The 55,624-nt window shown below is 68.9% G+C and carries 51 protein-coding genes (2 of these 51 only partly in view); 19 read left to right on the top strand and 32 right to left on the bottom strand.

Annotation, left to right across the window (positions count from 1 at the left end):
- On the top strand, positions 1 to 1,243 hold the 3' end of the coding sequence (locus CYFUS_RS06060; RefSeq protein ID WP_232537397.1) for a serine/threonine-protein kinase PknK. 2,780 nt of this gene lie to the left of the window's left edge; 1,243 of the gene's 4,023 nt are visible here — the last part of the coding sequence; its start codon lies beyond the left edge, outside the window; it ends in the stop codon at positions 1,241 to 1,243.
- Between the two features lie 75 nt (positions 1,244 to 1,318).
- Complete coding sequence (locus CYFUS_RS06055) at positions 1,319 to 2,944, top strand: hypothetical protein (RefSeq protein WP_095984367.1); 1,626 nt, start codon at positions 1,319 to 1,321, stop codon at positions 2,942 to 2,944.
- Here the strand turns inward: CYFUS_RS06055 and CYFUS_RS06050 are convergent.
- Both CYFUS_RS06050 and CYFUS_RS06045 read right to left on the bottom strand, forming a co-directional pair.
- Positions 2,925 to 4,730, bottom strand: coding sequence for an OPT/YSL family transporter (locus CYFUS_RS06050; RefSeq protein WP_095984366.1), 1,806 nt, complete (start codon positions 4,728 to 4,730; stop codon positions 2,925 to 2,927). The two genes, CYFUS_RS06055 and CYFUS_RS06050, sit on opposite strands and share 20 nt — an antisense overlap.
- Positions 4,727 to 7,042: an ATP-binding protein gene (locus CYFUS_RS06045; RefSeq protein WP_095984365.1), complete on the bottom strand. Its 2,316-nt coding sequence runs from the start codon at positions 7,040 to 7,042 to the stop codon at positions 4,727 to 4,729. The genes CYFUS_RS06050 and CYFUS_RS06045 overlap by 4 nt, the downstream gene beginning before the upstream one ends.
- A 207-nt stretch (positions 7,043 to 7,249) precedes the next feature.
- Between CYFUS_RS06045 and CYFUS_RS06040 the strand changes: the two genes are divergently transcribed.
- Both CYFUS_RS06040 and CYFUS_RS06035 read left to right on the top strand, forming a co-directional pair.
- Complete coding sequence (locus CYFUS_RS06040) at positions 7,250 to 8,623, top strand: serine/threonine-protein kinase (RefSeq protein ID WP_095984364.1); 1,374 nt, start codon at positions 7,250 to 7,252, stop codon at positions 8,621 to 8,623.
- Between the two features lie 334 nt (positions 8,624 to 8,957).
- Positions 8,958 to 9,899 (top strand): hypothetical protein, encoded by a 942-nt coding sequence (locus CYFUS_RS06035; protein ID WP_095984363.1) that lies wholly within the window; start codon positions 8,958 to 8,960, stop codon positions 9,897 to 9,899.
- A 7-nt stretch (positions 9,900 to 9,906) separates the two neighbouring features.
- Here CYFUS_RS06035 and CYFUS_RS06030 read toward each other — a convergent pair whose 3' ends face one another.
- Positions 9,907 to 10,659: a YqjF family protein gene (locus CYFUS_RS06030; RefSeq protein ID WP_232537396.1), complete on the bottom strand. Its 753-nt coding sequence runs from the start codon at positions 10,657 to 10,659 to the stop codon at positions 9,907 to 9,909.
- An 11-nt stretch (positions 10,660 to 10,670) separates the two neighbouring features.
- The gene (locus CYFUS_RS06025) at positions 10,671 to 11,099 is read right to left on the bottom strand and encodes a hypothetical protein (protein ID WP_095984361.1); all 429 of its coding nucleotides are present in this window, start codon (positions 11,097 to 11,099) and stop codon (positions 10,671 to 10,673) included.
- 207 nt (positions 11,100 to 11,306) lie between these two features.
- Here CYFUS_RS06025 and CYFUS_RS06020 point away from each other — a divergent pair, with 207 nt between their 5' ends.
- Positions 11,307 to 12,833 (top strand): peptide MFS transporter, encoded by a 1,527-nt coding sequence (locus CYFUS_RS06020; protein WP_095984360.1) that lies wholly within the window; start codon positions 11,307 to 11,309, stop codon positions 12,831 to 12,833.
- 754 nt (positions 12,834 to 13,587) lie between these two features.
- On the opposite strand, the gene CYFUS_RS06005 is transcribed toward CYFUS_RS06020, so the two are convergent.
- Positions 13,588 to 15,126 carry a hypothetical protein gene (locus CYFUS_RS06005; RefSeq protein WP_095984357.1) on the bottom strand — a complete coding sequence of 513 codons (1,539 nt, stop codon included), beginning with the start codon at positions 15,124 to 15,126 and terminating at the stop codon, positions 13,588 to 13,590.
- Positions 15,127 to 15,451: 325 nt separating this feature from the next.
- On the opposite strand from CYFUS_RS06005, the gene CYFUS_RS06000 reads away from it, so the two are divergent.
- From CYFUS_RS06000 to CYFUS_RS05990, 3 genes are all read left to right on the top strand, one after another.
- Positions 15,452 to 15,955 (top strand): HNH endonuclease, encoded by a 504-nt coding sequence (locus CYFUS_RS06000; RefSeq protein WP_157758269.1) that lies wholly within the window; start codon positions 15,452 to 15,454, stop codon positions 15,953 to 15,955.
- Positions 15,952 to 16,383: a DUF4265 domain-containing protein gene (locus CYFUS_RS05995; protein WP_095984355.1), complete on the top strand. Its 432-nt coding sequence runs from the start codon at positions 15,952 to 15,954 to the stop codon at positions 16,381 to 16,383. Before CYFUS_RS06000 ends, CYFUS_RS05995 begins: the two co-directional genes overlap by 4 nt.
- Positions 16,384 to 17,155: 772 nt before the next feature.
- Entirely contained in the window at positions 17,156 to 17,566 is a 411-nt protein-coding gene (locus CYFUS_RS05990; RefSeq protein WP_157758268.1) for an ester cyclase, read from the top strand.
- 75 nt (positions 17,567 to 17,641) lie between these two features.
- Here the strand turns inward: CYFUS_RS05990 and CYFUS_RS05985 are convergent, their stop codons facing one another.
- The 11 genes from CYFUS_RS05985 to CYFUS_RS05935 all read right to left on the bottom strand — a co-directional run bounded on the left by CYFUS_RS05985 (position 17,642) and on the right by CYFUS_RS05935 (position 28,652).
- Entirely contained in the window at positions 17,642 to 18,982 is a 1,341-nt protein-coding gene (locus CYFUS_RS05985) for an amidohydrolase family protein (RefSeq protein ID WP_157758267.1), read from the bottom strand.
- 106 nt (positions 18,983 to 19,088) lie between these two features.
- Positions 19,089 to 19,991 (bottom strand): MerR family transcriptional regulator, encoded by a 903-nt coding sequence (locus CYFUS_RS05980; protein WP_095991828.1) that lies wholly within the window; start codon positions 19,989 to 19,991, stop codon positions 19,089 to 19,091.
- Positions 19,984 to 20,658, bottom strand: a complete 675-nt coding sequence (locus CYFUS_RS05975) for a lysophospholipid acyltransferase family protein (protein ID WP_095984352.1) — start codon at positions 20,656 to 20,658, stop codon at positions 19,984 to 19,986. The genes CYFUS_RS05980 and CYFUS_RS05975 overlap by 8 nt, the downstream gene beginning before the upstream one ends.
- The gene (locus CYFUS_RS05970) at positions 20,655 to 21,002 is read right to left on the bottom strand and encodes a lycopene cyclase domain-containing protein (RefSeq protein ID WP_095984351.1); all 348 of its coding nucleotides are present in this window, start codon (positions 21,000 to 21,002) and stop codon (positions 20,655 to 20,657) included. The genes CYFUS_RS05975 and CYFUS_RS05970 overlap by 4 nt, the downstream gene beginning before the upstream one ends.
- Complete coding sequence (locus CYFUS_RS05965; protein ID WP_095984350.1) at positions 20,999 to 21,412, bottom strand: lycopene cyclase domain-containing protein; 414 nt, start codon at positions 21,410 to 21,412, stop codon at positions 20,999 to 21,001. Before CYFUS_RS05965 ends, CYFUS_RS05970 begins: the two co-directional genes overlap by 4 nt.
- Positions 21,409 to 22,545, bottom strand: coding sequence for a glycosyltransferase (locus CYFUS_RS05960; RefSeq protein ID WP_095984349.1), 1,137 nt, complete (start codon positions 22,543 to 22,545; stop codon positions 21,409 to 21,411). The genes CYFUS_RS05965 and CYFUS_RS05960 overlap by 4 nt, the downstream gene beginning before the upstream one ends.
- On the bottom strand, positions 22,542 to 23,513 hold the full coding sequence (locus tag CYFUS_RS05955) for a carotenoid 1,2-hydratase (RefSeq protein ID WP_095984348.1): 972 nt from the start codon (positions 23,511 to 23,513) through the stop codon (positions 22,542 to 22,544). Before CYFUS_RS05955 ends, CYFUS_RS05960 begins: the two co-directional genes overlap by 4 nt.
- The gene (locus CYFUS_RS05950; protein ID WP_095984347.1) at positions 23,510 to 24,967 is read right to left on the bottom strand and encodes a phytoene desaturase family protein; all 1,458 of its coding nucleotides are present in this window, start codon (positions 24,965 to 24,967) and stop codon (positions 23,510 to 23,512) included. Before CYFUS_RS05950 ends, CYFUS_RS05955 begins: the two co-directional genes overlap by 4 nt.
- 25 nt (positions 24,968 to 24,992) lie before the next feature.
- Entirely contained in the window at positions 24,993 to 26,027 is a 1,035-nt protein-coding gene (locus CYFUS_RS05945; RefSeq protein ID WP_095984346.1) for a phytoene/squalene synthase family protein, read from the bottom strand.
- Positions 26,024 to 27,568, bottom strand: a complete 1,545-nt coding sequence (locus tag CYFUS_RS05940) for a phytoene desaturase family protein (protein WP_095984345.1) — start codon at positions 27,566 to 27,568, stop codon at positions 26,024 to 26,026. Before CYFUS_RS05940 ends, CYFUS_RS05945 begins: the two co-directional genes overlap by 4 nt.
- A gap of 13 nt (positions 27,569 to 27,581) precedes the next feature.
- On the bottom strand, positions 27,582 to 28,652 hold the full coding sequence (locus CYFUS_RS05935) for a farnesyltranstransferase (RefSeq protein WP_095984344.1): 1,071 nt from the start codon (positions 28,650 to 28,652) through the stop codon (positions 27,582 to 27,584).
- Between the two features lie 197 nt (positions 28,653 to 28,849).
- Here CYFUS_RS05935 and CYFUS_RS05930 point away from each other — a divergent pair, with 197 nt between their 5' ends.
- The 4 genes from CYFUS_RS05930 (at position 28,850) to CYFUS_RS05915 (ending at position 32,178) form a co-directional block, all read left to right on the top strand.
- On the top strand, positions 28,850 to 29,329 hold the full coding sequence (locus tag CYFUS_RS05930; RefSeq protein WP_232537395.1) for a peroxiredoxin family protein: 480 nt from the start codon (positions 28,850 to 28,852) through the stop codon (positions 29,327 to 29,329).
- A 10-nt stretch (positions 29,330 to 29,339) separates the two neighbouring features.
- Positions 29,340 to 30,245: a TIGR01777 family oxidoreductase gene (locus CYFUS_RS05925; RefSeq protein ID WP_095984343.1), complete on the top strand. Its 906-nt coding sequence runs from the start codon at positions 29,340 to 29,342 to the stop codon at positions 30,243 to 30,245.
- A gap of 77 nt (positions 30,246 to 30,322) precedes the next feature.
- On the top strand, positions 30,323 to 31,525 hold the full coding sequence (locus CYFUS_RS05920; RefSeq protein ID WP_095984342.1) for a metallophosphoesterase: 1,203 nt from the start codon (positions 30,323 to 30,325) through the stop codon (positions 31,523 to 31,525).
- A 110-nt stretch (positions 31,526 to 31,635) separates the two neighbouring features.
- Positions 31,636 to 32,178 carry an FHA domain-containing protein gene (locus CYFUS_RS05915; RefSeq protein WP_095984341.1) on the top strand — a complete coding sequence of 181 codons (543 nt, stop codon included), beginning with the start codon at positions 31,636 to 31,638 and terminating at the stop codon, positions 32,176 to 32,178.
- A 25-nt stretch (positions 32,179 to 32,203) separates the two neighbouring features.
- On the opposite strand, the gene CYFUS_RS05910 is transcribed toward CYFUS_RS05915, so the two are convergent.
- The 5 genes from CYFUS_RS05910 to CYFUS_RS05890 all read right to left on the bottom strand — a co-directional run bounded on the left by CYFUS_RS05910 (position 32,204) and on the right by CYFUS_RS05890 (position 38,087).
- Complete coding sequence (locus CYFUS_RS05910) at positions 32,204 to 32,845, bottom strand: tetratricopeptide repeat protein (protein WP_232537394.1); 642 nt, start codon at positions 32,843 to 32,845, stop codon at positions 32,204 to 32,206.
- A complete protein-coding gene (locus CYFUS_RS05905) occupies positions 32,817 to 34,304 on the bottom strand; it encodes a protein kinase domain-containing protein (protein WP_420042682.1) in 1,488 nt (495 codons plus the stop codon). The genes CYFUS_RS05910 and CYFUS_RS05905 overlap by 29 nt, the downstream gene beginning before the upstream one ends.
- A gap of 178 nt (positions 34,305 to 34,482) precedes the next feature.
- Entirely contained in the window at positions 34,483 to 35,622 is a 1,140-nt protein-coding gene (locus CYFUS_RS05900; RefSeq protein WP_095984339.1) for a MopE-related protein, read from the bottom strand.
- Positions 35,623 to 35,624: 2 nt separating this feature from the next.
- The gene (locus CYFUS_RS05895) at positions 35,625 to 36,875 is read right to left on the bottom strand and encodes a PEGA domain-containing protein (RefSeq protein ID WP_095984338.1); all 1,251 of its coding nucleotides are present in this window, start codon (positions 36,873 to 36,875) and stop codon (positions 35,625 to 35,627) included.
- A 48-nt stretch (positions 36,876 to 36,923) separates the two neighbouring features.
- Complete coding sequence (locus tag CYFUS_RS05890; protein WP_095984337.1) at positions 36,924 to 38,087, bottom strand: M20 family metallopeptidase; 1,164 nt, start codon at positions 38,085 to 38,087, stop codon at positions 36,924 to 36,926.
- 206 nt (positions 38,088 to 38,293) lie between these two features.
- Between CYFUS_RS05890 and CYFUS_RS05885 the strand changes: the two genes are divergently transcribed.
- The 3 genes from CYFUS_RS05885 (at position 38,294) to CYFUS_RS05875 (ending at position 41,468) form a co-directional block, all read left to right on the top strand.
- Positions 38,294 to 38,728, top strand: coding sequence for a host attachment protein (locus CYFUS_RS05885; protein WP_095984336.1), 435 nt, complete (start codon positions 38,294 to 38,296; stop codon positions 38,726 to 38,728).
- Between the two features lie 210 nt (positions 38,729 to 38,938).
- Complete coding sequence (locus CYFUS_RS05880; protein WP_095984335.1) at positions 38,939 to 40,840, top strand: methyl-accepting chemotaxis protein; 1,902 nt, start codon at positions 38,939 to 38,941, stop codon at positions 40,838 to 40,840.
- A gap of 25 nt (positions 40,841 to 40,865) precedes the next feature.
- Positions 40,866 to 41,468, top strand: coding sequence for an HAD family hydrolase (locus CYFUS_RS05875; RefSeq protein WP_095984334.1), 603 nt, complete (start codon positions 40,866 to 40,868; stop codon positions 41,466 to 41,468).
- Positions 41,469 to 41,474: 6 nt separating this feature from the next.
- Here CYFUS_RS05875 and CYFUS_RS05870 read toward each other — a convergent pair whose 3' ends face one another.
- On the bottom strand, positions 41,475 to 42,125 hold the full coding sequence (locus CYFUS_RS05870; protein WP_095984333.1) for a glutathione S-transferase family protein: 651 nt from the start codon (positions 42,123 to 42,125) through the stop codon (positions 41,475 to 41,477).
- 39 nt (positions 42,126 to 42,164) lie between these two features.
- Positions 42,165 to 42,767: an adenylate/guanylate cyclase domain-containing protein gene (locus CYFUS_RS05865; RefSeq protein WP_198316470.1), complete on the bottom strand. Its 603-nt coding sequence runs from the start codon at positions 42,765 to 42,767 to the stop codon at positions 42,165 to 42,167.
- Positions 42,768 to 43,043: 276 nt separating this feature from the next.
- On the opposite strand from CYFUS_RS05865, the gene CYFUS_RS05860 reads away from it, so the two are divergent.
- Positions 43,044 to 43,457 carry a hypothetical protein gene (locus CYFUS_RS05860; RefSeq protein ID WP_157758266.1) on the top strand — a complete coding sequence of 138 codons (414 nt, stop codon included), beginning with the start codon at positions 43,044 to 43,046 and terminating at the stop codon, positions 43,455 to 43,457.
- Between the two features lie 259 nt (positions 43,458 to 43,716).
- Positions 43,717 to 44,277, top strand: a complete 561-nt coding sequence (locus CYFUS_RS05855) for a hypothetical protein (protein ID WP_232537393.1) — start codon at positions 43,717 to 43,719, stop codon at positions 44,275 to 44,277.
- A 77-nt stretch (positions 44,278 to 44,354) separates the two neighbouring features.
- On the opposite strand, the gene CYFUS_RS05850 is transcribed toward CYFUS_RS05855, so the two are convergent.
- The 3 genes from CYFUS_RS05850 to CYFUS_RS05840 all read right to left on the bottom strand — a co-directional run bounded on the left by CYFUS_RS05850 (position 44,355) and on the right by CYFUS_RS05840 (position 48,145).
- On the bottom strand, positions 44,355 to 45,260 hold the full coding sequence (locus tag CYFUS_RS05850) for a hypothetical protein (RefSeq protein WP_157758265.1): 906 nt from the start codon (positions 45,258 to 45,260) through the stop codon (positions 44,355 to 44,357).
- A 3-nt stretch (positions 45,261 to 45,263) separates the two neighbouring features.
- Positions 45,264 to 47,543, bottom strand: a complete 2,280-nt coding sequence (locus CYFUS_RS05845; RefSeq protein WP_095984329.1) for an AAA family ATPase — start codon at positions 47,541 to 47,543, stop codon at positions 45,264 to 45,266.
- 191 nt (positions 47,544 to 47,734) lie between these two features.
- The gene (locus tag CYFUS_RS05840) at positions 47,735 to 48,145 is read right to left on the bottom strand and encodes a hypothetical protein (RefSeq protein ID WP_157758264.1); all 411 of its coding nucleotides are present in this window, start codon (positions 48,143 to 48,145) and stop codon (positions 47,735 to 47,737) included.
- A 125-nt stretch (positions 48,146 to 48,270) separates the two neighbouring features.
- Here CYFUS_RS05840 and CYFUS_RS05835 point away from each other — a divergent pair, with 125 nt between their 5' ends.
- Entirely contained in the window at positions 48,271 to 49,194 is a 924-nt protein-coding gene (locus tag CYFUS_RS05835; protein WP_095984327.1) for a DUF2381 family protein, read from the top strand.
- Between the two features lie 11 nt (positions 49,195 to 49,205).
- Entirely contained in the window at positions 49,206 to 49,706 is a 501-nt protein-coding gene (locus tag CYFUS_RS05830; protein WP_095984326.1) for a hypothetical protein, read from the top strand.
- 40 nt (positions 49,707 to 49,746) lie between these two features.
- On the opposite strand, the gene mnhG is transcribed toward CYFUS_RS05830, so the two are convergent.
- The 6 genes in view from mnhG to CYFUS_RS05800 are tightly spaced (each overlapping or abutting the next) and all read right to left on the bottom strand, a layout consistent with a single transcriptional unit that may run on beyond the window.
- Positions 49,747 to 50,103 (bottom strand): monovalent cation/H(+) antiporter subunit G, encoded by a 357-nt coding sequence (mnhG, locus tag CYFUS_RS05825; protein WP_095984325.1) that lies wholly within the window; start codon positions 50,101 to 50,103, stop codon positions 49,747 to 49,749.
- Positions 50,100 to 50,378: a K+/H+ antiporter subunit F gene (locus CYFUS_RS05820; RefSeq protein ID WP_095984324.1), complete on the bottom strand. Its 279-nt coding sequence runs from the start codon at positions 50,376 to 50,378 to the stop codon at positions 50,100 to 50,102. Before CYFUS_RS05820 ends, mnhG begins: the two co-directional genes overlap by 4 nt.
- Entirely contained in the window at positions 50,375 to 50,863 is a 489-nt protein-coding gene (locus CYFUS_RS05815; RefSeq protein ID WP_095984323.1) for a Na+/H+ antiporter subunit E, read from the bottom strand. Before CYFUS_RS05815 ends, CYFUS_RS05820 begins: the two co-directional genes overlap by 4 nt.
- Complete coding sequence (locus CYFUS_RS05810) at positions 50,860 to 52,500, bottom strand: monovalent cation/H+ antiporter subunit D (RefSeq protein WP_095984322.1); 1,641 nt, start codon at positions 52,498 to 52,500, stop codon at positions 50,860 to 50,862. The genes CYFUS_RS05815 and CYFUS_RS05810 overlap by 4 nt, the downstream gene beginning before the upstream one ends.
- Positions 52,497 to 52,835 carry a Na+/H+ antiporter subunit C gene (locus CYFUS_RS05805; protein ID WP_095984321.1) on the bottom strand — a complete coding sequence of 113 codons (339 nt, stop codon included), beginning with the start codon at positions 52,833 to 52,835 and terminating at the stop codon, positions 52,497 to 52,499. Before CYFUS_RS05805 ends, CYFUS_RS05810 begins: the two co-directional genes overlap by 4 nt.
- Positions 52,835 to 55,624 carry the 3' portion of a monovalent cation/H+ antiporter subunit A gene (locus CYFUS_RS05800; protein WP_095984320.1) on the bottom strand. It continues 102 nt past the right edge of the window, so the window shows 2,790 of its 2,892 coding nt (coding positions 103-2,892); its start codon lies off the right edge, out of view; its stop codon occupies positions 52,835 to 52,837. Before CYFUS_RS05800 ends, CYFUS_RS05805 begins: the two co-directional genes overlap by 1 nt.

Below are 55,624 nucleotides of genomic sequence, written 5' to 3'. Positions count from 1 at the left end.
GCTCTACATCGACCTGGCCGAGTCCGCGCGCGGCCGGCACGCCTACATCGAGGCCGAGTCCACCTATACGCGCGCCCTGGAGCTGCTCGACAGCGGGGATCGGCGCCGGCGGCTCACCGTGCTGCGGGGCCGGGGGCTCATGCGCTACCGCGTGGGGCGCTACGAGGACTCGCTGGCGGACTTCGCCGGGGCGCGTGAGCTGGCGCGGGAGATCGGCGACTCCGCCGCCGAGGTGGACCTGATGCTGGAAGAGGCCATGGCCTACGACTGGATCAACGACTACGCGCGCTCGGAGGAGCGCGTGTACGCGGCCCAGCAGATGGCCGACGCCGGCAACCACCAATCGCCGCTCTTGCAGGTGCGGCTGCTGCTGGGCGCGGGGCGTGCGCAGTTCCGCAATGGTCGCTGGGAGGAATGCTGCGAGCCGCTGCAGGAAGCGGCCGAGCGAGCCCGGAAGCTCGGGGACGCGGGCTACGAGTCTCGGATCGTGGCGCAGTTGCTGCTCGGCGTCATCCTGCCCAACATCGGCCGCATCGACGAGGCCGAGCAGCTCTTCGAGGAGGTCATCGCCGCGTGCACCGAGCGTGGCGATCGGCTGCACCTGGGCAGCGCCATCTGCAACCGCCGCAACCTGTGGGTGGCGCGCGACGACTTCCAGGGCGCGATGCAGGACCAGGAGCGCTTCATGCAACTGGGGCGCGAGCTGGGCATGGTGGGCTGGGAGTACTTCGCCGAGCACAACATGGGCGAGCTGCTCTACCAGGCGGGCAACACGCAGGAAGCGGCCCCCCACATCGCCCGCGCCATCGAGCTGGAGCGGCACCACCCGGAGATGGCCCCGCGGCCCTGGGCCCTGCTGCTGCAGGCGCGCTCGCTCGCGTATACCGGCCAGGACGCCCAGGCGCGCGAGCTGCTCATGGACATCCGCCGGACGCTGAAGCAGAGCGGCGCGGAGTTCACCCCCTCGGAGGAAGTCATCTTCTCCCTGGTGGAGCTGGCCACGCGCGACGCGGGCGCCGAGGAGTGGGACGCGCTGCTCGCGCGCTCCAATGAATTCTCGGTGGAGCAGGAGCCGCTGGAGGTGCTGGAGCTGCGGGGCCTGGACTGGCTGCGGCGGGGCGAGCGGGCGCAGGCGCGGCTCATCCTGGAGGAGGCCCTGCGCCGCGCCGAGACGATGCCCAACGTGATGCGAGATCGCCTGCGGCGCAGCCTGGAGCGGGCCCAGCTCACTCCCGCGGCGTGAGCGGGTGGACCGCGGGAGGCAAGAGGCTCGCCGCCCCACTCCGGACATGGAGCTGACATAGAGTCGCGATCGTTCATGAACGGTCCTTCCTCCCCCGCCTCACCCTCTCTTCCGAACGGACGTGTCACCGGGCTCGTGGGCGTGCTCTGCGCGCTCGCGGTGCTGATGAGCACCTTCGCGCTCGTGCCCGACTACTGGCGGGAGCGGGGCTTTCCGCTCGATGACGCGTGGATCCACGCCGTGTACGCGCGCAGCGTGGCCCGGGGCGAGGGCCTCAGCTACAACCCCGGCGTGCCCGCCACCGGAGAGACCTCGCCCCTGTGGGCGATCGTCACGTCGGTGGCCTACCTCGGGGAGCCGGGAGTGGAGCGCTCGGTGCTCGTCACCAGGCTGCTCGGCTTCCTGCTGCACGCGCTCACGGCGGCGGGCTGCTACCTCATGTTCCGGGACGCGGGCCGCCGGTGGGCCGCGAGCGCGGCGCTGCTCGTGCTGGTGAGTCCTCATCTGGTGGCGGCGAGCATCTCCGGCATGGAGGTGCCCCTGGCCACGCTCGTGGCGGTGGGCTGTGTGCTCGTGCTGCTCGGCCAGCGGCCGGGCCTGTACGCGCTGTGTGGCGCGGCCGGCCTGTTGGCCCGTCCCGAGGGAGGGCTCTTCGTCTTCCTCCTGCCGCTCGTCGTGCGCCCCCAGCCCGGCCTCCGGCCACTCGTGCGCCGCTGGGTGGAGGCGGGCGTGGGCGTGGCACTCGCGGGCGGCGCGTGGGCCGCGTGGAACCTCCATGCCTCGGGCAGACCGCTGCCCGGGACGTTCTACGCCAAGGTCACCATCCACCCGGACGAGCCCGTGTTCCTGTCGATGCTGCGCGCCGCGGCGCTGGGACTGTGGAAGCTGCTGCCCGAGCTGGCCCTGCCCTGGCCCGTGCTCACCGTACTCGCCGTGCTCGCACTGCGCGCCGCGGTGTACCGCCGAAGCATGACGACCCCCGAGCGGAGGGCCGCCGGACTGCTCGCCGTGGGCCTGGTGTTCGTCGCCGTCTCCATGGCCCTGTTGCGCTCGGCGATCTCCCAGACCTTCTACCTCCAGCGCTATGTCCTGCCCGCGCTGCCCTTCATCCTGGCGCCCCTGCCCATCCTCCTGGGCGCATGGATGGAGGCCCGGCTGGCCAGGCACGGCCCGCGCCTGCCCGCGCTCGTCGCGGTGGCACTCCCCCTGGTGGTGGCCACGGGCCTCGTGCCACGACTGGAGCGGTTGGAGAACGACGCGCACAACATCGACGACCTGCAGGTGCGCGAGGGCCTCTTCCTCGCACGCGCCTCGCCCGAGGACGTCGTGTGGGTGCTCGACGCGGGGGCCTCGCGCTTCTTCGGACGGGCCTTCGTCGTGGACCTCCTCGCGCTCAACTCGCCCCGGATGCTGGACGACGACGCCCAGGCGTACCTCGCCGAACACCCCCCGCGCTTCCTCGAGTGGACGCGCGGCTGGGCCGCCATCCGCCCCGACACGCCCTCGGGAGTGCGCGAGGCGGCCACCTTCCAGACCACCACCCCGTACACCGTCTCCGCCGCGAAGACGATGGACACCCGGATGTTGCTCGAGTGCGTCCCCGGCTCCGGTGGCAGCTACACGCGCAAGCGCAACACCTGGCGCTATGAGTGCGCGGCACCCGCTCCGGCACCGCGAGGACTCACCCCGGCGGGGCCATGAGGCCGGAGGCGATCAGCACCGCGATGAGCACGCCCAGGAGCGTCTCGCCGAGGATGGCTCCGGAGCCCACCGCCTGCACGGACTGAAGCGCGGAGGGCCGCAGACGGCCCACGGCGGAGACCATCAGGGAGCCCAGGCAGATCGTCACCGCGTAGTAGGCCGGCACGAAGAACCCGATGCCCATGGCCGCCGCCGAAGGCAGCACCCGGGCCCAGCGCTCGCGCGAGCCCACCACCGACAACAGGCCGCCCGCGAGGAAGGCCCCGCCCATGGCCAGCGCGGAGCCGGGCGGCAGGCCCGCGAGGCCCTGGGAGGTGAGCTGCGCCACGGCCTTGAACTGCCTCGCGGTGGGCACGGGCAGCACGCTCGACTCGAGCCCATACACCGACACCAGCACGAGGTAGGCGGGAACGGCCACCGCGGCGCCCCACAGCAGACCCGACAACTGCGCGAGGAACTGGCGCGAGGCACTGGCGCCCAGCAGCCGGCCCGCCTGGAGCGACCACAAGCTCGCGCTGGTGTGCGACGCGGCCCCGGACACCACCGCTCCGGCCGCGATGTTGAGGCCCTCCCGCCCAGGCGCCACCGCGCCGAAGCCCACCTGCGTGAGCTGGCCCACATGGCTGATGGGCGCGATGTCCGACTGTCCCGTCGCCCGGGCACACACCACGCACAGCGGGAAGGTCACCCCCAGCGCCAGCAGCAACTCGAGCGGGCTCAACCCGAAGGCCCAGGTGCCCGCCAGCAGGCACAGGAGGATGACGGGAAGCACCGCCCGCCCCACCCCGCGGCTCACCGTGGACTCCCAGCCCTCGCGGTGCGCACCGAGCGCCCGCATGTCACCCACCATCGCCGGCAGCGCGCGCAACTGGGACAGCAGCGACGTGGCCGACGCCCCCACCATCAACCCCACGCCCGGCCACAACAGCCAGGAGGACAGCTCGCTGTACTCGGCCGACGCCTTCCCGGTGTGGACGAGCCAGGGCGCCACCCCCCCCCAGGTCAGCGCCGAGCCCAGCAACAGGCTCAAGCCCACCTGGGGACCCGCGAGCACGCCAATGCCCAGCAGCATCGGCGTCCACCCCACCCCCAGCAGCAGGCGATCCGCGCCCACCCCACCCACCCGCACGCTCGCCGGCAGCAACGACGCCCCGGGAATCACCCCGCGCGCGTCCCTCAGCCAGGTGAGCGCCGCGGAGAGCACGCCACTCACCCACAAGCCCCGTGCCCGCTCCGCGTAGGCCGAGCCCGTGGAGTGTAGCGTGGAGATGAGCTGCGAGGTGGCCACCCCGGTGGGAAACGGCAGCGCCTCCTCCTCCAACAGCCGCCGTCGCGACAGGTAGGCGAAGAGCACGCCCAGCGCACCCAGCCCCACGCCCCACGCCGCCGCCGCCCAGCCGGGAGGTTGCGTGCCCAGCAGCGCCAGCGCGGGTACCGCGCCGATCAGCCCCGCGCTCGCGGGCATCGCCCCCACCGAGACCGCGGTCGTCTGGGCGAGGTTCGTCTCCAGGGGCGACGGTGGGGCGCCGCGCCAGGAGAGCAACGACAGGCCCCCGAAGGCCAGCAGCGCCGACATCAGGCACCCGGACTCCCAGAGGCCCGTCTTCAGTCCCATGTAGACATTGGTGACGGCGAGCATCGCGCCAATGCCCAGGCCCACCAGCCACGCGCGCGGCGTCCACTCGGCCGGCGCGGAGGGCTCCGGTGCAACGGTCTGGAGCGGGGACTCCGGGGAGGACGGACGCGAGGCTTCCTCTCGCGCGCGATCCGCCTGTCGCTCGCTCACCTCGCACCGCCCTGGAGCAGGGCCACCGGCGGACTCGCCGCGTCATTGGACGCGGAGCCCTGCAACTGGGAGGAGCGGCCCACCAGGGCCCGGAGCTGGCGCATATCCAACGGCTTGCTGAGCTTCGGGTTGGGCACCTCCTGCAGGAAGCTCAACGCGCGTGGGGTGAAGGCCCCGCCCGTCATGAAGACCACGCGCTGGGCCTGGTCCGGCGCGCTGCGGTTGAGCTCGGCGTACAGGTCCATGCCCGTCATCCCCGGCATCATCACGTCACAGAGGATGAGATCGTAGCGGTTGCCTTGATCGAGCAGCTTGAGCGCGGCGCGCGCCCCGTTGACGGTGGCCACCTCGTGCTCGGGCGACAGCGAGCGCTGCAACGCCCGCGTCACGTACGGCTCGTCGTCCACCACGAGGATGCGCGCCCGGCCCACCGTGGGCAGGGGCTCCGGCTCCGAGCGCGCCTCCATGGGCGTGCCCGCGATCCCGAGGAACACGCGGAAGGTGCTGCCCCTGCCGGGCGTGCTGTCCACGCCGATACGGCCCCCCATCGAGTCGATGATGCCGTGGCAGATGGACAACCCCAGTCCCGTCCCCTCGCCCACGGGCTTGGTGGTGAAGAAGGGATCGAAGACGCGCGCGCGCACCTCGGGCGTCATGCCCACGCCCGTGTCGCGCACCTCCACCACCACCTCGCTCGCGCCATGGGAGCGGATGACGACGCGGATTTCATGCTCCTGCGCGTCCCCCTCGGGGATGGCATGCGCCGCGTTGAGCAGCAGGTTGAGGAACACCTGGCACAGGCGCGACTCGCTGCCCTGCACCGCCGGCACCGGCTCGAACTGCGTCACCAGCCGGGCCCGGTGCTTGATGACGTTGTCCGCCATCTTGCACGCCAGCTCCACCGCCTTGCTCGCTTCCACCGGCCCCAGCTTGTCCTCCTGCTGGCCACGGGCGAACGTCTTCAAATCCCGCACGATGGAGGCGATGCGCTCGGCGCCCTCCACCGTCTCGCGCACCACCTGCTGCAGCGGCTCCACCTCGGTGCCCACCGCCGATTGCTTGAAGCGCTCCAGACGCTCGGACACCAGGTGCAGGTTGACGAGCATGTAGGCCAGCGGATTGTTGATTTCGTGCGCCACGCCCGCGCCCAGCGTGCCCACCGACGCGAGCCGATCGGCCACCTGCAGGCGGCTCTGCAACAGCCGGCGCTCGGTGGTGTCGCGGTGCACGAGGATGTGCGCGATGGTCCGCCCCTCCGCGTCGCGCAGCGGCGCCACCACGGACTCGCACGAGCACTGCGTGCCGTCGGGCCGCTGGAAGTCCAGCTCCCCCGTCCACCGCCCCTGCGCCTCCAGCGCCGCGAGCACCTCGCCCGTGCGCTTGTCCTCCTGCCCCGGATGCAGGAGCGCCGAGAGCGTCTGACCGAGCGCCTCGGCCTTGCCCCGGCCGAACATCTTCTCCGCGCTCGCGTTCCAGTCGATGATGCGCCCGCCCCTGTCCGTGATGACCACGCCCTCGCACAGGCTCTCGAAGATGAGCGCCTGACGGCGCAGCTCCTGCTCGGCCAGCTTGCGCTCGGTGATGTCCATCACCGTGCCGGTGATGCGCACGGGCGCGCCCGTCTCGTCGCACAGCACGTCGCCCTTGCACGACAACCACCGGCCGCGCGCGCCCGACACCTCGATGCGGTACTCCACGTCCAGGTGCGCGCGCTGGGCGAGCGCCACGGCGAGCGCCTCGCGCACCCGCTTCAAATCCCCCGGCTGCACCACCTCGCCCAGGTCCGTGGGCCTGCCCGACAGCGAACCGACCGGCAGACCCAGGAGCCTGTCCACCTGCTCGCTCCACGTCACCGCGCCCGTCACCGCGTTCCAATCCCAGATGCCCACGCGCGCCGCGCTCAGCGCCTGGCGCAACTGCTCCTCGCCCTGCTCCACCAGCTCGCGCATGGAGAAGCGCAGCACCGTCACGGTGCCGATCTGCACCCGGTCCCCCTCGTGCAGCTCGGCGGACGCGATGCGCACGCCATTGAGGTAGGTGCCGTTGGTGGAGCCGAGGTCCGCCAGGTGGAAGCCGCCCTCGGGCGTGCGGGTGATGCGCGCGTGCCGGCGCGACACCCCATGGTCATTGATTTGAAAGCCCGCGTCCGCGCCCCGTCCGAGCACGTGCTCGCCCGCCTCGATGCGGAAGACCTTGCCGATGGCCGCCGGGGTGGTGGTGCTGGTGAGGATGAGGCATGCGCTCTCCGCGGCGGCGAGTGGCTTCGCCGGCCCTCCGCACATCGTGAGGTCGTCCACCATCTTCATGAGCATGCGCCTACCAGGGTCAGGGTTCATCCATCGGAGGGGAGTAGTATCCAGCAGACTCGGGTCCGGTCGCAGCACCCCCACCCGGACACGGGACACCCCATCCATCAGCCACAGGACAGCCCGCCTCCTCAGGTTAGCTCAAGTGCCCTCCGCTCGACAGAGGGGGGACCCCCCCCCGTGAGAACACTCCATCCAAAGTGCTAATCTTGAATGATGGCGGACCTGGATAGCACCTTCCACATCCTTCCCCACAAAGAGCATACACCGTCTCGGGATGTACCTGCCCGAGTACAGGTCTCTCCTGGAGTGCTCGCGGGGGAATACGTCCTCAAGGCGGTACTGGCTTCCGGAGGGCACGGGGCCGTGTACGAGGCGGAACACCGCATCCTCGGCCGGCGCGCCGCGGTGAAGGTGTTGCATCCGCACCTGACGGATCAAGGCGAGATGTTGCAACGCTTCGTGCGCGAGGCGCGGGTCGTCAATCAGATCCGCCACCCGCATATCGTCGACGTGTACGACTTCGGCATGCTGCCGGATGGCAGTCCTTATTATGTCATGGAGCTGCTGCCAGGCCGCACGCTCAGCCAGCTGCTGCACGAGCGGGGACGCCTGTCGCCGGAGCGGGCACTCGCCTTCCTCGAGCCGGTGTGCGAGGCGTTGGAAGCGGCCCATCGCGCGGGCGTGGTGCATCGGGATCTCAAGGCGAGCAACGTGGCCGTGGTGTCCGAGGGCGAGCCCCCGGTGGTGAAGCTGCTCGACTTCGGCATCGCCAAGTTCATCCACCCCGAGCCGGGCCAGGAGGGGCTGACGATCGCCGGCCAGCGCCTGGGCACCTCGCAGGCCATGGCGCCCGAGCAGTTCCGCAGCGGCAGCATCGGCCCCACCACGGACGTGTACGCGCTGGGCGTGCTGCTCTACCAGATGCTCACCGGCCACTACCCCTTCCAGTCCGATGACCGGCTGGAGGTGGAGCGCATGCACCTGGAGGCTCCCCCGCCACGGCCGAGCACCGAGGCGCCCGTGCCGCCCGCGGTGGACGCGGTGGTGTTGCGCTGCCTGGAGAAGGAGGCCGAGCACCGCTACCCGGACGTGGACTCCTTCCGCACCGCGCTGCGCGAGGCGGTGTTGCCCGCGTCCACCACCCGGCTCACCGCCATCAGCCGCAGCGTGCGCGCCTTCGCCCTGCATGCCGAGGTGGTGATCGAAGAGGGCGCCGAGGACGACGCCGCCTACACCACCGTCTCCGAGGTGCTCGACGGGCTCGAGCAGGACCTGCGCGCCGCGGGCTTCGTGCTCGCCGTGCAGACCGGCATGGCGCTGCTGGGGGTGCGTCCGCTCGACGAGCCGCCGCGCACGGGCGCGCGCGAGTTGCTGGAGACGGCGCACCAGCTCCACGAGCGGGCCCAGGCCCGCGCCCGAGGCACCCGCGTGAGCGTGCGCGCCTGCGTCCACGTGGGCCAGGTGGATGCCCGGCGCGGCCCCGAGGGCATCGACATCACCGGCGGTCCCCTGGCGGACATCGCCGGCTGGGTGGTGCGCGACACGAACGGGTTGGGCATCACCCCCGCGGCCGCGCGCGCCTGACGTCCCCGCTTTCCCTCCATCACCTCCCACGCGTGCGTTGAACAACGGGGTGTGGCCCTCGTGGGCCCCCCGTGTGTCCGCCCGCGCCTCGTACCCGGTACGAGACACAACCCCGCGAAATGATGACTCCCCGTCATTCGGGTATGCCCCGCGGTCCAGGTGTTTTCGACTAAACTAGAAATAATCGACTACATGAAGTTTCTCTTCTACACGGCTTTATCTTTTGTCACAGTAAAGGCGTGGAGAACGGGTTGTCGGGGTTTTTCCGAGAGTTCCCACACAGGAGGAGTCGCTTCACCGAACATCCACATCCGTTTTGGGGGGGAGGAAGTCCATGCTGATGAAGACCTTCGAGGCTCGGAGCAATCATGAAAGCAGTGGCCCGACGGGATGGCAGTGGTGGGCAGGTATCCTGCTGGTATTCACCATCGGGTGTGGACCCGGAGAGGACACGTTCCCGGAAGCGGAGACTCCCGAGGAAGCGCGACAGGAACTCCTGCTGAGCAACGGGCTGAGCCTCAACGGGCTGAGCCTCAACGGGCTGAGCCTCAACGGCCTGAGCCTCAACGGGCTGAGCCTCAACGGCCTCTCCACGACGACCTTCCACAACTGGTTCCAGGTGAACGCGGCGCTGCGCGCCGAGGTGATGAGGTACCTGGTGGAGTGCGCGGTGCCGGCGGGCTCGACGCGCACGTACACGGCCCCCAGCACCGGGACGACCTATGTGTGGACCGGCGTGTTGGGACTGGCCCCCAGTTGGAGCAGCGGGCTGGCGGCCACGACGGCGGAGCTCCAGGTGGTGTCCGCGTGCCTGGCGGCGCACGCCAACAAGTACGGCCTGCACGTCACCGTCTCCCTGCGGGGCCTGGACGGAGCCAACAATGTGATCGCCACCACCTCGCAGGAGCTCACCAGCCACACGCTGCGCGAGGCGTGCTTCTTCGGCAACCTCTTCGATGGGAGCACCGGCGTGTTCGGCGGCAATGACGGCCTGTCGCTCGCGGCCCAGCAGAGCAGCCCCCGCCTGTGCGGCCTGCCGGGCGCGTCCTCCTCGTCGCAGTGCTCGCCCATGGTGTACGTGGGGAGCTGCTCGCAGTACTGCACCCTCGACAGCAGCCAGAGCTACTACACCTCCTGCGTCTACAACGGCATCACCTACCGGCCCGTCTCCACGAGGATGAAGCCATCGGACATCGCCACCTGCGGCAACGGCGTGTGCGAGCAGACGGAGAAGAGCGGCCTGCCCGCCTACTGCTCCGCCGACTGCGGAAGCTGAGCGCGCGTCAGCGCACCACGCGCCGCAAGCGGAACACGTCCACGTCCACGCCCTCGGAGAAGTGGGCCAGGGGCGCCTCGGACGGGCGGGACAGGCCCGCGGCCGCCAGGAGCGTTTCCTCCAGGCCCTCCACGTCCGCGCCCCTCACCTCGTAGGGCGCGTGGTGCACCTGCCCGCGGTAGAGCTCGCCGCGAGCCTGGGAGTAGAGGAAGTAGCGCTCGACGAGGAAGTGCTGGAGCGTGCCCGGCGTGGACGTGGACGCGCTCCCCTTCGGCCTGCACCGCACCGCGCAGGTGGCGGGCGTGGGCGGGGGCCAGCGGCGCTCGGAGCGGTAGGCGTAGGAAGTCCCCCCGGGCGCCGCCGTCAGCTCCATGCCCGCATAATGGTAGGGCAGCTTGAACCATGCCCTCGCCAGCCGGACCGCGATGGCGTTGGCGGCCTCGAGGCTGAAGAACCAGACGCCCGGGTCGCGCCCCTGGAAGTGCACGTAGGTGCGCACGTTCGTCTCGTGGAAGTCCGACAGGAAGCCCACCGCGGGCAGGCCCCGGGGCCGCACCCCGCGCATGGTGAAGGGCACGAGCCCCACCCAGGCCCGGCCCTCGAAGGTGTCGAGCGTGAGGCCCTCGGGCAGCAGCGGGGCCACCTGTTCCACGGGCAGCGACCAGTGCAGGAAGAGCAGGTGGCGCCAGCTCTGGTACATCACCGGCCGCTCGTCCGGGCGGCGCGTGGGCGCGAGGCGATCGATGTCCGGCGAAGACATGGGCCGCAACCTCAACCCTCCCGCGAGGGGGAAGGGGGCGGCAGGTCCGGGTCGATGCCGTGGGCGAGCCAATCCACCGCCTTGCGCTCCCACTGCGGCTCCTTCAACGCATCCAGGTAGCGCTCGTAGGAGTAGACGCCCGTGGACTTGGCGATGCGGAGGATCTGGATCAACGCCACGGTGCTGTCCAACACCACCACCGAGCGCTGCATGCCATGGTCGCGCAACCACACCATCGCATCGCGGATGATCTCCTGGCTCTCGGGGGGATTGGACTTCTGGGTGCGTGAATCCACCAGCAACCCGAAGGGCCGTCCCTCGAGGCGAAGCACCCGGGCCTTGAGATCCTCGAACCACAGACGCGCTTCCGCGGGAATGATGTACCCGGGGGCGGTCGAGCGGAAACCATAGTCCGTGGCCACGTTCTGGGGGACAGGCATCTCCGTGTCTCGTCTCGTCGAAGGGGACCACGCACCAGGTTCTTCTGGCCCGTGGGCGGGGCGACTCTAGCGTGAACGCTCGCGCCTCCGAAGGTTCGTGAGCCTCCGCGCGCGAACGCGAGTGCATCCAATGGCCCTGGAAAAGTCCAAGCGATAGAGTGAGGGGTCGGCAGGACGTACGCCAGCCGTTCCCCCTTGGAGTTCGCCATGACGATGACCACGGCCCCCTCGCTCTCCGGAGAATCGGCGGCCCCACCGCTCGCGACCCGGGGCTTCTTCGGCCATCCGCGGGGACTGGCCACGCTGTTCTTCACGGAGATGTGGGAGCGCTTCAGCTTCTACGGCATGAAGGCGTTGCTCATCCTCTTCATGACGGAGACGGCGGCGCGGGGAGGACTGGGCTTCGACACGGCGAAGGCGAGCGCCATCTATGGCCTGTATGGCTCGGCGGTGTACCTCACCGCGCTGCCGGGAGGCTGGCTCGCGGACCGGTTCATCGGCCAGCGGCGCGCGGTGCTCGTGGGCGGCATCATCATCGCGCTCGGGCACTTCAGCATGGCGATGACCGGGGTGGCGTTCTTCTACCTGGGGCTCGTGCTCATCGTGACGGGCACGGGGCTGCTCAAGCCCAACATCAGCGCCATGGTGGGTGGGCTCTACCCCGAGGGCGGGGCGCGGCGCGACGCGGGCTTCTCCATCTTCTACATGGGCATCAACATCGGCGTGTCCGTGGCGCCCATCGTGGTGGGCCTGCTGGGCGAGCGCGTGAGCTGGCACGCGGGCTTTGGCGTCGCGGGCGTCGGCATGGTGCTCGGGCTCATCCAGTACGTGGCGGGCGCCAGACACCTGGGCGACGTGGGACTGTCCACGCGCGGGAGCACGGAGCCGTCCGCCGAGGCGCCACGCGCGGGCTCGCGCGGTCTGGTGCTCGGAGTGGGGGCGGTGCTGGTGGTGCTCCTGGGCGTGTTGCAGGGATTGGGCGTCGTGGACATGACGAACGCGGTGGGCCTGGGCGACGCGGCGGGCTTCGTCATCGTGGCGCTCGCGCTCGCCTTCTTCGGGTACATGTTCGCCGCGGGGGGGCTCGAGGCCGCGGACAAGCGCCGCCTGGCGGTCATCGGTGTCTTCTTCCTGAGCTCCACCGTCTTCTGGGCCGGCTTCGAGCAGGCGGGCTCCTCGCTCAACCTCTTCGCCCGGGAGCTCACGGACCGCGACGTGTTCGGCTGGAACGTGCCCGCGAGCCTCCTCCAGTCCATCAATGGGGTATTCATCATCACCCTGGCGCCGGTGTTCGCCTGGCTGTGGGTGTGGCTCAACCGGCGAGGCCACGAGCCCTCCAGTCCCGCCAAGTTCTCCCTGGGACTGGTGATGTTGGGGGCGGGATTCCTGGTGATGGTGGGCGCGTCGCTCGCGGCCGCGGGAGGCCATCGGGTGAGCCCGATGTGGCTGGTGCTCACCTACCTGCTGCACACCTTCGGCGAGCTGAGCCTGAGCCCCGTGGGATTGAGCACGGTGACGAAGCTCGCTCCGCCACGCACGGTGGGCATGATGATGGGCGTGTGGTTCATGTCCATGTCGCTCGGCAACCTCATCGCCGGGCGCGTGGCCGGGCAGTTCGAGGCCATGCCCCTGCCCCAGCTCTTCGGCGCGGTGGCCGCCGTCGCCATCGCCGCGGGCCTCCTGCTCGCCCTCTTCGTCAAACCCTTGCGGCGGATGATGGGCGGGGTGAACTGAGGCGCATGTCCGACTACGGAGCGGCCGGGTGCGCCTTCTCCGGAAGCTGGTAGTCGGCGAACCAGCCTTCGGGCGATTTCACGAACGAGAGGGAATGGACGGACGGCTCACTGCGGGCGGGGTGCAACTCGGCCCAACGTTGAAGAGAAGATCCTCCCGACGGATGAGCAGGGAGGGATCCACTCCAGCGGGAAGCCGCGAAGTCGCGGGGAAATCGAGCGGTTGATGCCGACACAGAAAGGAGGCCAGCTGGAGCAACTCCGCGTCCGTCGTCTGTGCCTCTGTTTCCCCGGACGTCTTCTTCGCCCATGTGGCATACAGACTCTTGGGGATGGCGTTGAAATCCGACGGCTGGACCTGGATGTTGAAGGTATAGTCAATCCAGGCAGGCCTTCCCCGATGAAGGATGGCCTCACGCTGATGCATGGACAGCGCCGTCACGATCCTGGCCTCGACTTCCGGAACGGTTTGGAGGACATGGCAGCGAGCGCTGGTCCCTCGCGTCGTGATGAGGCATTTGACACGCATCAGGGCTGGAGTGGAACTCTCCGGCTGGCTCGCCTCGCGGCCAGCCCGTGCACCCCGCCAGAATGAGCTGCGCCCCCAACAACAATGAGTTGCCCGTCCTCGCCAGGCATGAAGCTCTCGCCATGGCGAGGCATGATACTCCACACAAGCCCGGACATCCACGTCCACTCAATCTTCATACCTGATAAGAGTTTTGGCTTTCCAGGCAAGACAGAGACAGAAGCACTCATGTCCCTCCACGCAGCCAGTCGTCGAATGTGGCATTGCCTACCGCCTCGTAAGCTGCAAAGTCCCGCTTGTTGCGCTTGAACCGCACGAGTATGCGATGGAAGTACCTGGCTGGGAGCCTCTCATCCACGGCGTTCTCCGACACCTTCAGCTCGTCCGCGAGCATGTGCCGCAGCCGCGCCCGGACCCACCGCTGGGCCCTCTCCTCCCACCAGTGGTTGGGGTGAGGCCACGCGCTCACGTCCGCGGCACCGAGCCGGAAGCCCCCATGGGGATCCACGATGCAGCCCGCATCACGCTCAACCTTGTACTCGGCGGAGGCAGCTGCACGCGCCTTCTGGAGGAGGGAATCCGTGTCCGTCACCGCAGTTCCCCACCACTCCATCAACAGCCGTCGATCACTCTGTGCATGCAATTGCACTTGCTTGGGGTTTTTCGCTCTACGCTCCACCAACTGAGCCTTCAGGGGGCCTCCGACTGCGCGCTCCAAGACAAGCTCCAGTTCATCGCGTACTCCGTCCGGACGGCATACGTCCACGAAGCAGTGGGCGAGCACTTCCACATTAGGAGCTGCCGCATGGAGACGAGGATTGAGCGGCAGAGTACCCAAACGCGGGGTCGCTGCAATCTTCGCACGCGCAACCTCCTCCTGCACACGCAACACCGGACGAGCATCCTCGCGCTGCACCTCCATCTCATGGGCTCGCTGCGCATCACATGCCCACTCAGTCTGGCGCTCACGAGCGCACAGTTCATCACGCCGCTGTTGCTCTTCCCTTTCGCGGGCACGCTGCGCGTCGCACCGCTGCTGCTCCTCGCGCTCGCGTTGGCGACGCTCCTCCGCCGCCCGCTCACAGGCGGCCTCGAAATCCTGCGCCGTCTGGCAATCGGGGCATAGCTGCCGTGCTACCGGCAGCACCGCCCGCTTCAGCGGAAGCGGCACGGACGGGTACCAAGTCAACGTGGTCTCCGTCCCCAACAGCACCCAAGCCTCCACCTCCACCATCTGTGCCCCAGCCACAGTGAGGGCGGCAATTTTCTTGGGCGAGCAGGGGTGGGAAGCCCGCACCTCAAAGGAGAGAAGAGGAACGCCCGCCCGGAGGAGCACCACGTCCGGCCGCAGGGTGCGGCGCGGGTCCAACCAGTGCTCGATGCGCACCACGTCGCTCGGCTTTGTGCGCAATACTTCGTGGCTCAGGCCCACCGCACACCGCAGGCAGGGTTGTTCCACAACCAGCGCTCCACCCTTCTCGCAGAGTTCCTGAAGGCGCACGCGGAGATGGAGCTTCGCGGCGAAGTGCAAGCCCCCCTCCCCTTTCGCGCCCCAACACGGGCGCTTCGCAGCGGTGCCCCGCCTATGCCGAAAAAAGGCACGCACGGGGATATTGCCCACTCGCACGAAGGCGGAGACGGGCACCAAGGGCTGCCCGCAGTCTTCGCTGGGGCAGAAGGCATCGCCCTCGGGCTGTCCCTTGAAGGCGATTGCTTCCAGTACCTGGATGTGCCCGCCGGCCTTGCGCAGGGCGATAGTGAGCATGGGGCCTCCTGCGAACTCGCCGCGAGTGTAGCTAAACTTCCTGGGCGGAAACACCCAGGCGCAACCGCGTGGTGCGCGATGCGCAAGAACTGGTCGAAGGTCAGCGCAGGGGAGCCACATCACTGGGGCAGGCAGCGGGGACATGCATCCAACAACTTGTGGACACACAGCCCACCGGGATGGGCGTGACTCACGCGGCGCCACTCCCGCCTTACGGCTGCAGGACGGATTCGTCTGGAGTGCTCGCTCCCCGTCCCATCCAGGAAGTCACGGTGGTAAAGTTTTTTTTGAACTCGATCCGAGCACCTCTTCTTGGAAGGTCACCATGTTCACGCCTCGCAGCCTCGTCCCGAAGGTCCACTTGTTCTTCGCCGCTACGGTCCTGGCGCTGGCCGTGCCCTTCTCTGTCCAGGCCACAAATACCCGCATCCATCCGGAACCGGCCTCGTCCCTCGTAGCCCCACTCACATTCGTGGCGGTCGAAAAGCAGTCGGCGCTCAGGAGTTCTTCAAGCCAGCTCAACATCGTGGCCGGTAAGGCTATGAGGGGCAGTTCCGGGGGAGCCCGCTCAGGCAAAGCCTTCACGCCCGCGGGGAAGAGGGAGATCGATGCGGCGAACGCCGCGAAGAACAACGGCAGCAACAAGTGCGAGAACTGCGGGGAGGACGTCGTGCCCGCGAAGAAAAACGAGCGAGGCGTGTCGCCACCCGTCAATCAGCGCGAGCGTGACCACATCATCCCGAAAAGCAAGGGAGGTGATGGGTCGCCTTCCAATGGGCAGGTCCTCTGCCGAGAGTGCAATCAAGAGAAAGGGGACAAGTCTCCATGAATGAGCGCCTGAAACTCCGTTTCCCATTCGAGAATGCGGAGGGAGAAGAGGAGGCAGAGACCCTGTGGGTCATCAAGCGGGAGGATGGATACGAAATCGATAACATCCCGTTCTACGCGAAGGAAGTCTCACTCGGGGACGTGGTCGCGGCCCAACCAGACGCCGGTGGAGTCCTCTGGTATTCCGAGCTGGTGCGTCCCAGCGGACACAGCACCCTTCAGCTCTGGTTCTCGCGCCAGGAGGATGTCGAGTCCGTGCGCGAGGCCCTCCGCCAGCGGGGATGTGCCTCGGAACTCAGCGACCTGCCCCGCCTGGTGGCGGTGGATGTTCCTCCCCACGTGCCCTACGCGAACATCAAAGCTTTACTCGAGCAGGGTGAGCAGGCGGGGCAGTTCGAATACCAAGAGGCGTGTCTCGGCTTCAACTAGAGGTGTGACAGCAAGAAGGCCAGGGAGTCGAGGTCCGCGTCCCTCATGGCGCACGTATCCGGCGTCGAGCAGGTCGTCGTGGACGTAGGCCAGGTCTGCGACTCGCCATCGAAGCCGTGCTCGGCGTCTGTGTATGAGCTGAACACCAACTCGTGCCCACTGCCCGGCGTGGAGCCGTAGGTGGACCAGGCCGTGGTCGCGCGGTCTCCACCATGGCCGCCTGCGCGCCCTGGAACCCGCCCAGGATGCCAATGCGCGTCGCGTTGATACGGCTGTCCGTCGCCAGCCAGGCCCGAGCCGCCTGGGCATCCAGCACGCGGGTGGTATAGGGATCGACCCGCCCTCCGTACTTCTTGCCCGAGCACGGGTCCTGCCACAGGGAGATTTCCGAGTCGGGGACCGTGGAGGGCCTGCGCCGGGTGAAGCTGTCGACCGCCAGGGCGACGAGGCCTTCCGACGCCAGCTCCAGGCCCCACTTCTCCACCTGGTTCCGCAGGTTGGGAGTGCCATTGGAGTTGGTGGCCCCCACGACCCGGCTCGAAGTGCTATTGCTTTTACGCAAATCGAACAGGCGAGCGCGTCCCGGGCTGGACGCCCCGTGAGGTTGAATACACACGCGTCCAGCGCACATCCACCGCGGCTGAAGAATTCACTCCACACCATCAGGGCAATGGGCCACCCTACCAATCGCAGACGCACGTGGCGGGAGTCGTTGTCTTTATCACGGCACCCGCTATCATCCCGTTCCCCGATTACCCCGGAAGGACCCACCATGGACGCCGCGAAGGCCCGTCAGTTCTACGAGGATTTCCTGAACACGCTCTACATCCAGCGCAATGTGGGGCGACTGGGCGACTTCATCGCCGCGAACATCGTCTCCCACCCCGTCTATCCGGGGCAGACCCCCGGCATCCAGGGCTTCGAGCAGATGACTCGCGCCTTCCTGGACACCTTCTCCGACATCAGCTTCCGCGTCGACGGCTTCTCCCAGGAGGGAGAGACCTTCTCGTGTCAGCTCGTCATGAAGGCCAAGCACATCGGCACCTTCATGGGCATCCCGGCCACCGGCCGCACGGCGGAGGTCGTGGACAACCTGCGCTACCGGCTCGAGAACGGGAAGATCGTCGAGTACTGGAGCAACGTGGACACCCAGTCGCTGCAGCGCCAGTTGAGCGCGGCCTGATCGGACGCTGAAGTCGGAGACGCCCCCCGGCGCCAGCAGGCCCCCTCTCGGAGGGGGCCCCACGTCCGCCCGGGCTCACCGGTTGAAGGACTCGGCCACCTTGTCGCGCAGGCGCTGCAGGTGCTCGCGCGTCAGCCACTGGCCACGCACCATCACCCCGAGCGCCTGCCCCGCCTGCCCGACATCCTCCAGGGGATTGCCCGGCAGGAGCAGCAGATCCGCGTGCTGGCCCACCGCCACCGTGCCGAAGCGCGCCGCCGGGTCCACGTGCTCCTCGATGAAGGCCGCGGGGTTGCGCGTGCTCGTCACCAGGGCCTCGTAGGGCGACAGGCCCGCCCGCACCAGCTCCGCCAGCTCCAGGTGCACCGTCTTGCCGGGAAAGAGCCCCGCGTCCGACGCGTTCGTCCCCAGCACCAGCCGCACGCCGGCCTTCTGCAGCGACAGGGTGAGGTGCTGCACGAAGGGGTAGGCCGCCCGCTGCCGCTCGGAGAACTGCCGCACGTCCACCCGGCGCGTCGGGTTGGAGTAGCGCCAGTCGCTCATCACCTTCGGGGACAGGTAGCGCGCCTCGGGATCCGAGAAGACGCCCTCCAGGTCCTCCATCATCTTCAAGGACGTGTGCACGTGCGACAGGTCCGGCACCACCGTCGTCCCCGCCGCCTTCGTGCCGAGCGCGAAGCCAGGGATGCGTGACTCGTCGCGCGAGCCGGCGAGGAAGTACTCGATGCCGTGGGAGATGAACGCCTGGCGCGCGCGCAGCACCGCGTCCACGCCCACCCTGCGCGGCACATGCCCCATCACCGGCAGCTTCTGCTCACGCGCCGTGGCCACCAACTGCTCGTACACCCCCGGCGGGACGTTGTCGTAGACCTTGATGGCGTCATAGCCCTCGCGCTTCTGGCGCACCACCGCCTGGCGCGCCTGCTCGGGCGAGTTCACCGACACCACGCTGCCCCCCTCGGGGCCTCCATCCATGAGCGGACTGCTCGTGTAGAGCCGGGGGCCGAGCACCTGACGCCTGGCGATCTGCTCGCGCAGCTTCAGGTGGCGCGGGGTGCCGTTCAGCTCGAAGACGGTGGTGACGCCATGGGCCAGGTACGACAGGAGCTGCTCGTCCGAGTGCAGGTGGATGTGGAAGTCCGACAGGCCGGGCATCAGATAGCGGTCCTTCGCCTCGATGCGCCGGGCGCCCGCCGGCACGGTGATGGCCGTGGAGGGGCCCATCGCCGAGATGAGCCCATCGCGGACGATGACCGTCTGATCCGGCAGCACGCGCTCGGAATCCATGGGGACGACATTCACCCCGATGAAGGCCACCGCCTCGTCCGACCTGGCGGGCCCGGACCCGGAGTCGTGCACGCACCCCGGCAGGGGCACCGCGAGGCAGAGGAACAGGAAGCAGACACCCAGGAGCATCCCGGCGCTCGGGGTCTTCAGGACAGGTCTTTTCACGAGTGGCATGGCCGGCGCGGAGTATAGAGGAGCGCGCTCACGCCGGGAGCCGCCCTCGCCCGGCGCTCCCCTATCCGCCCAGGAGCCGTGGCCAGTCGGCGGCGTGCTCGAAGACACGCACGCCCAGGCGCTCGCACAGCGCCCGGTGCTGGAGCGCCGCCCGTCCTCCCACCCAGACGTCCATGCCCGGAGTGAGGCCGCGCGTGACCCGGGTGAGGATCTCCTCGAACTCCCGGGCACCGGGGTCCACCACCGCCGACAGGCCCACGAGGTCCACCTCGAGCGCCCGCGCTATGCGGACCACCTCGTCGGTGGGCGTGCGCTGGCCCAGCAGCGTCACCGTCATCCCGGAGTGCCGCAGCCGCAGCGCCATGCCCAAGAGGCCCAGCTCGTGTTGCTCCTCCGGGAAGCAGGCCAGGAGCGCGTGCCGCGGTCCCTTGTTGGGCGCGGAGTACAGCAGGCTGATGAGCCGCGCGCGGATCTCCTGCGTCACCAGGTGCTCCTGCCCCACCGTGAAGACGCCCTGGTGCCACAGCTCTCCCACCTCCTGCTGCAGGGGCACCAGCACGTCCTCGTAGGCCTTCAAGGGAGAGAGCGCCGCGAGCACCTCGTCCAGCGTCTCCGACACCCGACGTTGATCCAACACCCTGACGGCCTCCAGCACCTCCTCGCGCCAGGAGGCCACGCTGCCGTCGCTCGGCTCCGGAGGCGGGGACTGGGAGGGCTGCGCCGCGTCGATCTCCGCCAGGAGCTGCGGCAGCATCTTCGCCGCCTCGCTGATGGACACGCCCTCCTCGGTGAGCTGCTTGAGCCGCCGCAGCAGCGCCACGTCCCGGTCCGTGTACACCCGGTAGCCCGAGGGGGTGCGCTGGGGCGAGAGCACCCCATAGCGCCGCTCCCAGGCGCGGATGAGCTCCACCTTCACGCCGGAGAACTCGGCGGCGATGTGAATGCGGTAGGTACGCTCAGCCATGGCCGCGCACCGCGTCCCAACGTTCGGCCACGCCCCGGGCACCGGACACCACCTGGGTGAAGCCCTCCAGACTCGTCGCCGCCTCCAGCCGCCGTGCCGCCGCCTCCAGCTCCTCGCGGTAGCGCTCCAGGGGAGCCGCCGCGTGCGACCCGCCCACCTCCACCAGCACGTCCGGCCGCTCGTGCTCGAAGAAGGCGTAGCGGATGCAGAGCGGAACGCAGCGCGCCCCGCTCACCCGCGCGAGCAGCTCCACCCCGCGCTCCAGCTTCAGCGAGCGCACGCCATGGGGCCGCAGCTCACCCTCCGGGAAGATACACACCGCGGCCCGGGGCCGCGCGAGCAGCGAGCTCGCGTAGCGCAGTGTCTCCAGGGACGAGGCCGCCTCACCCCGCCGGATGCTGAAGGCACCGATGCGCGACAGGAAGCGATAGCGCGCCAGGTTCTTCTCCTCCATGACGCAGTATGTGTCCCAACCCGCCGCCCGGCCAAGTTGATGCAGCACGAAGCCATCCCACCAGTTGGAGTGGTTCGCATAGACGAGGCGCCCGGCCACGCTGTCCTCCAGCGCTCCGCGCACCCACAAGCCCCGGAAGGACGAGCGGAACTTCCAGCCCACATAGGTGTCGACCATCCATCCCGGAAACCCGCCCTTGGCCGCGTGTATCACGGCACGCGCGCCTCGCGCCGGGCCAGCAGGGCGGCGAAGAGGGTCAGGCCCAGCGCCACCATGACGCTGGTGAGCAGGAAGAAGAGCAGCTCCTCGAGCGGCACCGCGCCGATGTAGATGCCCAGGTGCTTGCCCTCCCCGAAGCTCCAGATGCCCTCGCGGATGGCCAGGTGATCCGCCACCGACAGGTAGACGCCCATGACGCCCGCCGGCACGAGCGCCGCGCGCAGCACCGTCCAGGAGCGCTCGCGGAAGTAGAACACCAGCACCCCGAGTTGCAGCGCGATGAAGGGGCCCGCCCACGCCATGAGATGGATGAGGTACGCCCAGCGCGACTCCATCATGACACCACCTCCTTGGAGCCCAGCTTGTTGGAGCCCAGCTTGGAGTCCAGCCGGTGCTGGCCCGCGGGCACCGGGGGGCTCGCGGGGGACTTCCGGGCGGCGGGTGCCAGGGACACCCGACGCAGCCGCGCGAGCACCCACACCCCCACCAGCAGCGTCTGCAAGCCGAAGAAGAGGTACTCCTCCAGGGGCAGGTAGCCCACGACGATGCCCCAGATGAGCTCCGGCTTGAAGCGCCACAGCCCCCACTTCACCGCCAGGTTGTCCCAGGGGCACGTGGCCACGTAGACGATGGCCAACAGGGGCACCAGGGGCAGCAGGGCTCGCCCGGTGAGCACGCGCCGGTAGCGCACCGCCAGCAAGACGATGGGCAGCACGACGAACAGGCCCAGGAAACGTGCGTAGGTCATACCCCGCCCTCCTGCTTCAATTCCGTCCATCCGGGTGACATCCGGCCTCCTGGGTGCAACGCATAGACGCGCCCCCGCCAGGTCACCCGCGGGGGGTGCGCGAGGGAGCGGACGAAGGCGGCGAGCAACAGGGCCTCGCCCAACAACCAATCCAGCGCGAAGCTGTACGCTCCGCCCTCGGAACTCCCTGCTCCCGGGTGGGCTCCGGGAGCGCTGAGCCGCGCGAGCCGCCAGGACAACAGGGTGCGCACGGCCACCAGCGCCGCCACGCACCCCCACAGGCCCGACGAGCCCGCCGCCATGCCGAGCACCAGCAGCGGCCACGTGGGCGTGAACAGCAGGGGCACCGTCGGGTAGAGCCCGGGCCGGTGGCTGCGCAACACCTGCATCCAGCGCGTGAAGCGGGCCAGGGCCGCGTCCCAGTCTCCCGCGGCCAGGGGCACCACCGCCGGCACCTCGCACAACGCCACGCCGAGGCCGCGCGCGTGCAGCCGCTTGGACAACTCCAGGTCCTCGCCGATGTGGTCCGCCAGCTCCGGCAGTTCCTCCACCGCCCGGCCACTCAACCCGAGCGCCTTGCCACACACCGCCGCGGCCCCGGCGCTCATCACGTGCAGCGCCCGGAAGCTGTGGTGCGTGCGGCGCAGCAGCGCGGCCACGGCCCGCCCGGCCAGTCCCCGCGCGTCCACCGGCGTGGGCACCGCCGTGCTCAGCGCCGCGCCCGCCGCCACCGGCGCCGCCAGGCCCGCCACCAGCGCGCCCGTCACCACCACGTCCGCGTCCACCACCAGCACCACCCGGCCCTCCCGGGGCAGCACCCTCAGCGCATGCAGCAGGTGCCCCACCTTGCGGTTGGGCGTCGAGGGATCGCTCGGCACCCACCGCACGTGCTCGGGCAGGGGTGGCCGCTCGGGGGCGAGCACCACGTGCTCCAACGGACCCGGGTAGTCGATGGGCGTGGCCAGGTTCTCCACCTCGCGGGGCGTGGGCGCATCCACCGGACGCAGCAACAGCACCGGCACCCGCGTGGAGGCAGCCGCCGGACGCCGCCGCATGAGGCGCGCCAGCGCCACCGCGCTGAAGCCCCCGGCCAGTCCTCCCCAGGCCATTGCCAGGGCCGCCCACGTAGTCATGTCTGGCGCTCCACGCGCGTGCGGAAGTGCGCCATCCAGCGGATGAAGGGCGAGTGGAAGCGCCGGAAGTCCGCCACCTCCCCCATCACGTCCAGTCCACCCTGGCGTGCCTCCAGCCGGGCATAGAAGGGAGAGGACTCCAGCAACCGGGGCTCGGTCGCCCCCCCGGGGCTCGACACCAGCCGCTCCGGCACGCGCAGGCCCCATCCCGTCATGCGCGTGCCCAGCGGCTCCGCGCGCACCGGCCACCGCTCACACGACGTGCCCCGGGCACTCGCCGTCACGCGCAGGGGAGCCACTCCGCCCGGCAGGTGGTACTCCACCACCGTCTCCTCCGGCCCGTGCAGCCGTGCCCAGTACCAGCCCGGCAGCCGCGCGCCCAGCAGTTCCGCGCCATGGTTGGTGTCGTGATAGCCGTGGCCCTCGGCGCGCACGTCCTCGGAGTCCACCGACAACCACGCCCTCGCCCGAGGTGCCAGCGCCCGCCAGTAGTGCGGCACGCCCGGCACCAGTTGCACCTCCTCGGTCGAGAAGGACTCGGGCTGGAGCTCCAGCCGCGCGTGCACCGCTCCGCCAAAAGGCGCGCACTGCTCGTCCACCTCCAGGCACACCCGGCCATCCCGCGTGTACTCCAGGCGCGAGCGGCCGATGAGCAGCTCCCGGCCTCCCTGGCACACCAACGCCTGGGGATACTCGCTGAGCACCCAGCGCACCCCTCGGCCACGGTGGTAGAGCGCGAAGTTCACCGCGCTGTGTTGCAGCGGCAACGCGCCCCGCGGCGCCCCCACCGAGTAGCGCGGCGAGAAGAGCGAGCCGAGCATGAAGATGAAGACGGCGCTGTACTCGCCCGCCGTCACGTCGGCGTAGAACCAGCGATAGGCCCCGGCCGTATCCGGCAGCGCCGGCAGCGCGTCCAGCCACGACTCGCCCCGGAGGGCGCGCGGCGACAGCAAATCCAGGCGCCTCATTCGCCGCTCCTCAGATGCGCGGACGCCATGCGGGCCGCGAACTGGCCCGAGAGCATCACCAGGGGAACCCCTCCGCCCGGATGCGTGCCTCCTCCCGCGAAGAAGAGTCCAGGAGTGCCTCCCCGGATGCGCGGACGGCGGAAGGGACCGAAGCGGCCGTGCGGTAGGAAGCCGTAGATGGAACCTCCGGGCGCGCCCAACGCGGCCAGGTCCACCGGCGTGCGCTGGGCCACCACGCGCATGCGCCCCTTCAGCTCCGGGTAGTGGGTGAGCAGCTTGTCGAACATCTGCGCCTTCACCCGCTCGCCGTGCAGCTCCCACTCCGCCGCGGCGCGCTCGGCGGCACCGGGCTCGCGCGGCAGCGCCGGGGCATTCACCATGACGAACAGGCCCGTCTTGTCCGGCGGCGCCACCGTGTCGTCCGTCGCCGAGGGGTTGCAGAAGTACACGGTGGGATCCGCCGCGAGCTGGCCCGCGAACAGCTCGTCGAACTCGCGCCGGTAGTCCCGGCTGAAGAGCACGGCGTGGTGCGGCAGGGCGGGACGGCCATCCACCTCCAGCAGCAGCACATGGCCCGACAGCGACAGCGGCTCGCTCCCGCGTCCCAGCTTGTCCAGCGGGTCCGCGTTCACCACCACCGAGTCGAAACGCTCCTCGCCGCCGGACGGACCCACCCGGTAGCCGTGGCCCTCGCGCTGGTAGTGCACGCGCGTGTTCAGGTGCACCTTCACGCCCAGGCGAGCCACCGCCGCCCCGAGCGCGTCCACCAGCGCGCCAATTCCACCTCGCACGTGGTGCACGCCGTACGCGCGCTCGATGTGGGGCACCAGGGCATAGGCCGCGCTCGCCGCATAGGGCGAAGCCCCCGCGTACGTGGCGAAGCGACCCACGAATTGCCACATGTACTCCGTCTTGAAATGCGCCCGCGCCAGGTCGTCCAGGGTGGACAGCTTCATGCCCCGGGCCACGGCCACCATGCCCCGACGCAGCACCCGGGACATGAAGCCCGCCATGCCCTCGAAGGGGGCCTCCAGGTAGGGCTCGCCCGCGGCGCGCCAGATGTGCTCGGCCTCCGCGTAGAAGCCGTGCACGCCTTTCCCCTCGCTCGGACGCAGTTGCGCGGCGCTGTGCGCGGTGCGCTCGAGGTCCTTGGAGGCCACGAAGCCGCACCCGTCCGCGAAGTGGTAGGTGCACTGCGCCTCCAGCTCGAGGAAGGGCGGCAGCAGGTCCGCCGCGCCCAGCGAATCGAACAGACCGCGCACGACGTCCGGGAGCGTGAGCAGCGTGGGCCCGGTGTCCAGCCGCAGTCCGCCCACCTGCACGGACTGCGCCTTGCCACCGAGGTGGGGACCCCCCTCGAAGAGGGTGACGTCATGACCCTCCCTGGCCAGCAGTCCGGCGGCCGTCAGTCCTCCGATTCCACCACCCACCACCGCGACACGCATGGACTTCATCTTCCGACTCCCGGACGCTCGCGCGTCATGGCATGGATCCCGTCGTGACGGCGCGCGCGGGCGGCAGCAGCGGCACCGATCCTCCCGGCGCGCGCACGTGCATGAGGGGCACCGTCGCGGGCCGCACGAGCGCGTGGGTGGCCAGCGCGAACTTGCGCGACTTGGAAACGGCCGAGCGGCCCGAGAAGACGTCGAAGTCGCGCTCCTCGATGACGCGCAGGATGTCTCCGTAGATGGAGCCCATGAGCATCACCATGCGCTGCGAGCCGAAGCCCGACAGCGCGGGGATGCCCGCCGCGGCCCGCTCGTAGTAGGCGCGCGCCCGGGAGATCTGCCAGCGCATGAAGTCGCGCCAGCGGTCATCCACCACGCCCCGGCGCAGGTCCTCCAGCGACAGCCCGAAGGCCGCCAGCTCCTCCAGGGGCAGATAGACGCGGTCGCGCTCCAGGTCCTCGCCCACGTCCCGGAGGATGTTGGTGAGCTGCATGCCCCGGCCCAGGTCCGCCGCGGGCCCGAGCGCCCACTCCTCGGAGCACCCGAGCATCGCCGCCATCATCAGCCCCACCACGCCGGCCACCCGGTAGCAGTACAGATCCAACTGCGACCAGGTGTCGTAGCGGCGGATCGTCAGGTCCATCTCCATGCCGGAGATGAGCTCCTGCATGGGGTACTCGGGCACGCGGAAGCGCTGGATGCAGTCCACGAGCGCGGCCAGCTCCGCGGGATGCCACGGCCCCTCGCCCCCGCTGGCGCGCGTGGCGGGCGGAGGCAGGCGGGGGTCCGCCAGTTCGGGCGTGTCCAGGAAGAGCTCGGCCACGGCGCGCCGCGCGCGGGTCAGCCGCTCGGCCAGGTCCGTGGGCACCGCGCCCTTGTCCGCCCCGTCCGCCACGTCCACCATGTCGTCCAGCCGTCGGCAGAAGGCGTAGAGGGCGAAGGCCGCCTTGCGCCTCATGCCGAACAACATGAACGAAGCGAAGAAGAAACTCTTGGCATGGTGCCGGGTCACCTGCTCCGCCATCCGGTAACCCTTCGCAACCAGGTTCTCGTCCCGCGACTTCATGCCGCTTCCTCCATTGAACCGGGCCCGGTCCCCCCAGGCGCGCGCACCACGTTGTCCACTCCCGCCCACGTCAGGATGCGCTCCACCGCCAGACGCGCGGAGATGAGCACCGTGGGCAGTCCCGTTCCAGGCTGCGTGGAGGCTCCCACGAAGAAGAGGTTCTTCACACGCGGATCCTGATTGGACGGACGGAAGGGGCCAATCTGGAAGAAGTTCTGCGCGAGCCCGAAGGCGCTGCCCCGCGCCAGGTTGAACGTGGACGCCCAGTCGTCCGGGGTGAGCACGCGCTCCACCTCGATGTCGCGCTCCAGCTCCGTGTGGCCCAGCTCCGCCAGTCGTTGGAACACCTTGGCGCGCACGCGCGGGCCCTCCGTCTTCCAATCCAGTCCCTCGTGCTGATGGGGCACGGGCACCAGGATGTAGAGCGCGTCCTTGCCCGGTGGCGCGAGGCTCGGATCCGTGTGGGCGGGGGCATTCACGTAGAAGCTCGGATCCTCGGGGACGCGGAAGTGCTCGAAGATGGAGTCGAACGAGCCCTTGTAGTCGTTGCCGAAGTAGACGTTGTGGTGGAGGAATTCGTCGTAGCGTCGGCGCATGCCCAGGTAGAGCATGTAGCCGCTGGAGGTGTAGCGGAGCTTGTCCGCGCGCTTGAGCCGCGTGACGTTCTTGTCGAGCAGCTTCTCGTACGCGTAGGGCAGATCCGCGTTACACACCACGACGTCGGCCCGTACCACCTCGCCGCCCTCCAGCTCCACGCCCGTGGTGCGCTTGCCCTCGGTGAGGATGCGTCGCACGGGCGTGCCGTAGTGCAGGTGCACGCCCTCCTCGCGCGCCAGCTTCTCCAGCGCCAGGGGAATGGCATACAGGCCCCCCTGGGGAAACCAGACGCCCACGCCCAGCTCGGTGAAGGGCAGCAGCGCGAACACGCCCGGCGCGGCATAGGGAGACACGCCCAGGTACATGGACTGGAAGGTCATCCCCGCGCGCAGCCGCTCGTCCTTGAAGAAGCGGCCGACCTCCGAGTACATGCGCCGGTGGGCACGCACCTCGAGGATGCGCTTGAACACCGAGGGCACGAAGTAGTCGGACAGGCCCTCGTAGTTGCGGCCCACGAGGTGATCCAACCCCGTGCGGTACTGGGTGCGGCCGAGGGCGAGGAAGGACAGGTAGCGCTGGTAGCTGCCGGGCTCCACCCGCTCCAGCTCGCGCCCCATGGCACACAGCTCGGAGGTGAAGGTGATGGCCGAGCCGTCACGGTAGTGGATGCGGTAGTTGGGATCGCACCGGTGCAGCGTGAGGTAGTCCTCCATGCGCCGGCCGAGCGCGGTGAATGTCTCCTCGAACACCTCGGGCATGAGCACGATGGTGGGGCCCAGGTCCCAGGTGAACCCGTCCACCTTGAGCTGATTGCAGCGCCCGCCGGGGCCGTCCGTCTTCTCGAACAGGTGCACGCTGAAGCCCGCGTGGGCCAGCCGCGCCGCCGCCGCGAGCCCACCCACGCCCGCGCCCACCACCACCGCTTGTCGCTTGCCACGCTCCACGGTGCATCTCCTCTCAAACCATCGGCTGGGACGACGGACCCACGAGCGCTCGCATCAGGTCGCGCAGGCCCTGGGGATTGGGCAAGGTGGAGAGCGCCCGCACCGCGCCGTGCGCCGCCCGCGCGGCGATCCGCTCGGTGGCCGAGCGGCCCCCGGCCTCGTCCACCAGGACGCGCACCCGGGACAACACGGCGGCGTCCTTCTGCTCGCGGGGCAGGTTCCACAGGGCCTCGAGTTCCGCGCGCGCCTCGGGTCGCGAGCGCGACCAGGCGGCCATCAACGGGAAGGTGCATCGCCCCAGCACGAAGTCGCCAGGGCCGCCCCAAGGCACCTCGAGCAGGCTCGCGGACTCCTGACGTAGCAGGGTGGCGAGCCCCAGGCCGCACCCCACGCCCGCCAGGCGCAGCCGCAGTGACTCCTCCGCGCCCGCCAGCATCGCGCCACACACCAGGGAGGTGGCGAGCCCCTCGCGCACCATCCGCAAGCGGGCGAGCCTCAATGCCTGACGCACGCCACCCTGCTCCGCCAGCAACCCGCCCTGCTCCCGGCGGAAGAGGCCCGGCACCGTGGAGCGATCCATCCGCAGACAGTACTGGCTCGCCTGCACGGCGCCCGGCACGTCCGCCTCCATCATCACTTCCAGCGCGCGGGCGAAGAGGTGATCACCCACGACCACCGCCAGGTGTCCCCCCGCGGGTCCCGGCGCGAGCCGCGCGTGCAGCGGCGCTCCCTCCGGACGCGGCCGCGAGAACGCCAGGACATCGGAGTGAAGGGCCCGCGAGGCATGCAGCAATTCGAGGCCCGCGACGAAGCGCCACAGGCCCGCGGGCACCACCGTGGAGCCTCGTGCGAGGCAGTAGCCCGCCAGCAGCAGCGCCGGGCGCATCTGCTGGGGAGAGCGCGACAGCTGCGCCCTCGTCTGGCCAAGAGCCCTTGCCCACCCTTCGTCCAACCGTGCCTCGTCCGGAAGCACCAACAGCTCGTCCAGGACGCCCTCCACCTGGGCCCGCACCAACGCCAACCACGTCCGCTCCACGGAGGGAGCCAACCTGGGCGCAGCGGCGATGAACGGCGTGGGCCCCATACGGCACTCCTCCAGACGCGTGGCTACCTTCGGATGTGCAGGTAACCTTTGCGTTCAAGGTTTGTCAAGGCTATGTTCAAGGTTTGTACATGCCCTGTCCAGCACCGTCCCCCCTGAAGAGATGGTTCGCGGGAGCCCTGATGGCCGCGGTCCTGACCACCGGCTCCGTCCTCGCCGCACCACTGGAGGCAGTCCCGATGAATGCAACCTTGTGGGATTCACATGGAAAGGAAGTGGACTTGTCCCGGTGGCGGGGAAAACCCGTCATTCTGTTCTATGAGGATCGTCACTCGACGACACTCAACGCCTCGTTGAAGGACGCGCTGTTCAACCGGGGACGGGAGATGGGGCTGTTGCAGGCGGCGTGGGTGGTGGCGGTGGCCAACCTGGAGTCCTTCAACTTCTTTCCCGCGCGGGACATCGCGCTGTCGCACGTGCGCGGCGAGGAGAAGAAGTGGGGCGTGCCCATCCTCGTGGACCTGAAGGGCGTGTTGGGCGATGCGCCCTGGAAGCTGCCGAAGAAGACGTCCTCGGTGATGCTGCTGAGCGCGGACGGCCGGGTCGTCTACAGCTACTCGGGCCGCATGGATCAAGAGGACATGGAGGTGTTCTTCGGGCACCTGGGCACGCTGCTCGGCCGGGACATGACAGGCGCGCCGCGAGACGCCCATCCATGAAGGAGGCCCCATGAAGGTAGCCATCAGTGGCGCGAGCGGGCTGTTGGGCCCGCCCCTGGTGCAGAGGCTGATGGACGCGGGCCACGCGGTGCACGTGCTGGCGCGGGACGTGAAGCGCGCGCTCGGGCGGCTGCCGCCGGGGGTGACGGGCTCCTTCTTCGACGCCACCACGCCCCTGTCGCCCGAGGCCCTGGCGGGAGCGGAGGCCGTGGTGCACCTGGCGGGCGAGCCCGTGGCGCAGCGCTGGACGGCCGCCGCGCGCCAGCGCATCCAGGACAGCCGGGTGGTGGGCACGCGACTGCTGGTGGAGGCGATGCGTACGGCGGGCACGGTGCGCGGCTTCGTCTCCGCCTCGGCCATTGGCTACTACGGGGCGGACCGTGGCGAGGAGCCCCTGACGGAGATGGGAGCACCCGGAGGCGACTTCCTCGCGCGGGTGTGCCAGGGCTGGGAGACCGAAGCGCTGGAGGCCGAGCGCGCGGGCATCCGCACGGTGGTGGCGCGCATCGGCGTGGTGCTGCACCCCTCGGGCGGCGCGCTCGAGACGATGCTCCCCTTGTTCCGGCTGGGCGTGGGGGGGCGCATGGGCTCGGGGCGGCAGTACCTGAGCTGGGTGCACCTCGAGGACGCCGTGGGGCTCCTGCACCACGCGCTGGAGCGGGAGGACCTGCGAGGGCCCATGAACGTGACGGCTCCCGAGCCGGTGACGAACGCGCGGTTCGCCCAGGCATTGGGCGCGGCGCTGGGACGGCCGGCCCTGGTGCCGGTGCCCGCCTTCGCGCTGAAGCTCGCGCTGGGGGAGATGTCCGTCACGGCGCTCGGCGGCCAGCGTGTGCTGCCCGAGCGGGCCCGGGAGACGGGCTATGTCTTCCGCCACCCCGAGCTGTCCGAGGCGCTGCGCTCCCTGCTTGGTTGAATGCGCGCCCGCTTCACGCTTCTTCATGAACGGAAGGGTTGCGACGATCCAGGGTGCCCGTGAGTATGCGAGGGCACATGGCCATTCCGACGCGGCTCCTCGTCTTCTTCGCCCTCCTGTCCATCACCGTCGTGGGAGGTCACCTGTACCTGTACCGGCGTCTCTTCCGGGACACGGGCAGGCATCCCCACTGGCGGCGCATGGGCGTGGTCCTGATGGGCGTGCTCGGCGCGAGCCTGCTCGTGTCCCGGCCGCTCATGGCGCTCGCGCCCTCGGCGGCCGCGTCCGCCTTCGCGCAAGGTAGTTGGTACTGGATGGGCGTGGCCGCCTATCTGCTGCTCACGATGCTGGCGGTGGGTGGCGCACGAACCCTGGCCGGGTGGATCGGACGCCGACGCCCGGCCCCGGCGGCTCCAGCGGGCAACGCCGCGCTGGTGTCCGAGGAGCGGCGGGAGTTCCTCGCGCGCGCGGGCGCGGGCGTGGCGCTGGTGGCCACGGGAGGCATCACCACCTATGGCACGTGGCGCGCCTTCCACCCCCCGGTGGTGAACGAGGTGACGGTGAAGCTGCCGGGGCTGCCCAAGGCCCTGGATGGAATCACGATCGTGCAGCTCAGCGACATCCACGTGGGCCCGCTCATCCAGCGCCGCTTCATGGACGAGCTGGTGGCGCGCACCAACGCCCTGAAGGGCGACCTGGTGTGCATCACCGGCGATCTGGTGGACGGCAGCGTGGAGCGGTTGGGCCATGCGGCCGCGGCGCTCGGGGAGCTGCGCTCGCGCTTCGGCACGTACTTCTGCACGGGCAATCACGAGTACTACTCGGGCGACGAGGAGTGGACCGAGGCCCTCACGCGCATGGGCGTCACGGTGCTGCGCAACCGCCACGTGCGCGTGGGCGACGCGGGCGCCTCGTTCGATCTGGTGGGCGTGGATGACTGGGCGGCCGCGCGCTCGGGCTACCCGGAGCGCGGCTACGACTTGTCGGCGGCCATCGCGGGGAGGGATCCCACCCGGGCGTCGGTGCTGCTGGCGCATCAGCCAGCGGGCTGGCGCGATCAAGCGCAGAAGGCGGGCATGGGGCTGCAGTTGTCCGGACACACGCACGGTGGGCAGATGTTCCCCTTCACCCTGGCGGTGTCCGCCATCTGGGAGCACGACGCCGGCTTGTTCCGCGAGGGCGATCACTCGCTCTACGTGAGCCGGGGCACGGGCTTCTGGGGTCCTCCGGTGCGGGTGGCCGCGCCGCCGGAGATCGTGAAGGTGACGCTGCTCGCGTGAGGACACCCGCCCGGATTTCACGCCACGTAAAGGCGCACTCCTGGACAGCCAGGCGTTCCCGGGAAGCGTCGAGGTGGAGATCCCCGCGTGAAGATGATTGTCTCGGAGCCATGGCACGATCCCTGTTGATGTCCCTACTCGTGCGCCAGCACCTGGCCCTCAAGGAGAAGTTCCGCGCCCGCTATCCCCACAGTTGGTTGGTCTGGGAGGCGGGGGTGTGGAACGTGCCGGAGAGCAGCGAGCAGAACCACGGTGCGACGCGGTTGCCGACCTCGGATCTCCGGGACTGTCTGCCGCCGGGCGACGCGATGTGCTTCGAGCTCACCCCGGGCCGCGACGAGCTGATGATCGGCCGGGCCTCGCACAACGCCTTCGTCATCAACGACGCGACGGTGTCACGCGAGCACCTGCTGCTGCGCGCGCGGCCGGACGGAGGCTGGACGGTGGAAGCGCTGAGCCAGGGCGGACCGGTGATGCTCGGCGGCGAGTTGCTGCCGCCCGGACAACCACGGCCGCTGGAGAGCGGCATGCACCTGCAGTTGGGCGATGTGCGGCTCACCTTCCACGACGCCGAGAGCTTCCACCAGCGCATGGGCCACGCGGCCGCGCTGGTGATGGCCCAGATGCGCGGCTCGCCGAACAGCCCGGCCTGAGCCCCGGCTCCCGAGAGGAGCGTGGCTAGCGGATGGTGCCCAGGGTGGTGGGACGCGGCTGGGGCGCGGTGGCGGCGTAGATGATGCCGCCGGCCGCGATCGCCACGGCGCCCGCGCCCGCCCACACCCACCACTTCTTCGCCAGACTCTCGCCCTGGACCTCGGTCTGCGCCGGCGTGGACCTGGACGCCACGGTGCGCGAGCGCTCGCTGTCCTGACGCGCGCGCCGCTCGGCCACCTCCGCCGTCTGCTTGCGCAGGGAGGAGTCCTTCTGCTGCGGCTTGCCCACCGCCGCGTCCATCTCGGCGATCAACTCGCGCACGAGCGGAGCATTGGCCGGCGGTTGTTTCGATTGGGCCAGGTAGCGGCGGTAGAAGGTGGCGGCCTGCTCGGGCTGACCCAACTGCCGGTAGCACTGGGCGATGTTGAAGAGGAAGCCGGGCAGCGGCAGCAGCCGGTACGCCTCGACATAGGCGTCCAGGGCCTTCTGGAACTGCGCCTGCTCGTAGGCGGCATTGCCCTCGAGGAACTTCGCGCGGGCCTGGGCCTGCGCACGCGCCTCGCCCCCCTGGGCGCGCGCGGACAGGGGCGCGAGGGCGAGCAGCCCCACGACCACGGCCACCCACCACCCGGAGCGCTCAAGGAGCGAACGGATCAATGACGGCATCACGGTTTCCCATGGATGATTTGCGCGAGAGGGACGAGCGCGGGAGGGAAGAACGCGAGGGCGTCGCACGCGCGGGCTTCGTCCCCGCGCGCACCAGGGGCACCTCGAGCGAGGAGGAGGTATCGAGCCGCAACTGGTGCTCGCTCGGCACGTAGCCCGCCAGTTCCACGCGCACGCCCAGGGAGCCGGCCGAGGAGGGCATCTGGGCCACCCACGGCGTCACCCCGAGCGTCTCGCCCGTGTCGGCGCGAACCACCCGAGCGCCCGCGGGCACGGAGTTCACGGTGAGGGAGACGGGCACCGGCTGGGGCTTGGAGGCCTCGGCCACCCGCGGCTCGGCCACCCCGGAGACAGGCGGGGAGACAGCGGGCTCGCCACCTCGCGTCAGCACGAGTCCCACGCCCGCCATGGCCAGCACACCCGCCATGGCCACCCAGCCCGCGCGCCGCGGCATCCGGAGCGCGAAGGGCATCGGCATGGGCCGGGTGGGACGATCCTCGGGAGGCACGACGGCCAGGGTGGCCGCGTCCGAGTCCATCAGCAGCGCGGTGATGACCTCGGCGAGCTGCGCGGGCCGCCCCTCGGGCTCCTTGGACAGACAGCGCAGGGTGATGCGCGCCAGCTCCGGCGGAATCGCATCGCCCGCGGGCGTATGCGTGGGCAGCTCCGGGGGCGACTCGGTGAGGACCTTCACCATGAGCTGGCCGAAGTTGGGCGCCACGAAGGGCGGCTGTCCGGCGAGCAGCTCATAGAGGACGGTGCCCACGGCGTAGATGTCCGCGCGCGCGTCCACCGGCAGCCCCGCCGCCTGCTCGGGCGACATGTACGTGGGCGTACCGATGATGGTGCCGTCCAACGTCCCGTTGACGCCCTCGGCGGTGAGCAGCTTGGCCACGCCGAAGTCGAGCACCTTCACGAAGTCCGTCTGTCCGCTCTTGTGGGCGATGAAGAGGTTGTCCGGCTTGATGTCGCGGTGCACCACCCCGAGCTGATGCGCCGCGCTGAGCGCCGCGCACACCTGCACCATGAGGCGGCGGATGCGCGCGAGGCTCAGCCGCTCCTCGCGCAGCAGCTCCGACAGGCTCTGCCCGCGCAGCAGCTCCATCACGCAGTAGACGTGGCCGGCCGCCGGGTCCTCGACGAAGTCGAAGATCTCCACGATGTGCTCGTGGTTGATCTGATTGACGGCGTGCGCCTCCTGGAAGAAGCGCCGCACGAAGTTGCCGTCATGGGCGTAGGTGGAGCGCAGGACCTTGAGGGCCACCTGGCGTCCCAGCCGCACATGGCGCGCCTGGAAGACCTGCCCCATGGAGCCCTCACCCAGGAGCCGCTCCAGTTGATAGCTGCCCAGGATGTCGCCTACCTGCAACTGCGTCTCCTGAATCGAGGAACCGCCGGGTCCGGCGTTGCGCGAGCCAGTGGAGAGTACAGTACCTGGGATGAGGTCGTCGCCGCCCATGAGAGGACCAAACTCGCCACGGAATCTGTTCCCGGCAACCCATACGTGAACAGCGCCGTCAGGTGGGCGACTTTTGCCCACCTGACCTGCCCTCGTGGGGCACCGGGTTGGCCCGGAGTGTGAAAAGCCCTTCTTCCCGGAAGAAGAAGGGCTTGGGATACCGCATCACCTGGGTGGATCAACTACACGTGCCGTTGCTCCTGCAGGTCTTCCCGCTTCCGCAGGTCGTCCCCGTGGGGCAGTCGGCGGTGTCCGCGCAGTCGGTCTTGTTGTCCTTGTCGTTGTCGACACCATCGTTGCAGGTGGTCTCGGCGGCGACGTTCGACTTGCAGGTGCAGCCCGTCCCACACGACAGATTGGCACAATCCGAGTCCGCGCAGTCGGTCTTGCCATCCTTGTCGTTGTCGACACCGTCGCCGCAGAGGGTCTCGGTGGCGACGTTCGAGTTGCAGACGCAGCCGGTGCCACAGTCGGTCGGGCAGTCCGAGTCCGCGCAGTCGATCTTGCCATCCCCGTCGTTGTCCAGCTTGTCCAGACACGCGGTCTCCGCCTTCGCCAAGGCCTTGCAGACACAGCCGGTGCCGCAGGCCTTCTGGTCGCAATCGGAGTCCTTGCAGTCCGTGTTGCCATCCTGGTCGTTGTCCACGTTGTCGGAGCACACCAGCTCGATGTCGCCGCACTTGCCGCCGTAGCAGACGCGGTTGGTCCCGCACGACTTCTGGGTGCAATCGGGGTCCGCGCACCCCACGAGCCCATCCTCGTCGTCGTCCGAGCCATCGGTGCACACCTGCTGCACGCGGCCCATGCACTTGCCCGCGACGCACGTCTGACTCGCCGCGCAGGCGGTGCCGCACGCGCCGCAGTTCTTGACGTCCTGCTGCAGGTCGAAGCCCTCGTCCGTCACGCCATCGCAGTTGTCGTCGATGCGGTTGCACAGCTCGGCGGTGGGCAGGACCTCGCCCTCGCACAGCTGCTCGTTGTTGGCGCCGCACTTGGGCGTGCCGGCCTTGCAGATCCCCTTGCCCGCGGTGCCCGCGGGGCCGCCGTAGCAGGTCGTCGCGGCCAGGTCGTCCTTCTGGCCATTGCAGTCGTCATCGACGCCATTGCACACCTCGGTGGGGTTGGCGGAGGGCGCGCAACAGTAGCCACTCAGGCCCGCCCGGGGCACACACTTCTCCCCGGCCAGGGTGCAGTCCTCATTCGAGTCACAGCTGAAGACGGTGCCGTCCGGAAGCTCCGGCACCCAACACGCCGAGGCCGCCACGGCCATCACCAGGCCGCACCCGAGCGCACACACCAGAGAAGAAATCGACTTCATGGTCAGAAGCTCCCACCAAACACGAGATGAAGGGCCATGTCACCGCGCCCCGAGCCGCCCGTCCCACCGGCCACCGGAGCCACGGAGGAAGACGCCGGCGCGGAGCGCTGCGGCACGATGATGAGCCAGGCCAGGCTGCCGGCGGCCACCGCGCCTCCGCCCGCCATGAGGGCCGTGGAGATCAGCGCTTGCTGCCGCATGGACGCGTACTCGCCCCGGTGGATGTCCACCACGCCCTGGCGGTCTATCTTCAGCGTCCTCTGCTGCAGGGGCAGACCCATCGCCACGCCCGCGCCCACCGCCGCCAGTCCCAGCACCGTGGTGTAGAGGGCGGGACGGCTGAAGATGGTGGGATTCGAGGAGCCCGACTTCTTCTTCTTCGCCGGCGTGCGCTCGTCCAGCTCCGCCAGCGGGCTCTCCGGCGCGGCGCCGCCGAACTCCAGCCGCACGGACAGCTCCTTCGTCTCACCCGGGGCGAGCGTCACCGTCTTCGTATAGGTGTTGTAGTCGTCCGCCTCCACCACGAGCTGGTTGTCCCCGGGCGGCAGCTTCGCCTCCACGTTGCCCACGCCCAGCACGCGCGAGCCCACGCGCACCACCGCGCGCGACACGTTGCTCGCCACCTTGAGCATCGCGCGGGGCCTGGCCAGGGTCGTCACCCGCCTGGCCAGCGTCTCGCCCGCCTCGCGGATGAAGGTGCTGTCCGTCGGCTTGCGGCCCGTCACCACGTCCGTCTCCACCACGCCCTTGTCCCGGTCGAACGTCCACAACCGCAGCGTCCAGCCCTCGTCCTCCAGCGACAGGCGCGCGGTGGTGAGCAGGTCCGCGTCCAGCGTGTCCGCCGCGCCGCTCAGGCACGAGGCCTCCGAGCAGCGCAGCGTGGTCGCGTAGTCATTCCCGAGATTCTGGCGGGCCTCGGCCGGAGTCGCCGCGCGCACCACCTTGCCGGTGCGGAACGCCACGCCCTGCAGCCACCCCACCCACCTCTTGGCGGCCGCGGCACCGGCGCGCTCGGGCGTGTCCAGGCCCACGAGCCCGAAGCGCGGCATGAGATCCGCCCCGGGACCCGAGCTGAGATCCAGCCCCATGGCGCCGGAATCCGGAGATGCTTCCTCGGAGGACTCCTCGGTCTGCTCATTGGACTGCTGGGCATTGGGCTCCGAGGAGAGATCCAACCCGAAACCACCCTGGGCGCTGGCCGGGCCGGAGGCCAGCGCGAGCAGGACGGCGGCGACGACGAAAGGGTTACGCATGGGCTCCGTTCTACCCTGAACAGAGCCCGTTGCGGAGCACTCCACGCGTCACGCCCCGCGCGAGGCCAGATAGCGCGCGAGGGCCTGTGCCTTGGGCACCAAAGTTTCCACCTCGATGAATTCCTCCACCGTATGGAAACCCTTGCCCCGGGGGCCGAGCCCATCGATGGAGGGGATGCCCATGGAGGACGAGGTGCTGGCGTCCGAGCCACCTCCCACCAGGGGGGACTCACCCCGGCCCAGCCCCGAGGAATGGGCACACGCCCCGTACGCCTCCATCAGCGCCACCGAGGCCTCGGTGCGCTCCAGGGGCTCGCGCGACACGCCCCCTTCCACCTCGATGCGGGTACCAGGCACTCCCGCCGCCGCTTCCTCGGCCGCCTGGTGGAAGCGCCGCACCAGCTCCTCGCCGTCCGCGCGGGTGCAGAAGCGCAGGTCCACCTCCGCCACCGCCTGGTCCGGCACGGTGTTCTTGCCCTGTCCCCCCGCCACCTTGCCCACGTTGACGGTGAGGCCGCGCGGGTAGTCGGTGAGCTGCTGCACCCGATCCACGAAGCGGGCGATGGCCCAGAGGGCATTGGCGCCCTCGTGGTGGGCGTTGCCCGCGTGGGCCGCCTTGCCACGCGCCGTCGCCACCGCCATGCCCGTGCCCTTGCGCCGGGTGATGATGGCGTCCCCGGCCCGGCCGGACTCGAAGACGAGACAGGCCTCGGCCCCGGCGATGGCCTTCCGGATGACGCCGACCCCCTCGGGAGAGCCCACCTCCTCGTCCGACACCACCACCAGGCGCAACGGGGGCAGCCGCGCCAGGCCCCCCGTCGCCGCGAGCGCCTTGAGCGCCCAGGCGATGACGACGAGCCCTCCCTTCATGTCCAGCACGCCCGGGCCGCGCCGCAAGGAGCCCTCGCGCCGGTAGCCCTCGAACCTGCCGGGGGGAAAGACCGTGTCCAGGTGTCCCACGAGCGCCAGCGGCCGGGCTCCCGGCCGTCCCTCGGAGCGGAAGACGAGATGATCCGCGTAGCGCTGGCTGGGCACCACCTCCGCCACCAGTCCGGGGATGGCGAGCTGCTCGCGCAGCAGGGCGCCCACCCGGCGCCCGCCCTCCGGATTCTCCGTCCAGGAATTCACCTCGACCAGGGCGGCGAGCGCCTCCTCCATCTCGCCCAGTCTGCCCACCAGCCAGTCCGCCGCTGCTTGACCACCCTCGTGCATCACCGCACCTCCTCTGCCCCGGGAACATCCCTCCCGGGACGCTCCCACGCCAGCACCCCCTCACGTCCCGGTCACCTGAACGACGCTCGAGCTCCCCGCTCCTCCCCGTCCGCCTGGCGGGCCTCCCGGCGCGCGCCTTCCCTCCGGTCTGGGGGTGCTTGCCGGGAACCCGGATGCTTCGCACCTCAAGCACAGGAGGAAGCACAATGGCGGACGCGCTGTGGATTCTGGTGGCCAATGCAAGCCGGGCCAGGCTCTTCTCGACGGACGAGCGGGCCGAGAAGTGGGACCTGCGTGAGGAGTTCTTTCACGAGGAAAGCCGTCAACGCTCCAGCGAGCTGCTCGAGCAGCCCGACAACCCCAACGCGGGCCACCTGAGCAAGCCCCAGTCCGAGAACCAACCCGATGCGCGCCAGCAGTTGGAGCACCAGCGCTTCGCCAGACAACTCTCCGAGCGGCTCGAGCGCGGCATCAACGACCGGGCCTTCGACCGGGTGGTGATCGCCGCGCCGCCGGAGTTCCTGGGCATGCTGCGCAAGGCCATCAGCCCCCGCGTCCAGCAGCGGCTGATGCTCGACATGCGGGCGGACTACACGCACGTGCCCGTCAAGGATCTGCCCGAACGCATTCCCCTCACCTAGCAGGGGAGGCAACCGAGCGGCACATGCCGGGACAGGGGCCCGGGGGGACGAGGGGTTTTCGGAGCTGTCGCGGCTTCAGCCCCCCCTCCCAGGCAACCAGGGGGGCAACTGGTTGGGAAGGCGGAGCGGACTCCGTGGTACACGGGGAGTGGGGTGTTCCTTTGAGGCCGGAAGCACCGGCCCCTTCCCCGCACGAAGGTTCCGAGATTCATGCGAGTTCCCCTGATCGACTCCCTCAACCTCAAGCTGCGCGGTCGGCTGACCTTATACGTCACCCTGCTGGCCCTCATTCCACTCGGCGTGACGTCCCTGGGGGGGGTGCTTTCCACCCAGTGGGTGATGAAGGCGCAGGTGCACGAGATGCTGCGCATCGAGGCCGAGGGGCTGAAGGATCTGGTCGAGGCGACCCTGGTGGAGCGAGAGGCGAGCGTGCGCAGCTGGGCCGAGGACGCGCTGCTGCGCGAGGCGCTGCGCACGGGCAGGCCCGAGCAGGGCGACGAGGTGCTCATCCGTCTGCAATCGCACTACAACACCTTCGCGGGACTGGTGCTCTTCACCGACGAGGGCCGCGCGGTGTCCGCGAGCACGCCGGAGCTGCTCAATTCGTTCCAGGACCAGGGCGAGACCGTGCGCGGGTCCGTCTGGTTCAGGGCCGCCCAGCAGGGCCAGTTCACCAGCGCGACGCTCACGCGCGAGGATCCCATCTTCAACATGCCGGTGCTGCACCTGGCGGCGCCCGTGCTGGACCCCAGCAACGGACGTCGGCTGGGCGTGCTGCTCGCGGCGTATGACTGGGGACAGGTGGGCGAGGTGGTGAAGGCGGCGCTGGCGCGCGCCCGCGCTCGCAAGAACAACAGCTTCGCCCTGGAGGTGCGCTCCGCCTCGGGCACCGTGCTGTTCAACTCGCGAGGCCAGGAGGCCTGGAACGTGCCGGATGCGGTCACCGCCGAGGCCATCGATGACGATTGGCTCCGGGACGTGGGGGACGGCTGGCACTTCGTGGCGATGGCGGATCCCGCGGAGGTCTATGCCCCCGTCACCCAGATGCGCCTGGCCTTCCTGTTGAACCTGCTCGTCGTCGGCGCGCTCGTGAGCATGTGCGCCCTGGTGCTCGGACGCACCATCACCCGGCCCATCGTCCAGCTCCACCAGGTGGTGCGCCACATCGTGCGCACGGGAGACCTCGCCCAGAAGCCCGAGGTGCACTCGCGTGACGAGGTGGGCGAGCTGGCCGAGTCCTTCCTGCAACTGGTGGAGAAGCTGCGCGAGACGACGGACAGCCTCCAGCGGGGCACGCGCGTGCTCACCGACACCGTGGCCGAGCTGACGCGCGCCGCCGAACAGGAGGAGAGCAACATCACCCGCCAGGCGGCGGCGCTGCAGCAGACGCAGGTGACGGCCCAGGAAATCAAGCAGACGTCGCTCCTGGCCGCGGAGCGGGCCGGGGCGGTGCTCCAGGTGGCCACGCGCGCCGAGGAGCTGGGCAGGGGCGGCGTGCGCGCCCTCACCGAGAGCATGAGCGGCTTTCAGACCCTGCGCGAGCAGGTCGACGAGATGTCGGTGCAGATCGGCCAGCTCAACGAGCGCGCCCAGCGCATCGGCGGCATCACCCTGACGGTCAAGGGGCTCGCGGACCGCTCCAACATGCTCGCGCTCAACGCGGCCATCGAGGCGGTGCGCTCCGGCGAGCACGGCAAGGGCTTTGGCATCGTGGCCAAGGAGATCCGCACGCTCGCCAACCAGTCCATCCACTCCACCGATCAGGTGGGCTCGCTCCTGGAGGACATCACCCAGTCCATCCTCAAGACGGTGGAGCTGAGCGAGCAGGGCCAGAAGCGCATGGACAGCGGCCTCGCCCAGGTGCGCAGCAGTGGCGACAGCATCCAGGCCCTCAGCGGCATCGTGCAGGACAACATGATGGCCGTGCGGCAGATCGCCAACGCCGTGAATCAGCAGAACGCGGGCATCCAGGAGATCTTCAACGCGCTCACGGACATGTCCAGCCTGATGCACGAGACCATGTTGGGACTCCAGGCCACCCAGCGCGTCACGGGCGAGCTGCGTGACGTGGCCCAGCAGATGGAGAAGGTGGCGAGCAGCTACCGCGTGTAGCCGCCGCGATGGTACGAGGCGGGCCATGTCCCCACGCCTCCACGCGGTCATCCTGGATCTCGGCAACGTCCTCGCCTTCCACGACAACGCCCTGCTCTTCCGACGTCTGGGAGAGCGCGCGGGGCTGAATGCCCAGGAGGCCGAGCGCCGGCTGTCCGGCGCGGGCTGGACGGCGGCCAACCGGGGACAGCTCGACGCCGAGGGCATCCGGAGCGACGTGTGCGGGGCGCTCGGGGTGGACCTGCCCCTGGACGAGTTCAACGCCCTGTGGAACTGCCACTTCACGATTCACGAGGCGGTGCTGCCCCGGGTGGAGGGACTCGTGGGGCGGGTGAAGCTGGTGCTGCTGTCCAACACCAACGTGCTGCACGTGGAGTGGCTTCGGCCCCGGCTGCCCATCCTCGAGCGGTTCGACCACCTGGTGCTCAGCTGCGAGGTGGGGCTCGTGAAGCCCGAGCCCTCCATCTACCAGGAGGCCCTGCGGCACGCGGGTTGCGCGCCCCACGAGGCCGCCTTCTTCGACGACGTGCCCGCGTATGTCGAGGCGGCGAACGCCGTGGGCCTCAGGGGCCACGTCTTCACCACCGCCGCCGCCTTCGACGCGCAGCTGCGGGCGCTCGGGCTGTAGCGGGCACTACTTCGCGTAGCGCGCCAGGGGCGGCTCGTGACGGGCGGCCTCCGTCCAGGCCTTCATCGCCGGCAGGGCGAGCACCGCGTCCCGGTAGGCGGCGCCCACCGCGTCCAGCTCCACGTCATAGGTGACGAAGCGCGAGACGACGGGCGCGTAGAAGGCGTCCGCGATGCTGAAGGCCCCGAAGAGGAACGGCCCGCCCTGTCCGAAGCGCGAGCGGCAGTCCTTCCACAGGGAGGTGATGCGCGCGATGTCCTCGGCGACTCCCGGGGCGCGCCCCTGTCCCGGCTTGCGAGCGCTCATGTCCATGTTCATGTGGGTGCGCAGCGTGGCGAACCCCGAGTGCATCTCCGCGGTGACGGCCCGCGCCACGGCCCGCACCTCGCGCGCCTGGGGCCACAGCCTCGCCTCCGGGAACTGCTCCGCGAGGTACTCGCAGATGGCCAGCGAATCCCAGATCACCAGCTCGCCATGCTGGAGCGCCGGCACCCGCCCACTGGGCGAGTACTTCATGATGTCGCTGGCCGTGTTCGGCTGGTCCAGGGGGATCAGCACCTCGCGGAAGGGCTGCCCGGTGTGGGCGAGCGCGAGATAGGGCCTCAACGACCAGGAGGAGTAGTTCTTCGAGCCGACGACGAGGGTGAGAGCGGTCATGGGGGCGCACCTTAGCGCCCCGTCCGCCCGCGCGAGGGCTCAGCTTCGGGCGCGGCTGGGCAACAGCCCGCGCAGACGCTCCACCCACGAGCGCGAGCGGCGCACGGGCGGATCAATCCGATAGACGGGCACCGGCAGGCGGATCTTCTTCAAGTCGCTCCGGCCCAGGCGCACCATGGAGGCCTCGACCTGGAGGCCACGCATCTGCCGCGCCACCGGCTCACTGACATAGAGCGTCCCGGGCCGCGCGAGCGACTCCAGGCGGGCGGCCAGGTTGACGCCCTCGCCGAACACGTCTCCATCCTGGTGCACCACCGAGCCCAGGTGGATGCCGATGCGCAGCTGCACCCGACGCTCGTCCGGCACGCACTCATTGCGAGCGTTCAGCGCCGACTGCAACTCCAGCGCGCAGGCCACCGCCGGAAGCGCCTCATCGAACTCGACGAGAAAACCATCCTCCAGCCGCTTGATCTCCCGCCCACCATGACCAGACAGCAGGCTGCGCACGAGCCGTCCATGCTCCTCGCGCAATTCGTTGTTGAGCGACTCGTCCCGACGAGCCTCGGTGCTCAGCTCCACCATGTCCGTGAACATGATGGCCGCGACCTTGGGGGGCTCCGCTTGTTGCGCATCCACCATCATCCGCGATCTCCCTCCCCCCCAGACCTGGCGAATGTTACCTCATGAACACTCGCCTGCATCCACCGGCACTCCTCCGAGGAGCGAGCACCGGAGCCTGCCCATTGAGGCCGGAACGGAGCGAGCCCGTCCCGCCAGCAACCCACCTTTCGAGTACGATGAAGCTAGCCCATCCTCCGCGCGAGCAACAACCGGGGGTCCTCACCTGGAGTGGGAAGCCGTCGAGGACGTGACAACCCGCGTCACGCACATCCACCTGTGATTGTTGAGCCGCCCACCATGTCCGCTCCCGACAGCCCCCAGGAAGATCGGACCCCACCGTGGACGCCCATGCTGCTCGCACTGGGCGTGTTGTTGATGGCCACCGCGGCGCGTCATGAACGGGGAGTGTTGGCCGCGCTCGCAACGCTCGTGCTGCTGCCCAGCTTGTGGCGGGTGCTCACACGTCGGTGGGTGCGCGGGGATGTGGTGCGCGGGCTCGGCATGGGGTTCATCACGAGCCATGCGCCGCTGCTGCTGGGCGCGTGCTCCACGCTCGACCGGCCCGAGTGCCGCATCCACCTGTGCATGGAGGGAGTGCTCGCGGGAGTGCCCTATGTGCCCTGGGCGGGCGTGCTCGGCACCCTGCTCTACTGGGCCTGGACCACGCCACCTCCGGAACCGCGGGATCCGCCGATGCTGCCTCCGGACTGAAGTCCCTGCGCGCTCCATGAGGCATGAACAGACCGCTGCGCTGCAACTGCCGTCATTCCTGCACGGCACCTTTCGCTCGGTACAGCAGAAGGCGAGGAGAGAGGGTCTGCGGTGTGGTGAGCAGTACCGAGTGGAGGGAACCGTCCCCGCTCCTCGGCAGATGGTGGAAGTCCCTCCAGGCGAGGTGTTGGTGGCGCACGATGTGGTGGACATCCAGCACGAGCGCCCAGCCTGGCGGCTGCACATGGTGTCGAATGTCATGGACGCGCTGCTCGATACCGTGGATCAGCAGAACACGTTACCCACGAGAGATGCCTGTGAGGCCTTCTTCCTGGAGACAGCCTGGGGTGCGCTCTACTTCGCGCTGGCCCAGATGGGCCCGGTGAGTGCGACGCGAACGGCGAAGCGCCTCCAAGCGGTGCTGCGCTTCTGGGAACCGCTTCAGTGCGCGCGCTATCTCTTCAAGAAAGTGGGAATGGCACACACGCTGGAAGAACTGATGGTGGCCGCCTACGACTGGGCCATGGATGCCTGGTGCCCGGAGGGAGACGCTTCCGTGCACGAGCGCCTGGCCATGGCCGCGGAGCGCATGGAACGGGCCACACGAGAGGATTGCATCGAAGCCATCTTCCGGGAAATGCCGCGAGCCCTCGCGCATGCCGACAAGTTGAAGCACTGGAAACGGGTGGCCGATCCTGACTTCCAGCGCGAGCGCCTCACCACACTCGACTCATGGTTCTTCGAGCGGGTCTCCGCCGCACGGCCCGGAGATCTCATCTGGCTGTTGACCAACTGGGATCATGAACTCGAGGTGCAGTAGGACGTATGATTGAGTTCCTGGTCTGTGCTGCTCTGTATGGGAGTTTGCTGTCGGAGGGTTCCCATGGAGAGAACGCATCAGGAACGGGGTGTACCGCGGCCGTACAAACCAGGTTCCTTGCGAACCACCAACTCATGAGCCGCCAGGTAGTAGTCCTTTGCTTTCGCGGGATCGCGCTCGTACAGGTCGAGGAAGGCACGAGCGCATCTGGAGTGAGGGAAGTGGCTCCCGCGCGCCGCCGCGAGCACTTCCCTGGCACGCTGGCGCTGCTCCGGTGTCCCGCTCTTCGCTCGCTCGAGCTTCTCCCACAGCATCACCAAGAGATGGGCCCGCGCATCTCGCAGCTCGGTCCGAAGATGCAGCCGGAAGAAGTCGATGGTCACCTGCGCTCGTTTCCGGTCATGGCCTCCGCGCTTCGTCGGCACGGGGAGGATGCCCTCGAAGGTGATGAGTTCATCGGGAGAGGGATCCTCCATGCCGAGCGGGAAGATGAGCAGTGGCTTTTCCTCCGCATTCAGCTTCGCGATGTCACTGCCCGCATCCGAGGGCTCGCCGTCGATGGGGAAGTGGTCGGCCTTGAGAGGCGAATTGCAAACCTTACAGGTGACAACGTAGTTATGCGGGTCATGCGCGAGCAGTGGATAGCCCTTGGGTTTTCCGCTGCGAACCTTGTACCGGATACGAAGTTCCTTGGCGGTCTTCTCATCGGGCCAGGGCATGACACGACTCTTCGGCCGGAAGTGCTCGACATCGTACTCAATGTTCGCATGCTCACCCTCGGCCATGGGGCGCTCGCAGTAGGCGCATTTGTGATGCTGCAGCGCCATGTAGATGCCTTTCACCTCACTCCAGATGCCTTCACCAGAGAAACGCTTCTGCTTTCGTACTTGCTGCGTTTGCTTCGCTGCGCGCTCACCCCAGCCCGGAACTTCCTGATCGATGAGACGGACCAGTTCCAGGGGAGTAACAGGAATTCGGATCATCGGTCACTTCCGGCCCGGTCGATGGGAAGCCTTGCGTTGGGCTTTCGCGTTCTTCGTCGACGTTCTTGAGGCAGGCTTTCTCACGGACGATTTTTTTGCAGATTGCTTTTGTGGCTTGAGAACTCCTGGTTTCGAGTTGCTCTCCCATACTCGTACCGTCTCGTCGCTGGAGGCTCTGGCCACCCTGAGACTTGTTGGATCCCACGCCATGCCAACCACCGCGTCCTCATGGCCTCGCAGGACCGACAACTCCCGGCCCGTCTCCCCGTCCCACACCCGCACCGTCTTGTCCACGGAGGCACTGGCCACCCTGCGGCCTGCTGGGTCCCACGCCACACCAATCACTCTGTTCTCATGGCCTCGCAGGACCGACAACTCCCGGCCCGTTTCCCCGTCCCACACCCGCACCGTCTTGTCCCAGGAGGCACTGGCCACCCTGCGGCCTGTTGGGTCCCACGCCACGCCAACCACCGCTTCTTCATGACCTTGCAGGACCGACAACTCCCGGCCCGTTTCCCCGTCCCACACCCGCACCGTCTTGTCCACGGAGGCACTGGCCACCCTGCGGCCTGCTGGGTCCCACGCCACACCAATCACTTTGTCCTCATGGCCCCGCAGGACCGACAACTCCCGGCCCGTTTCCCCGTCCCACACCCGCACCGTCTTGTCCCCAGAGGCACTGGCCACCCTGCGGCCTGTTGGGTCCCACGCCACGCCAACCACCGCTTCTTCATGACCTTGCAGGACCGACAACTCCCGGCCCGTTTCCCCGTTCCACACCCGCACCGTCTTGTCCCAGGAGGCACTGGCTACCCTGCGGCCTGTTGGGTCCCACGCCACGCCAACCACCGCTTCTTCATGACCTTGCAGGACCGACAACTCCCGGCCCGTCTCCCCGTCCCACACTCGCACCGTCTCGTCCCAGGATGCACTGGCCACCCTGCGGCCTGTTGGGTCCCACGCCACCTCAGCTACCCTGGCTTTATGGCCTCGAAGAATCAGAAGTTCGCGACCTGGGAGTTCAGACACCGGAGCATCTCCCGCCACAGCCCCTCCCGCAACCATCCGCATGAAACGCAGTGCATCCTCTGCACCGCCCTCACGGGCTTTGTCCGCCACATCCTTGAGCCGCTCGAAGAAGCGCTCGTCCCGTGAGGACTCGAGCCCGAAAGACTGGCTCGTGAGGATCTGATCCGCGCTCAAGCCGTAGAGTTCCTCGCCGGGTCGCAGCACCTCCGTGGCCGTCACACCACCTGCCCGTTCACGCTCCTCCAGCAGGAGCACGTTCTGGGAGGAGAGTGTGCTCACGACGAGCGGACTGTGCGAGGTCAGGACGAACTGGAGCCGAGGAAACGCACGCGACAGACTGGGAACCAGGTGGCGCTGCCACTCTGGATGAAGGTGCAGATCCACCTCATCCACGAGCACAACCCCCCGCATATCCACCAGCCGCTGACCTTTCTTGCAAATCAGATGAAGGTGGTACAACACATCCCCAACCCAGCAAAGGAACGCCCGGTAGCCATCGGAGAGCGCGGGGAAGGGCAACACGGAACCGCCCCGCTGAAACAGGCTCTCCGGATCCTCGCGATCCTCCCACTTCCCGAGCATCTTCGTGCCCTCGGGGAGGAGCTCATTCATCAAGTTCACGATCTCCTGGTGCCGCTTCTTGTCCTTGCGCGCCACCTGCGGCAACCAGGCCGCCAGGGGCATGAGCGTCATGTGCTCCTCGAAGAGCCCCGCCACCCTGCGGTAGCGAAGGATGCGCTCCTTGGCGCGGCCCTCCACGCTGCCCGCCCCCGTCTCCACCCGGCGCGTCGCGCCATAGCCCAGCACCAGGAAGGCAGGAGACTCTTCGTCCCAGAGACGGATGTGCCATGACGGCGGCTTGCTCTCGATCAGGAAACGATCCGTGTAGCCACGGGGCGGAGCCACGAGGGTGGCCGCGATCTCCTCCTCCTTCCCCTCCCCCAGCCCATCCTGGTCATGCAGGACGACGTGGGCCTTCACCCTCGCTTCGGAGGGACGACCCTTGACCCTCCGGACCAGCGCATAGGGGACGTAGCCCGATCCCATGGCGAGGACGGGCGCGAGGGTGCTCAGCGCCACGGCCCGGAGCACGCTCGTCTTGCCCGACCCGTTGCTGCCGAGCAGCAACGTGACGTTGTCCAGGTACGGCACGCCCGTGGGGGCGGGTGGGGCCCCATCACCCGGATGACACAGCGGCAGTTCCACCGACTCGAAGCTGCGAAGGTTCTGGATGGTCAGCGAACGGACGTACATGGCGCCCTCCACTGCCGCTTAAAACCTCAGTGGCGGGTCCATGCAAGCCGCAAGCACGCTCAGGCCCGCCTCCAGAGGCCCAAATGCCCGGTAACCTCGATTCCCGCCGCCCCACCCGACCGAGCGAACGAGCCACGCTCGTGGCGCTGGACCTCCTCACTCAGCACCCCAAGGGGTGACCAAGGGCACCCTCATCGGGCTCGCCGTGACCGCGCCGCGCGATCAATCAACGCCTGGTAGGCGAGCGCTCCGGGCATGCAGCCCACCATCCAGCAGCCAACGGCCTCGATGAAGAAGAAGCGCTCCCGCCCGGCGATCCAGAAGTGGGTGAGTAGCATCCCGCCCACGCTGGCCAGTGCACCGCCGAGCAGACCCGCGTACGCCGGGGCCCGGCCCAGGCCGAAGAGCATTCCCCCAAGCGCACCGCCGAGCGTGCAGACCCCAAGGACGAACCATCGGTCCACATCCGGGTCTCCACCGAAGCCCGCCACTTCCTGGGCTCCGAATACTGCGGGTAGGAACAGCAGCAAGAATCCCACCTGGTTGAGGCGGGTGGCACCGTCCTCACGGTGCATCGCGAACGGATGAACGGGGTCTTTCAATCAGGACTCCTCGAAGCGCATCTTCGTGATGCTCGGCTCCGCCAACATCCTCGTCAAGAGACCGGACGTCACCAGGCCCGAACGCGCTGGCGGCTCTCCACCCGCCTTGATAAGTTGACCGGACCATGGGCCTGCTCCTACCTTTCCGGTCTGTACTGTTTGTTGTCCTCGTGGCCGCAACCGCCCAGGCTGACGAACGTGAGAAGCGCGCGCTCCGCACCGTCCTGCTCTCGGAGCACCCCGAGCGCGACACCCACCGCATCTACGTGAAGGGACAGGTCATCACGACACTCCGGTTCGAAACGCTCGTCGACCCGGACAAGACAAAGATGATCGGCTGGGAAGGCCGGCTCGAACCCTTGGCGGTCGTTCGGAACAAAGTCATCCTGGAGCCCCTGCATGACCTCAACGACGACGAAGCCATTCCCATGGTCGTGACGTTGATGGATGGAACAGAAGTGCCGTTTCTCCTGAGGCCGCCGCGTTATAAGGATTGGGGCTGGACGGACCAGCAGGTGGACGTGTTCAAGAATCGCGAAAGCCATGCGGCCATGCACGCGGCCCTGCTCGACGCGCTCGAGAAGAACGCGACGCTGAGCAGCGAAAACGAGCGTTTCCGAAAGGAAGAAACCTCCGAGGACCACGCCCTTGCCGCTCTGCTGGCCTCGGGCGCGATCAAGCAGACGCCGTTCACAGCCAAGGAAACGTTCTCGGGCAAGGACGAGGACTCAGACGTCCGAGCGACAGTGTTTCGTGGCAAAGACAAAGTCGCCGTCATCTTCCAGATCAAGAACCTCCACGCGGAGAACCCGTGGAGCGTGCAGCGGGTCCAGCTTTCCACCCTGCCTGAGGGCAAGGAGCGGTCCGTGGCTGTCCGCTCCTCCATCCGAGAGATCCCACCCGGAGGCGCTGGAGTGGTCGCGATTGTCGCTGACGGAAGCGCGTTCATGGACGAAGGTGTCTTGAAAGACCTCTCTCTCGAGGTCTACCGCCAGGACGGCCAACGACAAGTATACGTCGCGCTGGATCACCGACTCATTGCGAGATAGGAGCGGAGAACATGGTTCCCAACAAGTTCGCACTCCTGGGCTGCGCTCTCCTCCTCGTCATGTCCTCCGGCTGTCCTGGAACCGCCACGGGGGGCGTGGCCCTTCGTCCTGACGGCACGCCGGGACCCGAGAAGTGCCCGGAAGAATCCAAGAAGGCGATGAGCTATCTCCGCATGTTCGTGGGGGAAGGGGGCTGGGTGCAGATCGATGCGAACCAGTCGAGCGCTCGGACCATCACCCTCTACGACGGCCCCATCGAGAGCGTGCTGGATGAAAACATCGGGCTGCTCGAATCACCGGCCCGGCTCTACGGCTGGGTCTGGACCAGCGGGCCCCAAGCCACCCTCCGCTACTACGAGGCGCAGCCGATGAAGGGTGGAGCCAAAATCCCCATCTGCGCGGTGGCACGGCTCGGCTTCGAGCAGCTCCGGAAGCGGCCCGAGTCCAAGCCTGGAACAGCCCTCCTGGATTCCTCCAGCGCGTTCGTCTTCATCGTGGACGACTTCCGCTAGACACCTGCCGCTCACTCATTGGCGCGGACCCGAGGAGGCATCAGTCCCGGGGTGGTTCGTCCGCGCCAGGCACCGGAATCTCCTCGCCCCGAAGGCGTGCCCGGAACACCGCGGCCCGCATCAGGAAGATGGTGGTGACCGGCACGGTGAGCGCGATGAACACCGCGATGAGCAGCGCATGAAGGTAGAGCTGGCCACGTTCGAAGGAGACCTGCACCGCCGTCGCGAGCGTGAAGCCCCAGGTTCCCAGCGTCGCGCCCAGGGTGGGCGCGTGGACGCGCTGGAAGAAGCTCTTGAGTCGCAGCACCCCGAACGAACCAATCAGTGCCGCCAGCGCGCCCCCCCCCACGAGCAACGCGGTCAGCGCATCCACCCACGCGGGAGCCCACGTGTTCATTCGATGATCTCCCCGCGCAGGAGGAACTTGGACATCGCCGTGGAGCCCACGAACCCGAAGAGGGCGATCAAGAGCGCCGCCTCGAAGTAGGAGCTGCTGCGATAGACGAGCCCGAGCGCGAGGATGACCAGCATCGTGTTCTGGTACAGGCAGTCGAACGCCAACACGCGATCCTCCGCTCGGGGCCCAATAATCATCCGTGCCAGCGCCAGCATCATCGCGAGGGCAAGACAGCCGAGGGCGAAGACCAGCGCCCAGGAGAGCAGAGGGCTCATTCGAAAATCTCCCGGAGCGGACGCTCGTAGTGCTGCTTGATCAAAGCCACCAGGTCCGCCTCGCTCTGAATGGCGAGCACGTGCAGGAGCAGGACGCGATTGTCCGCCGACAACTGCGCCCAGGCGGTGCCCGGCGTGAACGTGACGATCATCGCCAGCACGGCCAATCCGTTCGGATCCCTCAGCTCGAGCGGAATGAGGACGAAGCCGGAGTGGATGTCGCGCGAGCGCCGGGTGAGAATCACCCACGCCACCTCGGCGTTCGACCGCAGCATCTCGAGCACCACCCGGCAGAACAGGCGTGCCATGAGGAGGGGCCCGCGCAACCGCACCGGGGTTGGCCTGAGCTTGAGCGTCACCGCGGGCCAGAACAGCGCCAGGGCGGCGCCCAGCACCAGCGTCCCCGCGCTCAACGACTGCATGAGCAGGATCCAGAGCAGGAGCAGCGCCACCGAGAGCGCGGGGGAAGGCAGGAGCCTCCTCATCGCCTTGCCTCCGGCGCCGTGGCTGGCGGCCGCACCTCGGCTCCGAGGACCGCGTCAATGTACCCGCGGCGGTCATAGAGGGACTGGGCCGTTGCGCGCGCGAACTCCATCGCGGGTCCCGCCATGAGCGTCAGCACTCCGCACGCGGTGAGGAGCGCCACCACGGGCAACCCCTCCGGCGCCCGGACCCGAGGTGGCTCGCGCTGCATCTCCGACCAGAAGGTCCGGATTCCCGTTCGCGTGAGCGCGACGAGGGTGAGCAGGCCGCAGCCCAGGAGCACGCTGGTGAACAGCCATGCACGGGCGGAGAAAGGCCCGCTCCCTTCACGCGACCCGAGCGCCGCCGACAACATGCCGAGCTTGCCGATGAAGGTGGGCAGGGGAGGCAAGCCGGAGGTGAGCAGCGCGCACGCGATGAAGGCCATGCCCAGCAACGCGGTGGAGGCGGGGAACGGCAGGGCGACGAGCGGCTCCTCCGCGTCGTCGAGGTTGACCTCCTGCGTTTCGAGCGTCGCGCTCAAGAAGGGCGCCTCGTCCACGATGGTCGCGCCCGCGCGCCAACGCTCGACGAGGTCGACGAGCAGGAAGAACACGCCGGAGGCCAGCGTGGAGCCCACCAGGTAGAACATCGCGGAGCCGAGGACGGCTTCCTCGCCCAGCCCCAGCGCGGCCAGGAGCGTCCCGGAGGAGACCATCACTCCCGCCGCGGCCTGGACCGCGAGCCTCTGCGAGGCGAGCATCCCCAGAGCCGCGAGCACCGCGGAGACCACTCCGAACACGAGCAGACCGTCCGCGCCAAACCCCGCCAGCGGCCCCCCGGCGAACATCAGCGTCCAGAGCCGCACCAGGGCGTAGACGCCGACCTTCGTGAGCACTGCGAACATCCCCGCCACGGGCGGAGTCGCCGACGCATAGGCGGGAACGAGCCAGAAGTTGAGCGGCCAGATCCCCGCCTTGGCCAGGAACGCCACCGCGAGGATGGTCGCTCCCGCGTCGATGAGGTGCCGGTTGGCCACATTCCCCTCGGACAGGCGCGCGGAGAGCTCCGCCATGTTGAGTGTCCCCGTGACGCCGTAGATCATCGACACGCCGATGAGGAAGAGGGACGAGGCGGCGAGGTTCACCGCCACGTAGTGCAGGCCCGCGCGGACCCGCGGCCTTCCAGAGCCATGCAGCAGCAGGCCGTACGAGGCGGCGAGCAGGATCTCGAAGAAGACGAAGAGATTGAAGACGTCCGCCGTCAGGAACGCGCCGGAGAGACCCATGAGCTGCAACTGGAAGATGGAGTGGAAGTGAACACCCGCGCGGTGCCAGCGCGTGAAGGCGAAGGAGAGCGCGCAGGTGCCCAGGCTCCAGGTCAGCACCAACATCCCCGCCGACAGCCGATCCACCGCGAGGGTAATCCCGAACGGCGCGGGCCAGTTGCCGGGGAGGTAGGCCACGACGCCGTATTCGTCCACCCACGCCAGGAGCGCCACCGAGACCGCGAGCCCCAGGAGCGCGGAGCTCATCCCCAGCACCAGCTTGGCGGGGCGCTTCCCCTCGCCCAGGAGGAGCATCACCGCCGCGCTCGACATGGGCAGGAGGATGGGAACCACCATCAAGTGCGGCATCAAGCCGTGAACGAGCGCGCTCATGCTTCGGTGCCATCCACGTGATCCGTCCCGGTCATCCCGCGCGAGGCCAGGGTGATGACCAGGAGGAGGGCCGTCATCGCGAAGCTGATGACGATGGCTGTCAGCACGAGCGCCTGGGGTACTGGATCCGTGTAGTGGGCGAGGTCTCGAGGGACGCCGTCCACGAGGATGGGCTCCTTGTCGATGGCCAGGCCGCCGATGCTGAAGATGAAGAGGTTGACCGCGTAGGAGAGGAGCGACAGGCCAACGACCAGCTGAAACGTGCGGGGCCGTAGAAGGAGCCAGACACCCGAGCCGGTCAAGATGCCGATAGCGATCGCGAGCACCACCTCCATCAATCACCTCCCGAGGACCGGTGAGCGCGAATCGACTGGTGCGCGATCGCCACGAGGATGAGCAACGTGGAGCCCAACACCAGACAGAACACGCCCAGATCGAAGAACATCGCGCTTCCGATGTGCAGCTCGCCCAGCACCGGCACGCTCAGATGGAAGGTGTGCGAGGTGAGGAGCGGATAACCGGCCACGAACGAGCCCGCCGCCGTGCCGAGGACCAACAGGAGACCAGCGCCGATCAGCACGCGCGGCGCGAGGTTCAGCCGCTGCTCGACCCACTCGGTCCCGGAGACGATGTACTGGAGCAGGAAGCCCACCGACATCACCAGCCCCGCCACGAATCCACCTCCTGGCGCGTTGTGCCCACGCAGGAAGAAGAACGTCGCCACGACTCCCGATACGGGCAGGAGCAAGCGGACCAGCACCGCCGGGACCATCAGGTACCCCACCGCCGTGTCCTGCGCCAGGCGTGGGTTCACCAGGTCTGTCCGCAGGTCCTCCGGCAGCGCCTGCTGCTGTGGCGGAAGCGCCATCACCTCGCGTGCCGGCCGGAAGCGCCGCAGGAGCGCGTAGACCGTGAGCGCGACGAGTGACAGCACCACCCCTTCCCCGAAGGTGTCGAACCCGCGGAAGTCCACCAGCATCACGTTCACCACGTTCCGTCCGCCTCCGCCGCTCAGCGCGTTCTCGAGGAAGAAGGAGGTGCGCTCGGGGAGCTCGCGCGTCATCACCGCGTAGGCGAGGAGCGCCATGGCGCAGCCGGCGCTCACCGAGATGATGAAGTCGCGGGTTCGCCGGCCCCTGGCCACCCGCCGGGTGTGCGCGTCGTACACGCCGCGAGTCGGCTCTCGCGGAGGGAGCCACCTGAGCCCGAGCAGGATGAGCAGCGTCGTCACCACCTCGACGATGAGCTGGGTGAGCGCCAGATCCGGAGCGGAGAACCAGATGAAGGTGACGCAGCTCACCGCGCCCGCGGTCCCCGAGAGCATCAACGCGGCGAGCCGGTGGAACTTCGCCTGCCATGCCGCCCCCAGCGCCGCGACGCCGCCCACCACCCAGAGCGCGATGAACACCGGCGAGAGAGGCACCAGCGGACGATCCCCCTTGCCAATACCCCCCCAGAGCGCCACGACGCCCACCAGCAGCGTGACCAGCACCATCGCCAACAGCTGCCGTTGGAGCCCCGTGGTGAGCAGCCAACGGCGGAGCCATCTGCTCAACGCGGTGAGCCATGCCACCAATGACGTGAAGAGCCTCGCGCCATCGAACCGCTCCGCGAAGCGGCCTCCGAGGCGCACCCGCCCCGCCTCCAGTCGCTGGACCAGCAGGTACAACACCGCGCCACCGCCGAGCGCCAGTGCGCTCATGAGGAGCGGGGGCGTGAACCCATGCCAGAGCTTGAGGCTGTACGGCGGGATCTGACCACCCACGACCGACCGGGACGCGGCATCGAGGATCGGCCCGATCGACACCGCTGGCGCCACCCCCACCACCAGGCACAGGAGGACCAGCACCTCGACGGGGACGCGCAGCCAGTTGGGTGGTTCCTCCGGGGCACGTGGGGTGTTCAGCGCGCTGACGGGCCCGAAGAACACCTTCACCGCGAACCGGAGCGAGTAGGCGACGCTCCCCATGCCGGCCAGGGTCGCCGCGACCGGCAGGCCCCACTGGACGGCGGGGATGGCGTCGATGAAGACGGTCTCGGCGAAGAACATCTCCTTCGACAAGAAGCCATTGAGCAGCGGGACTCCCGCCATCGCCGCCGTGGCGACGAGCGCGAGCGTGCCGGTGATGGGCATGAAGCGGAAGAGCCCCGACAGCCGCCGGATGTCCCGCGTCCCCGTCTCATGATCGATGATCCCCACCGCCATGAACAGCGACGCCTTGAAGGCCGCGTGGTTCATGAGGTGGAACACCGCCGCCACCGCCGCGAGCGGGCTGTTGAGCCCCAGCAGCAACACCACCAGCCCGAGGTGCGAGATGGTGGAGTAGGCGAGCAGTCCCTTCAGGTCGCTCTGGAACAACGCCGCCCACGCGCCGAGCAGCAGCGTGACGAGCCCCGCGGAGCCGGTGAGCCAGAACCAGGTCTCCGTCCCCGAGAGCACCGGCCACAGCCGTGCCAGCAGGAACACGCCCAGCTTCACCATGGTCGCCGAGTGCAGATACGCCGATACCGGCGTCGGGGCCGCCATCGCGTTCGGGAGCCAGAAGTGGAAGGGAAACTGGGCGCTCTTGGTGAACGCGCCGAGGAGGAGGAGGCCGAGCGCCACGGGGTAGAGCGGGTGGGCCTTGACTCGCTGCGCGCTCCCGAGGAGAGCCTCCAGCTCGTAGCTGCCGGCCACCTGACCGAGCACCAGCAGCCCCGCCAGGAGGCACAGGCCACCCATGCCAGTGACCGTGAGCGCCATCCGGGCCCCACGCTGTGCGTCCTTCCGCTGGTTCCAGTAGCCAATGAGCAGGAACGAGAAGAGGGAGGTCAGCTCCCAGAAGAAAGCCATCTGCAGCAGGTTTCCCGAGAGGACCACGCCCAGCATCGCCCCCATGAAGGCCAGGAGGAACGCGAAGAACCTCGGCACGGGATCCGACGGCGAGAGGTAGTAGCGCGCATACAGCATCACCAGCGCGCCGATGCCCAGGACGAGCACGCAGAATGTCCAGGACAGGCCGTCGAGCCGCAGCACGAGGTCGAGCCCGAGCGAGGGCACCCACGCGAAGTGCTCGACCCGCGAGCCTCCGCCCTGGACGCTCGGGAAGTGGAGCGCCACGCCCACCAGGCCCACCAGTGCAGT

Origin of the sequence: Cystobacter fuscus, from assembly GCF_002305875.1 — a bacterium.
Taxonomy (GTDB): Bacteria; Myxococcota; Myxococcia; order Myxococcales; family Myxococcaceae; genus Cystobacter; species Cystobacter fuscus_A.
This window is presented reverse-complemented; position numbering and strand designations above follow the sequence as displayed.

Excerpts from the sequence above, each read along its gene's own strand:
- CYFUS_RS06055 (WP_095984367.1), top strand. The coding sequence starts at position 1,319 with ATGAACGGTCCTTCCTCCCCCGCCTCACCCTCTCTTCCGAACGGACGT.
- CYFUS_RS06045 (WP_095984365.1), bottom strand. The coding sequence starts at position 7,042 with ATGCTCATGAAGATGGTGGACGACCTCACGATGTGCGGAGGGCCGGCG.
- CYFUS_RS06040 (WP_095984364.1), top strand. The coding sequence starts at position 7,250 with ATGATGGCGGACCTGGATAGCACCTTCCACATCCTTCCCCACAAAGAG.
- CYFUS_RS06035 (WP_095984363.1), top strand. The coding sequence starts at position 8,958 with ATGCTGATGAAGACCTTCGAGGCTCGGAGCAATCATGAAAGCAGTGGC.
- CYFUS_RS06030 (WP_232537396.1), bottom strand. The coding sequence starts at position 10,659 with ATGTCTTCGCCGGACATCGATCGCCTCGCGCCCACGCGCCGCCCGGAC.
- CYFUS_RS06025 (WP_095984361.1), bottom strand. The coding sequence starts at position 11,099 with ATGCCTGTCCCCCAGAACGTGGCCACGGACTATGGTTTCCGCTCGACC.
- CYFUS_RS06020 (WP_095984360.1), top strand. The coding sequence starts at position 11,307 with ATGACGATGACCACGGCCCCCTCGCTCTCCGGAGAATCGGCGGCCCCA.
- CYFUS_RS06005 (WP_095984357.1), bottom strand. The coding sequence starts at position 15,126 with ATGCTCACTATCGCCCTGCGCAAGGCCGGCGGGCACATCCAGGTACTG.
- CYFUS_RS06000 (WP_157758269.1), top strand. The coding sequence starts at position 15,452 with ATGTTCACGCCTCGCAGCCTCGTCCCGAAGGTCCACTTGTTCTTCGCC.
- CYFUS_RS05995 (WP_095984355.1), top strand. The coding sequence starts at position 15,952 with ATGAATGAGCGCCTGAAACTCCGTTTCCCATTCGAGAATGCGGAGGGA.
- CYFUS_RS05990 (WP_157758268.1), top strand. The coding sequence starts at position 17,156 with ATGGACGCCGCGAAGGCCCGTCAGTTCTACGAGGATTTCCTGAACACG.
- CYFUS_RS05985 (WP_157758267.1), bottom strand. The coding sequence starts at position 18,982 with ATGCTCCTGGGTGTCTGCTTCCTGTTCCTCTGCCTCGCGGTGCCCCTG.
- CYFUS_RS05980 (WP_095991828.1), bottom strand. The coding sequence starts at position 19,991 with ATGGCTGAGCGTACCTACCGCATTCACATCGCCGCCGAGTTCTCCGGC.
- CYFUS_RS05970 (WP_095984351.1), bottom strand. The coding sequence starts at position 21,002 with ATGATGGAGTCGCGCTGGGCGTACCTCATCCATCTCATGGCGTGGGCG.
- CYFUS_RS05965 (WP_095984350.1), bottom strand. The coding sequence starts at position 21,412 with ATGACCTACGCACGTTTCCTGGGCCTGTTCGTCGTGCTGCCCATCGTC.
- CYFUS_RS05960 (WP_095984349.1), bottom strand. The coding sequence starts at position 22,545 with ATGACTACGTGGGCGGCCCTGGCAATGGCCTGGGGAGGACTGGCCGGG.
- CYFUS_RS05955 (WP_095984348.1), bottom strand. The coding sequence starts at position 23,513 with ATGAGGCGCCTGGATTTGCTGTCGCCGCGCGCCCTCCGGGGCGAGTCG.
- CYFUS_RS05950 (WP_095984347.1), bottom strand. The coding sequence starts at position 24,967 with ATGAAGTCCATGCGTGTCGCGGTGGTGGGTGGTGGAATCGGAGGACTG.
- CYFUS_RS05945 (WP_095984346.1), bottom strand. The coding sequence starts at position 26,027 with ATGAAGTCGCGGGACGAGAACCTGGTTGCGAAGGGTTACCGGATGGCG.
- CYFUS_RS05935 (WP_095984344.1), bottom strand. The coding sequence starts at position 28,652 with ATGGGGCCCACGCCGTTCATCGCCGCTGCGCCCAGGTTGGCTCCCTCC.
- CYFUS_RS05930 (WP_232537395.1), top strand. The coding sequence starts at position 28,850 with ATGAATGCAACCTTGTGGGATTCACATGGAAAGGAAGTGGACTTGTCC.
- CYFUS_RS05925 (WP_095984343.1), top strand. The coding sequence starts at position 29,340 with ATGAAGGTAGCCATCAGTGGCGCGAGCGGGCTGTTGGGCCCGCCCCTG.
- CYFUS_RS05920 (WP_095984342.1), top strand. The coding sequence starts at position 30,323 with ATGGCCATTCCGACGCGGCTCCTCGTCTTCTTCGCCCTCCTGTCCATC.
- CYFUS_RS05915 (WP_095984341.1), top strand. The coding sequence starts at position 31,636 with ATGGCACGATCCCTGTTGATGTCCCTACTCGTGCGCCAGCACCTGGCC.
- CYFUS_RS05910 (WP_232537394.1), bottom strand. The coding sequence starts at position 32,845 with ATGCCGTCATTGATCCGTTCGCTCCTTGAGCGCTCCGGGTGGTGGGTG.
- CYFUS_RS05905 (WP_420042682.1), bottom strand. The coding sequence starts at position 34,304 with ATGGGCGGCGACGACCTCATCCCAGGTACTGTACTCTCCACTGGCTCG.
- CYFUS_RS05900 (WP_095984339.1), bottom strand. The coding sequence starts at position 35,622 with ATGAAGTCGATTTCTTCTCTGGTGTGTGCGCTCGGGTGCGGCCTGGTG.
- CYFUS_RS05895 (WP_095984338.1), bottom strand. The coding sequence starts at position 36,875 with ATGCGTAACCCTTTCGTCGTCGCCGCCGTCCTGCTCGCGCTGGCCTCC.
- CYFUS_RS05890 (WP_095984337.1), bottom strand. The coding sequence starts at position 38,087 with ATGCACGAGGGTGGTCAAGCAGCGGCGGACTGGCTGGTGGGCAGACTG.
- CYFUS_RS05885 (WP_095984336.1), top strand. The coding sequence starts at position 38,294 with ATGGCGGACGCGCTGTGGATTCTGGTGGCCAATGCAAGCCGGGCCAGG.
- CYFUS_RS05880 (WP_095984335.1), top strand. The coding sequence starts at position 38,939 with ATGCGAGTTCCCCTGATCGACTCCCTCAACCTCAAGCTGCGCGGTCGG.
- CYFUS_RS05875 (WP_095984334.1), top strand. The coding sequence starts at position 40,866 with ATGTCCCCACGCCTCCACGCGGTCATCCTGGATCTCGGCAACGTCCTC.
- CYFUS_RS05870 (WP_095984333.1), bottom strand. The coding sequence starts at position 42,125 with ATGACCGCTCTCACCCTCGTCGTCGGCTCGAAGAACTACTCCTCCTGG.
- CYFUS_RS05865 (WP_198316470.1), bottom strand. The coding sequence starts at position 42,767 with ATGATGGTGGATGCGCAACAAGCGGAGCCCCCCAAGGTCGCGGCCATC.
- CYFUS_RS05860 (WP_157758266.1), top strand. The coding sequence starts at position 43,044 with ATGTCCGCTCCCGACAGCCCCCAGGAAGATCGGACCCCACCGTGGACG.
- CYFUS_RS05855 (WP_232537393.1), top strand. The coding sequence starts at position 43,717 with ATGGACGCGCTGCTCGATACCGTGGATCAGCAGAACACGTTACCCACG.
- CYFUS_RS05850 (WP_157758265.1), bottom strand. The coding sequence starts at position 45,260 with ATGATCCGAATTCCTGTTACTCCCCTGGAACTGGTCCGTCTCATCGAT.
- CYFUS_RS05845 (WP_095984329.1), bottom strand. The coding sequence starts at position 47,543 with ATGTACGTCCGTTCGCTGACCATCCAGAACCTTCGCAGCTTCGAGTCG.
- CYFUS_RS05835 (WP_095984327.1), top strand. The coding sequence starts at position 48,271 with ATGGGCCTGCTCCTACCTTTCCGGTCTGTACTGTTTGTTGTCCTCGTG.
- CYFUS_RS05830 (WP_095984326.1), top strand. The coding sequence starts at position 49,206 with ATGGTTCCCAACAAGTTCGCACTCCTGGGCTGCGCTCTCCTCCTCGTC.
- mnhG (WP_095984325.1), bottom strand. The coding sequence starts at position 50,103 with ATGAACACGTGGGCTCCCGCGTGGGTGGATGCGCTGACCGCGTTGCTC.
- CYFUS_RS05820 (WP_095984324.1), bottom strand. The coding sequence starts at position 50,378 with ATGAGCCCTCTGCTCTCCTGGGCGCTGGTCTTCGCCCTCGGCTGTCTT.
- CYFUS_RS05815 (WP_095984323.1), bottom strand. The coding sequence starts at position 50,863 with ATGAGGAGGCTCCTGCCTTCCCCCGCGCTCTCGGTGGCGCTGCTCCTG.
- CYFUS_RS05810 (WP_095984322.1), bottom strand. The coding sequence starts at position 52,500 with ATGAGCGCGCTCGTTCACGGCTTGATGCCGCACTTGATGGTGGTTCCC.
- CYFUS_RS05805 (WP_095984321.1), bottom strand. The coding sequence starts at position 52,835 with ATGGAGGTGGTGCTCGCGATCGCTATCGGCATCTTGACCGGCTCGGGT.